At 40.9% G+C, this 57,671-nt stretch carries 59 protein-coding genes (1 of these 59 running past the window's edge); 37 read left to right on the top strand and 22 right to left on the bottom strand.

What is annotated here, in order from left to right; translation table 11 throughout:
- The 4 genes from hisS to der form a co-directional block, all read left to right on the top strand.
- Positions 1-211, top strand: the 3' end of a protein-coding gene (hisS, locus tag B9T33_RS12535; RefSeq protein ID WP_086179242.1) for a histidine--tRNA ligase. The gene continues 1,085 nt to the left of window position 1, outside the view; the window shows 211 of its 1,296 coding nt (coding positions 1,086-1,296); the start codon falls outside the window, past its left edge; its stop codon occupies positions 209-211.
- A 30-nt stretch (positions 212-241) separates the two neighbouring features.
- On the top strand, positions 242-940 hold the full coding sequence (locus B9T33_RS12530; RefSeq protein WP_086179241.1) for a YfgM family protein: 699 nt from the start codon (positions 242-244) through the stop codon (positions 938-940).
- On the top strand, positions 937-2,082 hold the full coding sequence (gene bamB / locus B9T33_RS12525; protein WP_086179240.1) for an outer membrane protein assembly factor BamB: 1,146 nt from the start codon (positions 937-939) through the stop codon (positions 2,080-2,082). The genes B9T33_RS12530 and bamB overlap by 4 nt, the downstream gene beginning before the upstream one ends.
- A gap of 175 nt (positions 2,083-2,257) precedes the next feature.
- Positions 2,258-3,667 carry a ribosome biogenesis GTPase Der gene (der, locus tag B9T33_RS12520; protein ID WP_086179239.1) on the top strand — a complete coding sequence of 470 codons (1,410 nt, stop codon included), beginning with the start codon at positions 2,258-2,260 and terminating at the stop codon, positions 3,665-3,667.
- 67 nt (positions 3,668-3,734) lie between these two features.
- On the opposite strand, the gene B9T33_RS12515 is transcribed toward der, so the two are convergent.
- Positions 3,735-4,304, bottom strand: a complete 570-nt coding sequence (locus B9T33_RS12515) for a hypothetical protein (protein WP_171263639.1) — start codon at positions 4,302-4,304, stop codon at positions 3,735-3,737.
- 241 nt (positions 4,305-4,545) lie between these two features.
- On the opposite strand from B9T33_RS12515, the gene B9T33_RS12510 reads away from it, so the two are divergent.
- Positions 4,546-5,193: a 4'-phosphopantetheinyl transferase family protein gene (locus B9T33_RS12510; protein WP_086179238.1), complete on the top strand. Its 648-nt coding sequence runs from the start codon at positions 4,546-4,548 to the stop codon at positions 5,191-5,193.
- A 116-nt stretch (positions 5,194-5,309) separates the two neighbouring features.
- On the opposite strand, the gene B9T33_RS12505 is transcribed toward B9T33_RS12510, so the two are convergent.
- Both B9T33_RS12505 and B9T33_RS12500 read right to left on the bottom strand, forming a co-directional pair.
- Positions 5,310-5,729 carry a hypothetical protein gene (locus tag B9T33_RS12505; protein WP_086179237.1) on the bottom strand — a complete coding sequence of 140 codons (420 nt, stop codon included), beginning with the start codon at positions 5,727-5,729 and terminating at the stop codon, positions 5,310-5,312.
- A 165-nt stretch (positions 5,730-5,894) separates the two neighbouring features.
- Positions 5,895-6,671 carry an SDR family oxidoreductase gene (locus tag B9T33_RS12500; RefSeq protein WP_086179236.1) on the bottom strand — a complete coding sequence of 259 codons (777 nt, stop codon included), beginning with the start codon at positions 6,669-6,671 and terminating at the stop codon, positions 5,895-5,897.
- 98 nt (positions 6,672-6,769) lie between these two features.
- Here B9T33_RS12500 and mazG point away from each other — a divergent pair, with 98 nt between their 5' ends.
- From mazG to yjgA, 9 genes are all read left to right on the top strand, one after another.
- Complete coding sequence (mazG, locus tag B9T33_RS12495) at positions 6,770-7,564, top strand: nucleoside triphosphate pyrophosphohydrolase (protein WP_086179303.1); 795 nt, start codon at positions 6,770-6,772, stop codon at positions 7,562-7,564.
- Entirely contained in the window at positions 7,542-7,970 is a 429-nt protein-coding gene (locus B9T33_RS12490; RefSeq protein WP_086179235.1) for a ComEA family DNA-binding protein, read from the top strand. The genes mazG and B9T33_RS12490 overlap by 23 nt, the downstream gene beginning before the upstream one ends.
- A 134-nt stretch (positions 7,971-8,104) precedes the next feature.
- Positions 8,105-9,571: a polynucleotide adenylyltransferase PcnB gene (gene pcnB, locus B9T33_RS12485; protein ID WP_086179234.1), complete on the top strand. Its 1,467-nt coding sequence runs from the start codon at positions 8,105-8,107 to the stop codon at positions 9,569-9,571.
- Complete coding sequence (gene folK, locus B9T33_RS12480) at positions 9,568-10,053, top strand: 2-amino-4-hydroxy-6-hydroxymethyldihydropteridine diphosphokinase (RefSeq protein ID WP_086179233.1); 486 nt, start codon at positions 9,568-9,570, stop codon at positions 10,051-10,053. The genes pcnB and folK overlap by 4 nt, the downstream gene beginning before the upstream one ends.
- A 45-nt stretch (positions 10,054-10,098) precedes the next feature.
- Entirely contained in the window at positions 10,099-10,908 is an 810-nt protein-coding gene (gene panB, locus B9T33_RS12475) for a 3-methyl-2-oxobutanoate hydroxymethyltransferase (RefSeq protein WP_086179232.1), read from the top strand.
- A gap of 3 nt (positions 10,909-10,911) precedes the next feature.
- Positions 10,912-11,760 (top strand): pantoate--beta-alanine ligase, encoded by an 849-nt coding sequence (gene panC, locus B9T33_RS12470; RefSeq protein WP_086179231.1) that lies wholly within the window; start codon positions 10,912-10,914, stop codon positions 11,758-11,760.
- 23 nt (positions 11,761-11,783) lie between these two features.
- Positions 11,784-12,635: an RNase adapter RapZ gene (gene rapZ, locus B9T33_RS12465; RefSeq protein ID WP_086179230.1), complete on the top strand. Its 852-nt coding sequence runs from the start codon at positions 11,784-11,786 to the stop codon at positions 12,633-12,635.
- The gene (locus tag B9T33_RS12460; RefSeq protein ID WP_067763492.1) at positions 12,632-12,901 is read left to right on the top strand and encodes an HPr family phosphocarrier protein; all 270 of its coding nucleotides are present in this window, start codon (positions 12,632-12,634) and stop codon (positions 12,899-12,901) included. The genes rapZ and B9T33_RS12460 overlap by 4 nt, the downstream gene beginning before the upstream one ends.
- Positions 12,902-12,903: 2 nt before the next feature.
- Positions 12,904-13,437, top strand: a complete 534-nt coding sequence (yjgA, locus tag B9T33_RS12455; RefSeq protein WP_086179229.1) for a ribosome biogenesis factor YjgA — start codon at positions 12,904-12,906, stop codon at positions 13,435-13,437.
- 104 nt (positions 13,438-13,541) lie between these two features.
- Here the strand turns inward: yjgA and B9T33_RS12450 are convergent, their stop codons facing one another.
- On the bottom strand, positions 13,542-15,182 hold the full coding sequence (locus tag B9T33_RS12450; protein WP_086179228.1) for an acyl-CoA synthetase: 1,641 nt from the start codon (positions 15,180-15,182) through the stop codon (positions 13,542-13,544).
- A gap of 606 nt (positions 15,183-15,788) precedes the next feature.
- Here B9T33_RS12450 and B9T33_RS12445 point away from each other — a divergent pair.
- The 4 genes from B9T33_RS12445 (at position 15,789) to infC (ending at position 21,156) form a co-directional block, all read left to right on the top strand.
- Positions 15,789-17,066 (top strand): D-arabinono-1,4-lactone oxidase, encoded by a 1,278-nt coding sequence (locus B9T33_RS12445; RefSeq protein ID WP_086179302.1) that lies wholly within the window; start codon positions 15,789-15,791, stop codon positions 17,064-17,066.
- 75 nt (positions 17,067-17,141) lie between these two features.
- The gene (locus B9T33_RS12440; RefSeq protein ID WP_086179227.1) at positions 17,142-18,296 is read left to right on the top strand and encodes an alanine racemase; all 1,155 of its coding nucleotides are present in this window, start codon (positions 17,142-17,144) and stop codon (positions 18,294-18,296) included.
- Between the two features lie 380 nt (positions 18,297-18,676).
- Positions 18,677-20,599 carry a threonine--tRNA ligase gene (gene thrS, locus B9T33_RS12435; RefSeq protein ID WP_086179226.1) on the top strand — a complete coding sequence of 641 codons (1,923 nt, stop codon included), beginning with the start codon at positions 18,677-18,679 and terminating at the stop codon, positions 20,597-20,599.
- A gap of 5 nt (positions 20,600-20,604) precedes the next feature.
- A complete protein-coding gene (infC, locus tag B9T33_RS12430; RefSeq protein ID WP_086179225.1) occupies positions 20,605-21,156 on the top strand; it encodes a translation initiation factor IF-3 in 552 nt (183 codons plus the stop codon).
- Positions 21,157-21,215: 59 nt separating this feature from the next.
- Here infC and B9T33_RS12425 read toward each other — a convergent pair whose 3' ends face one another.
- Positions 21,216-21,611 carry a hypothetical protein gene (locus B9T33_RS12425; RefSeq protein ID WP_086179224.1) on the bottom strand — a complete coding sequence of 132 codons (396 nt, stop codon included), beginning with the start codon at positions 21,609-21,611 and terminating at the stop codon, positions 21,216-21,218.
- 358 nt (positions 21,612-21,969) lie between these two features.
- Here B9T33_RS12425 and B9T33_RS12420 point away from each other — a divergent pair, with 358 nt between their 5' ends.
- Positions 21,970-22,587 carry a glutathione S-transferase N-terminal domain-containing protein gene (locus B9T33_RS12420; protein WP_086179223.1) on the top strand — a complete coding sequence of 206 codons (618 nt, stop codon included), beginning with the start codon at positions 21,970-21,972 and terminating at the stop codon, positions 22,585-22,587.
- A gap of 33 nt (positions 22,588-22,620) precedes the next feature.
- Here B9T33_RS12420 and B9T33_RS12415 read toward each other — a convergent pair whose 3' ends face one another.
- Positions 22,621-22,998: a TonB family protein gene (locus B9T33_RS12415; RefSeq protein WP_171263637.1), complete on the bottom strand. Its 378-nt coding sequence runs from the start codon at positions 22,996-22,998 to the stop codon at positions 22,621-22,623.
- A gap of 222 nt (positions 22,999-23,220) precedes the next feature.
- Between B9T33_RS12415 and B9T33_RS12410 the strand changes: the two genes are divergently transcribed.
- Entirely contained in the window at positions 23,221-23,505 is a 285-nt protein-coding gene (locus B9T33_RS12410) for a hypothetical protein (RefSeq protein WP_086179221.1), read from the top strand.
- A gap of 12 nt (positions 23,506-23,517) precedes the next feature.
- Complete coding sequence (locus B9T33_RS12405; protein WP_086179220.1) at positions 23,518-23,946, top strand: YqaA family protein; 429 nt, start codon at positions 23,518-23,520, stop codon at positions 23,944-23,946.
- Positions 23,947-24,000: 54 nt separating this feature from the next.
- Here B9T33_RS12405 and B9T33_RS12400 read toward each other — a convergent pair whose 3' ends face one another.
- Positions 24,001-24,735 carry a TonB family protein gene (locus B9T33_RS12400; RefSeq protein WP_086179219.1) on the bottom strand — a complete coding sequence of 245 codons (735 nt, stop codon included), beginning with the start codon at positions 24,733-24,735 and terminating at the stop codon, positions 24,001-24,003.
- A 104-nt stretch (positions 24,736-24,839) separates the two neighbouring features.
- Positions 24,840-26,093, bottom strand: a complete 1,254-nt coding sequence (locus tag B9T33_RS12395) for an MFS transporter (protein WP_086179218.1) — start codon at positions 26,091-26,093, stop codon at positions 24,840-24,842.
- 224 nt (positions 26,094-26,317) lie between these two features.
- On the opposite strand from B9T33_RS12395, the gene rpmI reads away from it, so the two are divergent.
- The 5 genes from rpmI to B9T33_RS12370 all read left to right on the top strand — a co-directional run bounded on the left by rpmI (position 26,318) and on the right by B9T33_RS12370 (position 28,291).
- Entirely contained in the window at positions 26,318-26,512 is a 195-nt protein-coding gene (gene rpmI, locus B9T33_RS12390; RefSeq protein ID WP_065994397.1) for a 50S ribosomal protein L35, read from the top strand.
- A 12-nt stretch (positions 26,513-26,524) separates the two neighbouring features.
- A complete protein-coding gene (rplT, locus tag B9T33_RS12385; RefSeq protein WP_004647525.1) occupies positions 26,525-26,884 on the top strand; it encodes a 50S ribosomal protein L20 in 360 nt (119 codons plus the stop codon).
- Positions 26,885-26,976: 92 nt separating this feature from the next.
- Positions 26,977-27,357: a hypothetical protein gene (locus B9T33_RS12380; protein ID WP_086179217.1), complete on the top strand. Its 381-nt coding sequence runs from the start codon at positions 26,977-26,979 to the stop codon at positions 27,355-27,357.
- A 74-nt stretch (positions 27,358-27,431) separates the two neighbouring features.
- Entirely contained in the window at positions 27,432-27,983 is a 552-nt protein-coding gene (locus B9T33_RS12375) for an adenylate kinase (RefSeq protein WP_086179216.1), read from the top strand.
- 95 nt (positions 27,984-28,078) lie between these two features.
- A complete protein-coding gene (locus tag B9T33_RS12370; RefSeq protein WP_086179215.1) occupies positions 28,079-28,291 on the top strand; it encodes a hypothetical protein in 213 nt (70 codons plus the stop codon).
- 50 nt (positions 28,292-28,341) lie between these two features.
- On the opposite strand, the gene B9T33_RS12365 is transcribed toward B9T33_RS12370, so the two are convergent.
- A complete protein-coding gene (locus B9T33_RS12365) occupies positions 28,342-29,376 on the bottom strand; it encodes a hypothetical protein (RefSeq protein WP_086179214.1) in 1,035 nt (344 codons plus the stop codon).
- Positions 29,377-29,580: 204 nt separating this feature from the next.
- On the opposite strand from B9T33_RS12365, the gene B9T33_RS12360 reads away from it, so the two are divergent.
- The 4 genes from B9T33_RS12360 (at position 29,581) to B9T33_RS12345 (ending at position 34,251) form a co-directional block, all read left to right on the top strand.
- Positions 29,581-30,129: an NADAR family protein gene (locus tag B9T33_RS12360; RefSeq protein WP_086179213.1), complete on the top strand. Its 549-nt coding sequence runs from the start codon at positions 29,581-29,583 to the stop codon at positions 30,127-30,129.
- A gap of 308 nt (positions 30,130-30,437) precedes the next feature.
- Positions 30,438-31,418 carry a phenylalanine--tRNA ligase subunit alpha gene (pheS, locus tag B9T33_RS12355; RefSeq protein WP_086179212.1) on the top strand — a complete coding sequence of 327 codons (981 nt, stop codon included), beginning with the start codon at positions 30,438-30,440 and terminating at the stop codon, positions 31,416-31,418.
- A 158-nt stretch (positions 31,419-31,576) separates the two neighbouring features.
- Complete coding sequence (gene pheT / locus B9T33_RS12350) at positions 31,577-33,958, top strand: phenylalanine--tRNA ligase subunit beta (RefSeq protein ID WP_086179211.1); 2,382 nt, start codon at positions 31,577-31,579, stop codon at positions 33,956-33,958.
- Complete coding sequence (locus B9T33_RS12345) at positions 33,955-34,251, top strand: integration host factor subunit alpha (RefSeq protein WP_067763456.1); 297 nt, start codon at positions 33,955-33,957, stop codon at positions 34,249-34,251. The genes pheT and B9T33_RS12345 overlap by 4 nt, the downstream gene beginning before the upstream one ends.
- Positions 34,252-34,548: 297 nt before the next feature.
- On the opposite strand, the gene B9T33_RS12340 is transcribed toward B9T33_RS12345, so the two are convergent.
- The 3 genes from B9T33_RS12340 to trxA form a co-directional block, all read right to left on the bottom strand.
- Positions 34,549-34,800 carry a hypothetical protein gene (locus B9T33_RS12340; protein ID WP_086179210.1) on the bottom strand — a complete coding sequence of 84 codons (252 nt, stop codon included), beginning with the start codon at positions 34,798-34,800 and terminating at the stop codon, positions 34,549-34,551.
- Between the two features lie 409 nt (positions 34,801-35,209).
- Positions 35,210-36,478, bottom strand: coding sequence for a transcription termination factor Rho (gene rho / locus B9T33_RS12335; protein WP_086179209.1), 1,269 nt, complete (start codon positions 36,476-36,478; stop codon positions 35,210-35,212).
- A gap of 321 nt (positions 36,479-36,799) precedes the next feature.
- The gene (gene trxA, locus B9T33_RS12330; protein ID WP_086179208.1) at positions 36,800-37,126 is read right to left on the bottom strand and encodes a thioredoxin; all 327 of its coding nucleotides are present in this window, start codon (positions 37,124-37,126) and stop codon (positions 36,800-36,802) included.
- 265 nt (positions 37,127-37,391) lie between these two features.
- Between trxA and ppx the strand changes: the two genes are divergently transcribed.
- Genes ppx through B9T33_RS12305 form a run of 5 tightly spaced genes read left to right on the top strand, consistent with a single transcriptional unit; the run spans position 37,392 to position 42,501 of the window.
- Positions 37,392-38,912, top strand: coding sequence for an exopolyphosphatase (ppx, locus tag B9T33_RS12325; RefSeq protein WP_086179207.1), 1,521 nt, complete (start codon positions 37,392-37,394; stop codon positions 38,910-38,912).
- A 33-nt stretch (positions 38,913-38,945) separates the two neighbouring features.
- Positions 38,946-39,770: an acetyl-CoA carboxylase carboxyltransferase subunit alpha gene (locus tag B9T33_RS12320; RefSeq protein WP_086179206.1), complete on the top strand. Its 825-nt coding sequence runs from the start codon at positions 38,946-38,948 to the stop codon at positions 39,768-39,770.
- Positions 39,707-41,083, top strand: a complete 1,377-nt coding sequence (gene tilS / locus B9T33_RS12315) for a tRNA lysidine(34) synthetase TilS (RefSeq protein ID WP_086179205.1) — start codon at positions 39,707-39,709, stop codon at positions 41,081-41,083. The genes B9T33_RS12320 and tilS overlap by 64 nt, the downstream gene beginning before the upstream one ends.
- A complete protein-coding gene (gene proC / locus B9T33_RS12310) occupies positions 41,080-41,910 on the top strand; it encodes a pyrroline-5-carboxylate reductase (RefSeq protein WP_086179204.1) in 831 nt (276 codons plus the stop codon). Before tilS ends, proC begins: the two co-directional genes overlap by 4 nt.
- A gap of 27 nt (positions 41,911-41,937) precedes the next feature.
- Positions 41,938-42,501 carry a YggT family protein gene (locus B9T33_RS12305; RefSeq protein ID WP_086179203.1) on the top strand — a complete coding sequence of 188 codons (564 nt, stop codon included), beginning with the start codon at positions 41,938-41,940 and terminating at the stop codon, positions 42,499-42,501.
- A 139-nt stretch (positions 42,502-42,640) separates the two neighbouring features.
- Here B9T33_RS12305 and polA read toward each other — a convergent pair whose 3' ends face one another.
- A complete protein-coding gene (polA, locus tag B9T33_RS12300; RefSeq protein ID WP_086179202.1) occupies positions 42,641-45,406 on the bottom strand; it encodes a DNA polymerase I in 2,766 nt (921 codons plus the stop codon).
- A 163-nt stretch (positions 45,407-45,569) separates the two neighbouring features.
- Here polA and B9T33_RS12295 point away from each other — a divergent pair, with 163 nt between their 5' ends.
- The gene (locus B9T33_RS12295) at positions 45,570-48,311 is read left to right on the top strand and encodes a DUF2339 domain-containing protein (RefSeq protein ID WP_086179201.1); all 2,742 of its coding nucleotides are present in this window, start codon (positions 45,570-45,572) and stop codon (positions 48,309-48,311) included.
- A 454-nt stretch (positions 48,312-48,765) separates the two neighbouring features.
- Here B9T33_RS12295 and B9T33_RS12290 read toward each other — a convergent pair whose 3' ends face one another.
- Positions 48,766-49,686 carry a mechanosensitive ion channel family protein gene (locus B9T33_RS12290; protein ID WP_086179200.1) on the bottom strand — a complete coding sequence of 307 codons (921 nt, stop codon included), beginning with the start codon at positions 49,684-49,686 and terminating at the stop codon, positions 48,766-48,768.
- Between the two features lie 9 nt (positions 49,687-49,695).
- Complete coding sequence (locus B9T33_RS12285; protein ID WP_086179199.1) at positions 49,696-50,517, bottom strand: hypothetical protein; 822 nt, start codon at positions 50,515-50,517, stop codon at positions 49,696-49,698.
- Between the two features lie 100 nt (positions 50,518-50,617).
- Here B9T33_RS12285 and gspE point away from each other — a divergent pair, with 100 nt between their 5' ends.
- Complete coding sequence (gspE, locus tag B9T33_RS12280) at positions 50,618-52,105, top strand: type II secretion system ATPase GspE (RefSeq protein WP_086179198.1); 1,488 nt, start codon at positions 50,618-50,620, stop codon at positions 52,103-52,105.
- Positions 52,106-52,176: 71 nt separating this feature from the next.
- On the opposite strand, the gene B9T33_RS12275 is transcribed toward gspE, so the two are convergent.
- From B9T33_RS12275 to B9T33_RS12245, 7 genes are all read right to left on the bottom strand, one after another.
- Positions 52,177-52,527 carry a membrane lipoprotein lipid attachment site-containing protein gene (locus tag B9T33_RS12275; protein WP_086179197.1) on the bottom strand — a complete coding sequence of 117 codons (351 nt, stop codon included), beginning with the start codon at positions 52,525-52,527 and terminating at the stop codon, positions 52,177-52,179.
- A 157-nt stretch (positions 52,528-52,684) separates the two neighbouring features.
- Positions 52,685-53,083, bottom strand: a complete 399-nt coding sequence (locus tag B9T33_RS12270) for a DUF4951 domain-containing protein (protein WP_086179196.1) — start codon at positions 53,081-53,083, stop codon at positions 52,685-52,687.
- A gap of 196 nt (positions 53,084-53,279) precedes the next feature.
- Positions 53,280-53,708 (bottom strand): organic hydroperoxide resistance protein, encoded by a 429-nt coding sequence (locus B9T33_RS12265; protein WP_086179195.1) that lies wholly within the window; start codon positions 53,706-53,708, stop codon positions 53,280-53,282.
- Positions 53,709-53,812: 104 nt separating this feature from the next.
- Complete coding sequence (locus B9T33_RS12260) at positions 53,813-54,637, bottom strand: carbon-nitrogen hydrolase family protein (RefSeq protein ID WP_086179194.1); 825 nt, start codon at positions 54,635-54,637, stop codon at positions 53,813-53,815.
- Between the two features lie 32 nt (positions 54,638-54,669).
- Entirely contained in the window at positions 54,670-55,188 is a 519-nt protein-coding gene (gene gigB, locus B9T33_RS12255; RefSeq protein ID WP_086179193.1) for an anti-anti-sigma factor GigB, read from the bottom strand.
- 111 nt (positions 55,189-55,299) lie between these two features.
- Positions 55,300-56,268, bottom strand: coding sequence for an RsbU family protein phosphatase GigA (gigA, locus tag B9T33_RS12250; RefSeq protein WP_086179192.1), 969 nt, complete (start codon positions 56,266-56,268; stop codon positions 55,300-55,302).
- A gap of 97 nt (positions 56,269-56,365) precedes the next feature.
- Complete coding sequence (locus B9T33_RS12245) at positions 56,366-57,334, bottom strand: VacJ family lipoprotein (RefSeq protein ID WP_086179191.1); 969 nt, start codon at positions 57,332-57,334, stop codon at positions 56,366-56,368.
- Between the last annotated feature and the right edge of the window lie 337 nt (positions 57,335-57,671).

The raw sequence follows: 57,671 nt of genomic DNA, 5'->3' as shown, positions 1-57,671 counted from the left end.
TCGTATTCGCTTGAAAGTCGGTTCACAAGGTTCAATGAAGTCACAAATGAAAAAGGCCGATCAAGCGGGTGCTTTGTTTGCTGTAATCTTTGGTGAACGTGAGCAAGCTGCGGGTCAAGTATCTGTCAAAGAACTTGCTAATGCTGAACAGCATGAAGTGAATGTGGCAGAATTTGTTGCCTTCATTATTGACAAAATTTCTTCAAAATAAGCCATATAACATAAGGAAAAGGGTAGTTTCATGAGCGCATTGAGTGATGAAGAACAACTTGATAATTTAAAATCGTTTGCTAGAAAATATGGCTCTGCCATTGTTAGCGGCATTTTAATTGCGTTAATTGCCTTTTTCGGATGGGAATACTGGCAGAAGAAAACTTTGGCTGAATCTCAAATGGAAACAGCCAAAGTTCAGCAATTAATGGACGATGCGCAGATGGCAACAGGTGATGCTTTCACGCAACTTTCTGCAACCGCAGATAAAATCATGAAAGAAGCACCAGATTCTGCGCAAGCCATTCAAACTCAATTGCTTATGGCAAAATTGGCTTATGATAAAGCGGATTATGCAAGTGCAGAAAAAGCGTTAAAGCGTGTTGAAAATTCAAAAGTTGATGATGCGGGCTTAGTACAATTGGTTAAACTACGTTTAGCTTATGCACAATTGGCGCAGAAGAAATTTGATGATGCGTTAAAATCATTAGATGCTGTGAAAGAGCCTGCATTTAAAGCAACAGCAGATGAAGCACGTGGTGACGTCTATGTTGCAAAAAATGATACTGAAAATGCGAAAAAAGCCTATCAAAGTGCATGGGATGCCTTGGTTGAGCGACAAGAAGAACGTCAAATTTTACAAATTAAACTCGAAAGTGTAGGCGTTTTAGTTGATGATCCTGAAATTGAACGTCCAATTATAGATACACAAGTGGAAGCAACTGAATGAATAGAAAATACAAAATTACCTGTGCGCTGACAGTTTTAACACTTGCTTTGACTGGTTGTGCCAGCAAAGGGAAAGTAGAAAAAGTAAAACCAAACCCACTTCCTAAATTGTCACAGGCAAAATCATTAGCGCCTGTTTTTTCAAGCAGTGTTGCTTCTACTGATGATGCAGATCCATTGCGTTTACGTATGGATGTAGATAACGGTGTGATTTTCACCGTAAATCCAAATGGTGAAGTTCAAGCCTTCAATGGTAAAAACCGTTTATGGCAAAAGAAAGTATCTAAACAAGGTCTAAGTGCTGGTGTTGAAGCTGCAGACGGCATCGTTGTTGTCGGTAACGCTAAAGGTCAGTTATTTGCTTTAGACCAAGCAACAGGTGAACAGAAGTGGGTTGCACAATTATCAGGTGCGCTACTTTCTCCATCGCTGATTCAAGCAGGTCGTGTAATCTCTGTCAGTAATGATGGCACGGTATATGCGAACGATGTGGCGACAGGTCAACAAACGTGGACCTATAATTTACCGAATGTACAATTTAGCCTACGTGGTATGGCTGCGCCTGTAGCATTAGATGCACGTAATGTTCTCATTGCATCTTCAAATGCGTATATCTATGTGATTGATGCATTGAGTGGTATTCCGAAAATGCAACGTCGTGTTGCGGTGTCAGACGGTCGTTCAGATGTACAGCGTCTGATTGATATTGATGGCGAACCGACTGTTGCAGGTCAATTCTTAATTACCACAAGTTACCAAGGTCAAGTAACTGCACTTGATTTAGCCAGCCAACAAGTGATTTGGAGCAACGATGCGAGCAGCATCCAACGCCCTGAAGTTGTGGGTAATGGTGTATTTGTTGCACAAACAGATGGTAAAATCGTGGCTTATGAAATTACCACTGGTCAAACGCTTTGGGAAAATGATCAATTACTCAATCGTAATTTGAGTAATCCTGTAATGCTTGGTCAAGACCTTGTGGTAGGTGATTTGGATGGTGTATTACACCTGATTAATCCAGCGACAGGTGAAATCGTGGGTCGTTCTAAAACCAGTGGTGAAGTTCGCTCATTGCGCGTTATTGACAATCAACTTTATGTGTCAACTCGCAAGGGTGCATTAAGCATTTGGCAGAATCGTTAATTTTTCTGCGGCTTATGTTAAAATAAGCCAAACCGTATTCTTGAACGCGGGGGATTGAACAATCAATGCCCCGTGTTTTTTATTTATTTTAGGCATTTATCCTAATTCCATTCTTCCTAAGCTTTCTGATGTTCAGACCAGACCTAACTGGCTGATCTGGAATAAAGGTTAATCTATGAAACCCGTAATTGCGCTCATTGGTCGTCCGAACGTCGGAAAATCAACGTTATTTAACCAGATTACCAAGAGCCGTGATGCTCTCGTTGCTGATTTTGCCGGTCTGACTCGTGACCGTAAATATGGTGATGCGACCTATCAAAATAAATCCTTCATTGTTGTTGATACTGGTGGTATCGGCGAAACTGAAGGTGGTATTGATTCATACATGGCAGAGCAATCTAAAACCGCCATTCATGAAGCTGATATTATTGTATTTGTAGTTGATGCTCGTGCAGGTCTGTTGGCATCTGATGAACAAATTGCACGTGACTTACGTACTTTGGGCAAAAAGGTTTACCTTGTTGCGAACAAAGTTGATGGTGTACATGCAGAAGCGGCACTGGTTGAGTTCTTTAAACTGGGTATGGGTGAGCCACTTCAAGTTGCAGCAAGTCATGGTCGTGGCGTACAGCAAATGCTTGAAGATGTACTTCAAGATGTGCCTGAAGACGAAAACCCAGAATTACACGACCGCGATACAGGCTTACGTTTAGCGATTATTGGTCGTCCAAACGTGGGTAAATCGACACTGGTAAACCGCCTTTTAGGTGAAGAACGTGTGGTGGCATTTGACCAACCGGGTACAACCCGTGATTCGGTTTATATTCCATTCGAGCGTGATGGTCGTAAATACACCTTGATCGATACAGCAGGTGTACGTCGTAAGGGTAAAGTAGATGAAATGATTGAGAAATTCTCAATTGTGAAAACGCTACAAGCCATGAAAGACGCACATGTCGTGGTGATTGTGGTTGATGCCCGTGATGGTATTGTTGAGCAAGATTTACACTTAATTGGTTACGCACTGGAAGCAGGTCGTGCCATGGTGATTGCGATCAATAAATGGGACAACATGTCTGATTACGATCGTAAGCAATGTAAGCTTGATGTCGACCGTCGTTTTGACTTTATTCCTTGGGCAAAAATTCACTTAATTTCAGCATTGCATGGTACAGGTGTAGGTGATCTTTACCCATCTATTCACCGTGCCTATGACTCTTCACATTTGAAAGTGTCTCCAGCCAAAATTACTCAAATTTTGAGTGATGCAACAGATGCGCACCAACCGCCAATGGTACAAGGTCGTCGTATCAAAATGCGTTATGCGCACATGGGCGGACAAAATCCACCGACAATTGTGATTCACGGTAACAAAGTCGATAAAACCCCAGCGGATTATCGTCGTTACCTCGAAAATGTATTCCGTAAAGTGTACAAACTTGAAGGTACACCAGTAAGAATTGAATTTAAAACGTCAGAAAATCCATTTGAAGGACGTAAGTCACAAATTGATGAACGTACTGCGGCACGTAAACGTCGTTATGTTCAGAAATTTAAGAAAGCAGAGAAGAAATTTAAACGCTAAGTTTTAATTCTCTATTTAAAAAGCCCATCTTATGATGGGCTTTTTTATTGCCGAAATGTGTCAAAGTTTAGATTTTACATTTTTTAGAGCTTTGATAAATTTTAATATTATCAATATTGGCTTGAGCAACTTCAGCGGCTTGTTGCGCACTTGCTGCATTGGTTTGGTTATTTTTGGTGCCTGCAAAAGCGTTAGCCACTTGTCCCATGCGTCCAGCCGTTTCGGATTGTCCAGCAAATGCTGAAAGGGCATTCCCTGCCAAACCAGCCCATTTTGACATTTGGTTATTTTGTTGAGTTGTCGCTTGCGCAGCAGCAGCGTTTGATGCTTCAAGCGTGCGCTCAAAGGTTTTACGTTCAACGGCGAGGTCTGTGCAGTCTAAGGTTTTTAAATAACTTGTGCTATATACACTATTGTTGGTTGTACTTACAGGATTGGCATTTGTTGCATAAGCGCGGTCTGCTTGAGCAACGGCATACGCAGCTTCTTCACGACTTTGATTCATGCGTGCTTCAGCTTGGTCCATGATCGCACCGTTTTTTGCACCCATGACAGCAACGGCAGCATCCAGTAAGCCAGCTTGTGAACTCAGTGGAAGTAGAGTCATTGTACAAACAAGTAGTGTCTTTTTAAGCATTAATAATCCCCTATAAAGTTTTAGCTAATAATAATATTTAGAGTATTTTATCTAAAATATTAATATTTAAAATAAATATTTGATAATTAATTAAATATTAAAAAATTTAAACACAGAGAGATGATTTTTAATTTAAATTTAATAGAGGCTTCTTGCTACGTGCAGACAAATCTCAAATCACAGTGTAGTAAACTAAAGTTGCAATCAGTCGATATCTTAAAATGTGGGGAGTTGTCCAATCATGGCAAAAATACAACTTGAATGGACGGCATTAGCTCAAATTATTCCTGAATTATCCGAGAATTTAAGCCGTACTCAACAGGTTGCAGAAAAAAAAGCGCTGATCTATCAATTCCGTAATCAGCTTATTGGACAGCAGTTAAATACGGATATACACAATTCAGATTTTGCCAAAACTGAATATGGTAAGCCCTACTTAAGTGCTTATCCAAATTTTCATTTTAATCATAGTCATAGCCAGCAACATTATGTACTCGCTAGCAGCCAGAAAATTGCCCATTTAGGTGTGGATATTGAAGACTTAACACGTAAAGTGCGTTTTGAATCATTGGCATTACATGCCTTTCATCCTGAAGAATTAACAAAGTGGGAGCAGGAAAGTCAGGATCCAGCGTATTGGTTCAAGGTGTGGACCACCAAAGAAGCGGTATTAAAAGCATCGGGTTTGGGCATTCGTTTAGATTTAAAAGAATTAAATACACAGTGCATGGCAGATCAAAATGGCGGGATGTGTACGCATCCGAAATTGGGTGTATTCGCCTACCAAAATATTCAGTTGCCGCATGTGATGTTGACTGTGGCTTGGCAGAGTGAACAGTCTTGTAAAGGATTTAACTTTCCTCAAATTGAGTTAAAGCAATATGCGTGATGAGGCTCAATGTGTGTGGACGGGACAAAGCGGAACGAATTATTTTGTTTTTAACAAAAAAACCTTGCTCTGGCTGAACAAGGTTTTTTTTGAATCAGATCTAAATCAAATTTAGATTAGATTTTGCATTTTTTAGAACCTTGGTAGATACCAATGTTGTCAATGTTTGCTTGAGCAGCAGATTTGTTTGCTTGTTGAACTTCTAGGTTGCTTGCGTCAGAAGTATCTTGCTCACCAGCTAGGCTGTTTGCGATGTTGCTTGCACGAGCCGCTTTTTCAGAGTTACCACCAAAAGCAGCTAGAGCGCCACCCGCTAAACCAGCGAATTTGCTTAAAGATTTTCCTGGTGCTTGAGCAGAAGCTTGGATGTTTGCAAGGTTTTTATCAGCAGTTTCAAGTGAACGCTTAGCATTCGCTTTTTCTACTGCAAGTGTTGCGCAGTCCATAGCTTTTAATTCTGAAGTTGCGAATTGAGTTGTAGCAAAAGCAGAAATAGAGATTGTTGTAGCAGTTGCAAGAACAAGTAATTTTTTCATGAATAACTTCACTTTTATTGTTAGAAAATAAAAAGCTCAAATGTAGTGAGCGGGTGAATATTATGCAAAAAAACGTATCTTGTCCTGCTAAAATGTGACAATTGTGTAAAGTTGTGTAAATTAAGTACAATTATTATTGCATTATTATGTGAAATGTAAATTTCTCTACTTCGGTTTTTGTGCAATCAGAATGTTACTTAAGCGATTGATAAACTGTGGACTGAGTTTGGATAAGTTAAATAAAAATTTGGCTTTGAAACCGACAGGGGTATGGGTTGGCAGCCATGGTTGATCTTTGAGTTTGGCTAATTCATAAATTTGCTGTGCAACATCTTCAGGTTTCAGGTTTACCCCCATTTTTTTAATACTCTGTGCATCCATATCCTTGACCATGGCGGTTTGCACAAATAAAGGCATGACATCGAGCACTCGAATGCCATATTTTTGCCATTCAATATCTAGGCTTTCTGTAAAACCACGAACGGCAAATTTGGACGTGGAATAAGTTGCCAGATCGGCTTGCCCATAAATTGCAGATGCAGAAGATAAATTGATGACACGGGCAAAATTAGCTTGCTTTAATAAGGGAAGCGCTGCATAGCAGCCATTGATGACGCCTTTAATATTGATATCAATAGTACGATGGTGCGAGCTTAAGTCGGTATTTTCAAAAGGGCCTGAATATAAAATTCCTGCATTATTTACCAAGATATTTAATTGCCCCGCCCATGTAGAAAATTCCTGCAAAGCCTGTTGCCATTGTGCTGGATCGGTGACATCCAAAAGCCCAGCTTTGGCATTTTTCCCAAGCTCGGTGGCCAATTGCTCGACTTGTGCCAGATTAATGTCGTATAGCCCGACCTTGTAGCCATGCTGAATGAATAATCGTGCAATCGCTGCACCAATCCCCTGAGCTGCACCGCTGATAAAAATACTTTGCATGTTATGCTTCTCCTTCTTTTTTATGCTCAATCCATGAGTCTTTTGAGCATAGCAAACTATTTCATTGAATCAATGTACTGATGAGTAAAGGTGTCTACATGGAACAATTATTGGCGGTTATGCAAGAACTTCGCAGCAAATGTCCATGGGATCAAAAGCAAACACCACAAAGCTTAACTCGCTATGCCATTGAAGAGGCTTACGAGGTAGAAGCCGCAGTGCGTTCAGGCAATACCGATGATGTACGAGATGAATTAGGTGATTTGCTGTTACAAGTGGTGTTTCAGTCGCAAATGTATAGTGAGATAGGTGCATTTGATTTTGATGATGTTGTACAAGCCATTACCAATAAATTGATACGTCGTCATCCGCATGTTTTTCAATCAGAACAATTTTCAGCAATGAATGCAGAGGATGTCGCGGCTTTATGGCAGCAGATAAAACAACAAGAAAAACAAGGCAAACCACAGTCTAGACTTGCAGAGATTAAACATGCGCCCGCTTTAGCTCAAGCAGATGAAATTCAGAAAAATGTGGCGAAAATAGGTTTTGATTTCCCAGATGTAGAAGGGGCTTATGGCAAATTAGAAGAAGAATTAGCCGAATTTCGTGAAGCAGTGGCAGGGGAAAATTCCGACGAAATGCTCGATGAATTTGGTGATTGTTTGTTTTCTCTGGTGAATGTTGGTCGTAAGATAGGCATATCGAGTGAGATGGCATTGCTAAGTACCATTCACAAATTTAGAAGCCGTTTTGCTTATATTGAGCAACAGGCAGATTTACAACAAAAACAATTAGAAGACTTGTCTTTGGCTGAGATGGATCAGCTTTGGGATCAAGCCAAACTACAATTAAAACAACAGGCAACTCATGAACAACCTCCTCAAAAATAGCTGTGTTTCAGCCTTTAGTATTTTTCTTTGCTTGGTCATTCTGCAACCTAGTTATGCAGAAAGCCCCTCAGGTTATGCTGAATGGAAAGCGATGCAGCAAGCGCAAGATCAGCAATTGAAAAAGCCTAAAGAAGCAGCTAAGCCAAGTACACAAGGGACAAATCATCCAAATTATTATTTATCGCGTCCGAGTACAGGTGCAGCCAGCGTTCAAGATCGGGTGAATTTAAATACGGCAACAGCAGAGCAATTACAAACATTGAGTGGTATAGGACAGAAAAAAGCTGAAGCAATCGTGGCGTATCGGCAAAAAAATGGCCGTTTTAAAAGTATAGATGATATTCAATTGGTGAAAGGCGTTGGCCCTGCATTGTTTGCAAAAAATAAAGCCAAATTGTCACTCTAGGTCAACGCAAGTCGCTCGAAATAGCTTAAGCTCGAACTTAGCATCGGGAGAATCAAATTGCCCTTTGATTGTGTTAGAGATATCATTAGCGACATCTTAAGAATTTTACGTACACACGTAGGAGACTGCGTCTTTTGCAAACTTTGCGCGCGTCCAAATGCGGTTTATCAACCGCACAATTACCTTCTTCCATTTTAGATGTGATTGATGCCTTAACCAAGGCAGGCTATGAAGCTTATATCGTGGGTGGCGGTGTCCGTGACCTCATGTTAGGTCATGCACCTAAAGATTTTGATGCCGTAACTAATGCGACACCAGCTCAGGTGAAAGAAGTTTTCGGACGACGTTGCCGTATCATCGGTCGTCGTTTTGAGCTTGCTCATGTCTATTCTGGACGTGAGCTGATCGAAGTTGCAACATTCCGTGCTCCGCCGAAAAAAGCAGTGACTTCAGCCGCAGGCATGATTTTACGTGATAACAATTGGGGAACGATTGAGCAAGACTTTGCTCGTCGTGACTTTTCAATTAATGCCATGTATTACCAACCACGCAAAGGCGAAGTGCTTGATTTTTGCCATGCTGTGGATGATATTAAACATAAAACTTTACGTTTGTTGGGTGACCCGCAACTTCGTTTTGAAGAAGATCCAGTGCGGATGCTACGTACATTACGTTTTGCAGCCAAATTGAACTTTAATATTGATGAAAAAATTCTGGATGTATTTACACCCGAATTAACCCTGTTGCTTCGTGATGTTTCACCGCACCGTCTATACGATGAATCTCAAAAGTTATTTACCATGGGGCATCTCAATCGCGTTCTTCCTATGCTGATTGATTTTGGTATTTGGCATCAATTATTTGCAGATATCAAACCTGAGGTAACGCCATTCATAGAACTGGCTGCGAAGAATACCGATCAGCGCATTTCAATTGGTAAAACGATTAACCCAGCATTTTTCTATGCGGTATTACTGTGGATTCCATTCCAAGAGCGGTGTAGTTTCTATTTAAATAAAGGCATGGTTGCTGCCGAAGCACGTGCTCAAGCGGGTCTGGATGTACTGAAACGTCAAGCTACGCGAACCATTATTCCGCGTTTTGCTGAAACGTTTATTCGTGAAGTTTGGGAAATGCAAACCCGTTTGTTAAATCCAAAACCGCAACAAATTGAAGCTTTGTCTGGGCATGCACGCTTCCGTGCAGGTTTTGACTTCTTGTTGCTACGTGAAAAATCGGGCGATACCACGACTCAAGGCATGGGCTTGTGGTGGGAAGAATATCAGCATATGAGCACGGATGAAAAAGAACGTGCCATCAGCCAATATAATCGCCAACGTGCTAAAGGTCGTCGTAAGGCAGCTCACGATGATGCTGAAGTTAAAGTTTCAGCAGCTCAACAAGTGGATATTGAGCCATTGGTGAATGAGCCTGAATCTCGTGGTCGTCGTCAACGTAAGCCGAAGAACCATTCCGCAGCTCCAACAGTTTCGATTGTTGCAGCATCGGCACGCGGTGAGATTGGATCAGATCATCCAATTTTAAAACGTAAACGTGTGAAACGTGATTTGACTCAGGTTGTTTTTGGGCCGACACAATGACAGTCACATATATCGGTTTGGGTAGTAATTTAGGTGATTCTCAGCAGATTCTGACTGAGGCTGTGCATAAGTTGGCGAGTTTAGGTGCAATTCAAGTATCTAAGCTGTACCAAAGCCCACCGATGGGGCCGCAAGATCAGCCGAATTATTTAAATGCCGCTGTGCAATTGATCACGGATCTTGCACCTTTGGCATTGTTGGATGAATTACAGCGCTTTGAACAAGAGTCGGGTCGAGTACGTTTACGTCATTGGGGCGAACGGACACTCGATTTAGATTTATTGATTTATGGTGATGAACAAATTCAAAATGAGCGTTTAACTGTGCCGCATGTGGGGGTGTTAGAACGTGATTTTGTGCTTAGACCCTTATTAGATTTAGATGAAAACCTTTATATCAAAGGACAACAATTAAAAGATTTACCAATTCTGCAAAATCCAGATTTAACGGTTTTGGACGCAGCTAATTGGGCAAATCTTTAGTTTTGCATGACCACTTGAGAAAGCCGTCATCAGAGGAATATTGAAATGATTAGTCTAAGTGACTTAAAGAAATTTAAAGCGGAAGGCCGCAAATTTTCTTGCCTAACGAGCTACGATGCAAGTATGGCGAAAGCAATGGAAGTTGCTGAAGTTGATACGATTCTGATTGGTGATTCATTGGGGATGACCATTCAAGGTCATGACTCTACTTTACCTGTAACGGTTGAAGATATGGCTTACCATACTGCGGCGGTGCGTCGTGGTAATAAGCATGCGTTTATTTTGACTGATTTGCCATTTATGAGCTATGCCACTTTGAATGATGCCTTGATTCATTCAAAAACGGTGATGCAAGCCGGTGCGCAAATGGTCAAACTTGAAGGTGGGGCATGGTTAGCGGAAACGGTAGAAGTCTTGACACGTAACGGTATTCCGGTCTGTGTCCATTTAGGTCTTACACCGCAATCAGTGCATGTGTTTGGTGGCTATAAAGTACAAGCCCGCACCCGTGCTGCAGCAGATCAGTTGATTGCGGACTGTCAAGCGGTGGTAGATGCTGGGGCAGCAGTACTTCTGCTTGAATGTGTGCCTGCTCAAGTGGGCAAGGAAATCAGTGAGCTGTTCCCAAATACCCCAGTCATAGGTATTGGTGCAGGTGCAGAAACGGATGGACAAGTGCTGGTGGTTCAAGACATGTTGGGTCTAAATTTCAGCCACGTTGCTAAATTTGTCCGTAATTTTATGAAAGAACAAGCAGGGGAGACGGCGATCGTTGATGCGTTTAAAGCGTATCATGCCGCAGTACTTAACGGTTCATTTCCTGCTATAGAACATACTTTCCAGATTGAGTTGTAATACATGAAAACTGAAACTACGATCCAAGGCTTAAGCGCATCGCTTAATCCAGCACGTACAGCACGCAAAATTATTGGTTTTGTGCCGACCATGGGGAATTTGCATGAAGGCCATCTTAATTTAGTCCGTGAAGCACGTAAAATCTGCGATGTGGTGGTCGTCAGTATTTTTGTCAATCCAATTCAATTTGGCCCAAACGAAGACTTTGATAATTACCCACGTACGTTGGAAAATGATCAACATTTATTGGCTGAAGTCGGTTGTGACATCGTATTTGCGCCAACTGTAGAGCAAATGTATGGCAATAAGCCACGTTTGACGAATATTTCAGTGGGTGAGATCACCAACGATTTATGCGGTCTACAACGCCCAGGACATTTTGATGGTGTGGCTGTGGTGGTGACCAAATTATTTAATATTGTGCAACCGAACTACGCTTTCTTTGGTCAAAAAGATTATCAACAGTTAGCAGTGATTCGTCAGTTTGTGCGTGATTTGAATATTCCACTAGAAGTGATTGGTGTGCCAATTACCCGTGCGGAAGATGGTCTGGCATTGAGTTCGCGTAATGGCTATTTAAGTGCAGAAAATCGTGCCATTGCACCGACCATTTATAAGACATTGCAAGCTGCTGAAGCAGAACTGCATGCAGGCACAAAACTGGCAGATGTGTTAGCGAATATTAACGCAACATTGACAGCAGCAGGTTTTGTTGTGGACTATGTAGAAGTTCGCACAACTGAGTTGCAAAAGGTTGAAGAATTTGATCAAGATGTCGTATTGTTTGTTGCAGCAAAATTGGGTGCAACACGTCTAATTGATAATTTGCAGGTTAAATATACTGCGGTTTAAAACGGTAATGGGGTAGCATTGCGATGAAACGCATTTTAATTGTTACAGGACAATCTGGATCAGGAAAGTCATCTGCTTTGCAGATACTTGAAGATTTGGGATATTACTGTATTGATAATTTGCCACTAGCATTATTACCCGAAATTGTTGAAAAACTGGATTCAGAGAATAATCTTGAACAGTTAGCATTGGGTGTTGATGTTCGTAGCACTCGCGCTGATTTACAAGAATTTGATCTGGTCTTTCAGCAACTGCAGCGCTATGGCTCAGTCGATATTATTTATTTAACAACGCGTGATCAGGAATTGATTGCGCGTTTTAGTTCTTCACGTCGTCCCCATCCGCTGGCTAGCCGTTTCAAAAGTTTGAATGAGTGTATACAGGAAGAAAAATCTTTACTGTTGCCCATTCAAATGCGCTCTACGGTGCATATTGATACTACCGACAAGAGCGTGCATGATTTAAAGCATACTTTGTTGTCTCGATTGGGACAGGCAGATAATTTAATTCTGATTTTACAATCCTTTGGTTATAAACATGGGATTCCTCTCGATGCAGATTATGTTTTTGACGTTCGTCATTTACCCAATCCACATTGGGATATGGAACTACGTAAATATTCTGGGTTGGATGAGCCTGTTCGTGAGTTTTTACAACAAAGTGAGCAAACCAATGAAATGTTCCAAGATATTTATCATTTCTTGGATAAATGGCTGCCGGCATTTGCCGAAGGGCATCGTCATTACATGACGGTGTCGATCGGTTGTACAGGTGGACAACACCGTTCGGTATATATCGTTGATAGACTAAAAAAAGCCCTTGAGGCAAAATGGTCTATTCAGGTTCTACACAGAGAAATGAAGCACTGGTCATGATCGACACAACTGTTGATGTAATAAATAAACTGGGTTTACATGCGCGTGCATCTGGCAAGCTAATTGAAGTCACTACCAAATTTCGCTCGTCGATACAGATTGGTAAGGGTGGAAAATTAGTCGATGCCAAAAATATTATGTCTTTGCTGATGCTTGGTGCAGGCAAGGGCACAACTTTACGCTTAGTGATTGAAGGTGCAGATGAAGAAAAAGCTTTGTCTGAAATTCAAGCACTCTTTGCAGCAAAATTTTACGAGGCAGATTAAACGTGGCACGTCGACCGAACCGCTATACCGAAGAAGACTTTGAATCCTTAGAAGGACGTGCAAGTAAAACCGAGCAAAAAAAAGCCGTACAACGTATGGCTGCTTTAGGTGAAGAACTTGCAAAGCTGAATCCTAAACAGATTAAAAATCTTCCTGTGGAAGAGCGCCTGATCGAAGCACTACTTGATGCACAAACCATTACTTCACATGAAGCACGTCGTCGTCAGTTTCAGCGTGTGGGTAAATTACTACGCAATGAAGATGAAACCATGATTTTGTCTTATCTCACACCGCAACAAGGTGCGAAGAAAACTGCGCAGTTACAACGTTGGACGGAGCGTATGGTGGCTCAAGGTGAGCCCGTCATTAAAGAGTTCATGAAAGCGCATAATGCTGCTGAACATCATCCAATTCGTCAGCATGTCTTACGTATTCAGCGTGATATCGCAAAAAATGCGACACCTGAAGAGCTTGCTGCGTCAAAGTTGAAATTGTTTAACTATATTCAGCAAGTCGCATTGCTTTCAGATAATTAAGCATTTTGTATCATGTGATTGAATCATGCATAAATGAATTGATCCCAAGCAATAAAAAAAGCGACTTTAACAAGTCGCTTTTTTTATGATGAGTATGGGGTAAATTAACTAAATTCACCGACAGCACGTTCTTTCGCCCATTCACGTAGGACAAACTTCTGTAGTTTGCCTGTTGAGGTTTTTGGAATTTCAGTAATCACCACATCTTTCGGTACTTTAAAGCGTGCGAGATGCTGTTTACAGAATTCAATTAACTCTTCAGGGGTTGCTGTTTTACCAGTTTTGAGCTCGATAAATGCACACGGCACTTCTTGCCAACGCGGATCAGGTTTCGCGACCACTGCCGCAGTGAGTACCGCAGGGTGTTGATATAAAATTTCTTCAACTTCCAGTGAGGAAATGTTCTCGCCACCAGAAATAATCACGTCTTTAGAGCGATCCGTGATTTTGGCATAACCATCTGGCTGACACACAGCCAAATCACCAGTATGGAACCAACCACCAGCAAAGGCTTCAGCCGTCGCTTCAGGGTTTTTCAAATAACCCTTCATCACGATGTTGCCGCGGAACATGATTTCACCCATGGTCTGGCCATCATGCGGCACAGGTTGCATGGTTTCAGGGTCAATCACCTTCATACCATCTTGTAGTGGATATGGCACACCTTGACGTGAGTGCAACTGCGCTTGTTCTTGAATTGAAAGATCTGACCAACCTGCTTGCGATGCGCAAAGTGCAGAAGGACCATAAGTTTCAGTTAAGCCATACACATGGGTAACATTAATGCCGATATTACGCATGCCTTCAATGATTGCAGCAGGCGGCGCAGCACCAGCCACCATCACTTCGACACGGTGATCAATCTGAACTTTTTTCTCTTCAGGGGTGTTGATCAGCATCGACAGTACAATTGGTGCACCACAGAAGTAATCAACTTTATGTTCTGCAATCAGTTTAAAAATCAGTTCAGGGTCTATTTTACGCAAACAAATATTGGTGCCGCCATTCGCTGCGATAGTCCATGCAAAGCACCAACCATTACAATGGAATAGTGGCAGTGTCCACAAGTAGTTTGCACGTGGTTTCATACCACAAGCAATGATGTTACTGGCTGCATTGATATACGCACCGCGGTGATGATACACCACGCCTTTCGGGTTACCTGTTGTGCCCGAGGTATAGCTTAAACTAATCGCATCCCATTCATCTTGTGGTAGATGCCATTCAAAATTGGCATCACCTTGAGCCAACCAATCTTCAAATTCAATCTGTCCAATCGACGTTGCTGTACCTTCAAACTCGGCATCTGCAACATCAATAACATAAATCTCTTGATCAATTAAAGCCAAAGCTTCGGTTGCGACTTGAGTAAATTCAGGATCGACCAACAGGACTTTGGTTTCAGCATGCTCTAGCATGAAGGCAATCGTTTTTGCATCAAGGCGTGTATTTAAGGTATTGAGTACTGCACCTGCCATTGGAACAGCAAAATGGGCTTCCACCATGGCAGGTACGTTTGGTAAAAGTACCGAAACCGTGTCATTTTTACCAATGCCCAATTGTTGTAATTGGTGGGCAAATTGGCGGCAGCGATTATAGGTTTGGCGCCATGAAATATGACGATTACCATGGATAATGGCATCCTGATCTGGATAAATATATGCTGCACGCTCTAAATAACGCAGAGGTGAAAGTGCAACAAAATTCGCCGGTGTCCGTGGCAATTCATCGTATGCGCTAACCATAGTGGTACTCCAATTCCATGTATATTTGTTTTTAAAACCTTGTTCAACAATAATTCAGTCAGGCTATATTCTGCATTTATGCTTTAGTCGAGTATTTATACTAAAAATGTAAGATATTGAAAATTAAATAAATAAAAACAACATTTTTCGATAAATTGAACCCAAGGGTTCTATAAATTGATTTTTTAACTTAAATAAATTAGCTGAAAATTAGCCAATGATCGAGTGTTTTTTATCCATATTTGTGAAGAGTATTTGTAGTTTTTAACGAGACTCTAATCCATTATCTATAAATGTATTGCTTCGGTCGGTTATTGTTCAAAACATCCAATCTACACTGAATTTTTATTTTAAATCGCTGTTTTATAGAATACTTTTTTAACTCAATATGGATTTGAGTCCCTGAACGGATTGAGATAATCTAAAGGAAATACTAGTAGCATGTTTTAGGATAAATAAAAGCATGTGCTGAAAAATAAGCTGATAAAAGCAGTCAATACAATAAAAATGATGTTTGCAGGGACGAACATGACAGATCAACTGATAGAGCGTTCTAATGCGACGCATCCAAAATCTACACAGCTCAATTCGGTGCATCCACAGTCGATGTATCCGCAAAAATCCGAATGGAAAAACTGGTCAGGTTCGCAGCAGTCGACACCGCAATTTGAACAGCCGAACAGTTTGGATCGGTTGATTGGCTTGGTGAAGTCCCATGACAAAATTCGCATTGCAGGTGCTAGTCATTCTTTTAGTCCTTTGGTGAAAACTAACGATCTTTTACTGAGTTTGGATCATTTAAAAGGGATCACCGACATCGACGCTGAGCAGTGTCAAAGCACCATACACGCGGGAACGCGTTTATTTGAATTGGGAGATAAACTCGCAGCGTTTGATCAAGCTCTGATTAATCAGGGAGACATTGACCAACAAAGTCTGGCAGGCGCGATTGCAACAGGTACACATGGCACAGGCTTAGAGCTGTCATGTTTATCTGCTTTAGTGCAAGGCTTTGAATTGCTTAGCGCGCAAGGAGAAATCATCTCTTGTGATGCTGAGCAAAATGCTGAGATTTTTCAGGCAGGGCGGGTCGCACTCGGTAGTTTGGGCATCTTGACGCAAATCAAATTGCAAAATCGACCAAGGTACAAACTCAAAGAACATACGCGTTTATGTGCCTTGAGTGAGGTCATGCAAAATATGCAGCAATGGCAATATCAGCATCGACATATTGAGTTTTGGGCTTTTAGTCATGCCCAGCAAGTGATTTTAAAAACCTTGGATGAAACCGATGACCCATTTATCAGCCGTCCGAAAGAATGGCCAGATGAAGATCTGATCTTAAATTTTTGTGTGGAGTTGGTGCGCTTATGTCCTGCGTTGAATCCATGGTTACAAAAGTTATTGGGTGTGTTCGTTAAGCCTGTAACGGTAGTGGATTGGTCAAGTCAGATTTTTCCATCGGCACGCAATACAAAATTCAATGAAATGGAATATCAGATTCCGTTGCAACACGGTATGGCATGTTTTGAAGAAGTGCTACATACGCTTAGGCGACATAAAGTGCCGATGTTTTTTCCCGTGGAATATCGACTGGTTCGTGGCGATGATATTTGGCTTAGTCCGTTTTATCAGCAAGACTCCGTGTCTTTATCCATCCACCAATTTTATAAGCAGGATTATCACGCGGTATTTGATCTGGTCGAACCGGTCTTACTGAAATATGGCGGTCGTCCACATTGGGGGAAATTACATAGTTTGAAGGAGGCACAGCTGCGCGAGTTGTATCCGAAATGGGAGGATTTTATGCGGATTCGTCAAGAGTTAGATCCAAAGCAGAAATGGCTCAATCCGTATTTGCAGCAGCTATTCTTAGAGCAATAAGATTAGAAATGTCTAGCTCTATTTATAAATAACGAATCGCCACAAATACTAAAAATTGGCGTTGGAGAAGTCGGTATGGATGCATATTTTCAGCACATGAATCAGGTTCTACGGCAGGTCGGAACTGGATTGCCGCAATTAATTGTGGATCTGCCTGCGCTTCAGCAAAATCTAGTTCGTGCACGACATATGCTGCCAGCCGAGTTAAAGCCACGCTTGGTGGTGAAATCTCTTGCTTGCATGGAGTTACTCAAGCTGTGTAGCACTGCCTTAAATACTCAACGATTAATGCTTTTTCATTTGCCACATCTGAACATTGTGCTAGATGAATTTCCTCAGGCGGATATTTTGTTTGGCAAACCAATGCCTATTCAAGCATTGCAAAGAATACCTATCTTGCAGTTAAAAAATTGCTCATCTCAAGTGCAATGGCTTATCGACAGTCACATTCGTTTGCAACAATATTTAGACTATGCGGTGCAGCATGAACTTTGCCTAAACATCAATATTGAAATTGATGTTGGGTTGCATCGTGGCGGAGTGAAAACTAACACTGAACTGGCTGAATTACTCAGCGTCATTCAGCAGCATCTAGCGCAGTTAAAATTATCAGGGCTGATGGGTTACGATGCCCATGTGTCAAAAATTCCATCCATGATCCAAGCCGCAGATAAAACTTATCAACAATCGCAGCAAAGTTATCAACAATTCAAAGATTTTATCCGTAATGATTATCCTGCCTTGTACCAAGACGATTTATGTTGGAATGGTGGAGGCAGCCCGAGTTTTACTTTTCATTGTCAGCAAAGTGTCTGCAATGACGTGTCTTTTGGCTCCATGTTACTTAAACCGCAAGATTTTGATTTGAACAGTTTGGCGCAATTTCAATCTGCGCTGTGGATTGCCACACCTATTTTAAAACTATTGCCGCAGCCGAGTTTGCCGCAATTGGAATGGTTGGATCGATGGTCAAAAGGCTATCAGGCTGCTTTTATTTATGGTGGTTATTGGCGTGCAGCGTATGTGTATCCCAAAGGCAGTAAACCGCATGTGCTCTATGGTCGCAGTAGTAATCAGGAAATGGTACAGATTCCCAGATCCGCAGAAATCCAAATTGATGATTATGTGTTTTTAAGACCCACGCAAAGTGAAAGCATTATTCCGCAATTCGCTCAACTCTATGCCTATGATCATCAGGAGCTAATGGGTTGGGAGAGTTTTAGAGAATAGAGAAAATCAGAGAATAGTGAGATCAACGTATTTCACTGTATAAAATGTACGCTTCCCATTATTCAGTTCAATCAAAGTCTTTGAGATGTGAAAGATTTATTTAAAATGTGAGTTTTTATCATTTTATCTTTGCATGGTCGATGCATAATAGAGCAGCTTTACAACACCATTATTTACCCCATTTTTTGGTTGAATCTCCCTAGTATTGGGTATATGTGCGGATTAAGCGGCATTAACGGTTTATTAAACGGGTCAAGACGTGTAAAATTTAGGTCGAATTTTATTTATCCACCGTTTTTATCTTTTGAGGGTTTCCCTCGATCATAATCTCGCGGTGACATGCTCCATTGTACGGGGCATCACTCCTTAAGGATTTTTTTATGCCAATTATCACTTTGCCAAATGGCGATCAAAAAGAATTTGATCATGCCGTGTCTGTGATGGAAGTTGCTCAAAGCATCGGTCCTGGTCTTGCAAAAAATACAGTTGCTGGTCGTGTTAACGATCGTTTAGTTGATGCGTCTGATTTAATTACAGCAGATGCAACAGTGCAAATCATCACGCCTAAAGATGAAGATGGTATTCACATCATTCGTCACTCTTGTGCGCACTTAGTGGGTCATGCCGTTAAGCAATTGTTCCCAGAAGCGAAGATGGTGATTGGTCCAGTCATTGAAGAAGGTTTCTACTATGACATCTGGATGCCGCGTCCATTTACTTTAGACGATATGGCTGCGATCGAAGAGCGTATGAAAAAGCTCATCGACCAAGATTATGATGTCATCAAAAAAATGACTCCACGTGACGAAGTGATCAAAGAGTTCACTGCGCGCGGCGAAGAATACAAATTGCGTCTGATCGAAGACATGCCTGAAGAAACTGAAATGGGCTTGTACTACCATCAAGACTACTTGGATATGTGCCGTGGTCCGCACGTACCAAACACTAAATTTTTAAAATCGTTCAAGCTAACAAAAATCTCTGGTGCTTACTGGCGCGGTGATGCGAAAAACGAACAGTTACAACGTATCTACGGTACAGCTTGGGCTGACAAAAAACAGCTTGCAGCTTATATCAAACGTATTGAAGAAGCAGAAAAACGCGATCACCGTAAAATCGGTAAAGCGCTTGATTTGTTTCATATGCAAGAAGAAGCACCGGGTATGGTGTTCTGGCATCCAAATGGCTGGACCATTTACCAAGTACTAGAACAGTATATGCGTAAAGTGCAACAAGCGAATGGCTACGAAGAAATTCGTACACCACAAGTGGTTGATTTCACGCTTTGGGAAAAATCAGGTCACGCTGCAAACTATGCAGACAACATGTTTACGACTCATTCCGAGAACCGTAACTATGCTGTAAAACCAATGAACTGCCCATGTCACGTGCAAGTATTTAACCAAGGTTTAAAATCTTACCGTGATCTTCCTGTTCGTTTGGCTGAGTTTGGTTCATGTCACCGTAACGAGCCATCAGGTTCTTTACACGGCATTATGCGTGTACGTGGCTTTACTCAAGATGATGCGCATATTTTCTGTACCAAAGAACAAATCGGTACTGAAGTTGCAGACTTTATTAAACTGACTTTAGATGTTTATAAAGACTTTGGCTTTGAAGAAGTTCAAATGAAATTGTCGACTCGCCCTGAAAAACGTGTGGGTGATGACAAACTTTGGGATATGGCAGAAAAATCTCTAGCAGATGCTTTAGATGCTGCTGGCTTAGAGTGGGAACTTCAACCGGGTGAAGGTGCGTTCTACGGTCCGAAAATTGAATTCTCATTAAAAGACTGTCTTGGTCGTGTATGGCAATGCGGTACAATCCAATGTGACTTCAACCTACCTGAGCGTTTAGATGCGTCTTATGTGACTGAAGATAACGACCGTGATCAGCCTGTGATGTTGCACCGTGCAATACTTGGCAGTTTCGAGCGTTTTATTGGTATACTAATTGAACACTATGCTGGTTTCATGCCACCTTGGTTGTCACCGATCCAAGCATGTGTAATGAATATTACTGATTCTCAAGCGGAAGCATGTGAGTCAGTCGTCGCTAAACTTAAAGAAAGCGGTATCCGCGCGATTTCAGACTTGAGAAATGAGAAAATCGGCTTTAAGATTCGTGAACGTACTTTAGAGCGTATTCCATACTTATTGGTTCTTGGTGACCGTGAAGTAGAGGAAGGTACTGTGAACGTCCGTACCCGCTCAGGAAAAAATTTGGGTACTATGTCAATCGATGCTTTCGTTGACCTAGTAAAAGCAGCCGTAGCCGAACGCGGCCGGTACATTGTGGAGTAACAGCGATTAAACAGCCTGACCGTAATCAACAGGGCGGTAACAAATCTAACCGTCCTGCCTTGAATGATGAAATTCGTGCAAAAGAAGTCCGTCTTGTAGACGAAAATGGCGAGCAAAAAGGTATTGTCAGCTTAGCTGAAGCAGTTCGTGCTGCTGAAGCGGTTGAGCTTGATCTTGTAGAGATCGTAGCGAATGCTGAGCCACCAGTCTGCAAAATCATGGACTTCAACAAGCATTTGTTTGATCTTAAGCAAAAGCAGAAAGAAGCGAAGAAAAAACAACATCAAGTACAGGTGAAAGAAATCAAGCTACGCCCTGGTACTGATGTAGGTGATTACAACGTAAAACTACGTGCAATTATCAAGTTCCTTGAAGAAGGCAACAAGGTAAAAATCACGCTTCGTTTCCGTGGTCGTGAAATGGCACACCAACAACTTGGTTTAGCTCAATTACAAAAAATTGAAGCTGATGTTGTTGAGTACGGTGTTGTTGAACAAACCCCGAAAATGGAAGGCCGTCAAATGGGTATGCTACTTGGTCCTAAAAAGAAAAAGTAAGCATCTCGTGATGAAAAAAGCTCTGCACATGCAGGGCTTTTTTATGCCTGAAATTTGAATTAGTCTGCTAAGCGTTGTTGGCTGGCTTCGACAATTGGAATATTGGCTTCGGTTGGGACATAAATAATTTGTTGAATGCGCCCATCACGGAGTGCTTCACCAAAAGCGCCGATAAACTCTTGCTTGCGATATTCGGGATATTCTTTGGCAGCTTGTCCAACCAGTTTAATTGCTTGTGCACGGAGCTTGGCACTTTCAAGCTCAGCTTTTGCGACTTGCACTTGAATCATTTTCGATTGTTCTGCCTCTGCTAACGCTGCTTGCCCATCCATACCTTGTTTCCACACTTTGTAGTGGGGCCAAGCAAACATAAACAATAAAATGAAAATTAAAGCAAAGAACAGTAGAACAAATAGACTCAACGGGTTGAGCGCGGGTTGCCGTATATAATTCATATTTAATCCTTTTAAATTTTTTTTTGAAATGAGTGGAATGAATAGGAGTATAGGGCAAAGTATTTAATCTGTATAAATAATCAGCGATAAATGTCTTTTAAAATATAGTGTTTGATTCAAATTGTTTATTTGAATATCTTGAATTTTAGTGACAAACAGCACAGCTTTAATTTTGCTATTTAGCTTTGCTTTCTAAATCTTGATATATGAGAATAAGCGAGCATCATTTAGAAAAAAATTTTAAAAGTCTGTACTAAATTTCATATTGGCTTAAGTTTTTTAGCTCGAAACCGTGTTATAAAATGCATATAAAATTTGATAATGTGAACAAAAACGAGAAATTTCATAGGAAATATATATGATTGATTTGTACTATTGGGGCACGCCCAATGGCCATAAAATTACCATTGCCCTTGAAGAAATGGGCTTGGAATATCAAATTTTCCCAATCAATATTTTGGAAAATGATCAATTTCAGCCAGATTTTTTAAGAATATCGCCAAATAATAAGATTCCTGCCATTGTTGATCAAAATGGACCACGTGGAGAATCGATTTCGGTGTTCGAGTCAGGCGCGATTTTGCAGTATCTCGGTCGAAAAACAGGGCTGTACTACCCTGAAGATGAATTTGAACGTGTGGAAGTTGAACAATGGTTGATGTGGCAAATGGGTGGCTTTGGTCCAATGCTTGGACAAAATCATCATTTTAGTCGCTTTGCACCAGAGCGTATTCCATACGCGACGGAGCGTTATGTGAATGAAACCAAGCGTCTATATAAAGTACTCAATCACCAGTTGATTGGACAAAAATATGTGGCAGGTGAATATTCCATTGCGGATATGGCAATTTTACCGTGGGTTTTGCGTCATGAATGGCAGCAAATTCAGTTAGAAGATTATCCTTATGTGAAAGAATATGTAGAACGACTCACGGCTCGGCCCGCAGTGCAAAAAGCATTAGCGATTCAGGTTTAAAAAAAGAGCATGGAAACATGCTCTTTTTTTACGTTAAGGAATCAACAGCAGTTTTTTCCATAACGGTTTTTCTTTGGTTTCAGGCTGTGTAATAAATTCAAATGGTTGTAAGACAACAAATGGCTGTGCTACACCATTTTCTAGGTAAGGTTTGAATTTAGATCGTAAAATTGAACTCTTAACTTTTTCATCAAATGTGTTCGAGCCTGAGCTTTCAACCAAGTCGACCTGTTTAATTTCACCAGCTTCAGAGACATATAGTCGATACACAGCTTTACGATTTTGATGACCTAAGTCATCGTTGGAAAAGTTTAAATGTGGGCGACTTAACCACTGAATTTGTCCATAGGGTACTGCTACAGGCTCATTTGCTGTTATTGGGTTTTCAGCAAATGCAGTAGGAGAACTCATCAGTGCACAGAGCAAGCTCGCACAGATAATTTTTTTCATCATATTTAATAAGAAATTTTTATTCGTTGCTGGCAGATTAGTGCAGATGTGTTGGGAAGTAAAGTCAGGTTTAACATCTGATTTTATACATTATCCATCATTCAGGAACTGTCTATGCACTGTGATAGAATGCTGCTCATCCGTATAAACGGATCTTCAATTACCGCGTTGGATCTAAACATCATGAAAGCATTTTTTCTTAATTTCACTCGTATAGTTGAAAATAATCCACGTATTTATTGGAGTATTATTTTTGGTCTGGCGGCGTGTTTAATGCTATTTGTGGCGGAAATTGTTCATGTACAAAATCTCCTTGCTGAATTGCATACCAAAGATCAAAACTTGATGCGCACAATGATTGAGCCTCTGAGTTCAAAATATAAATGGTCACGTGTGTTTGCTATTATCGTTGCATTGGCATGGTCGTCTTTCGAATATTTAAAATCTAAGAAACAACTTGGGTTATAAGCCACTTTATCTATGTGGTCATTGTTTGGGCTATTGGTTGCTGCTTTTGGCGGGGCAACTTTATTGCCGCTACAGTCCGAAGCAGTTTTAATGGGTCTACTCAACTACGGTCAGCATACGGCATTTACATTGATTCTATTCGCGAGTGTGGGCAATGTGCTTGGTTCATGCGTGAATTGGTGGCTAGGTTTAAAAATAGAACATTATAAAAATAAGTCTTGGTTTCCTGTTTCTGAACAGAAAATGCAGCAGGCACAAGGTATTTATCAAAAATATGGTTATTGGTCTTTGTTGCTAAGCTGGACGCCAATTATTGGTGACCCCATTACGTTGATCGCAGGCTTAATGAAAGAAAAATTTTGGCGATTTTTATTGATTGTGGGCCTTGCTAAAGTAGGGCGTTATCTTTGTGTTTATTTGATTTTTTTAGGTTTGTTTTAAGCTAAAAATAGGGAGCTGAGTAACTCAGTCCCTATCATTTTTGATTTTAAATGCTTATTTGCAAGCATTCTGCTTAAATTGAATTTCATCATTGAAGCTTGCTTTCTTATATAGCCACAAAGTACTTGCTGTGCGCTTCACAGAAATTTTGCTGGCAGAAAGAGCTTGAACGACTTTCTGATCGAGCGCATAGATACCTGAGCCCTGTTTAATTTTTACTTTTTTAATTTGACCATGCTTGTCTGCCTTAAAGCTAAATTTAACTTTACGATCATGTTGTTTTAATTCAGGACTACTGAGGTCGAGTTCAGGCTGTGCGACATATTTAAAAGGTGTCTTTTTCTGATGGCTTTGTGCATTCCAGACTTTTGAATCGAACGCATAATCACATTCAGGTGAGTTGCCTTTGACCCGCAAATTAAAAGCTTGATAGCCAATAATCGCTTGAGTTTCGCCATTTTCTATATGTGGTTTTACTTCTGCTTTTTTAACGGCAGAAATTAAAATTCGGTCAAGTTGTTCGATGCCTGTACTTTCTTCCACACTGGCATCAGTAACTTTACCTTTGGCATTTGCGCTCACACGAATAATTGCAGCGCGGTCCCGTTGTTTTAAATCTTCATTGGCATAGATTGGTTTTGGAAATACAGACCAATTCAAACGTGTCGTTAAGTGGGCAGGAGCGACTTCAATGTTCTGTGCAGGGAGTTGGTGGATTTTTGTTGATGCGCTAAATGTAGTAGTGAAGGGAACGCAGGCCAAAAGGGTTAAGCACAGGATTTGTTTCATAAGTCTATTCTTGCATCACGTCGTAGAGTGATATTGAGTCGATATTGCTGCGCAGTATTTCCTGTATTGAAAATACTGGCAAGGTGTAAATGAAAAATATTCTCTTATTTTTTCGACTGGTGAGTAATGTCCACACCAAATAAATCACGCGTTTTCGCCCAACTGATTGCTACTACAGCCATTGTCATACAGCCACCAAATAAAGTGGCCATAATTGTGCCCATGTATTTCGCTGCAAGTCCAGATTCAAAAGCCCCAAGTTCATTACTGCTAGAAACGAACATGCCGTTCACCGCAGCAACACGACCACGCATATTTTCAGGTGGATAAAGTTGCAAAATGGTTTGACGAACCACCACAGACACGCTGTCACATGCCCCAGTCATGGCAAGTGCGAAAAGTGAAAGCCACATATGGTTGGAAAAAGCGAACAAAATGGTAAAAAGACCAAAGCCTGCAACGGCAAGCAACATATTACGCCATGCATGATGTGTCGGTGGAAACTTGGTGAGTGCAATCATCGTCAGCAATGCACCAATGGATGGTGCTGCACGTAAATAACCTAAACCTTCGGGACCGACTTTCAAAATATCTTCAGCGAAAATAGGCAGTAGGGCAATCACGCCACCAAATAGTACAGAGACTAAGTCGAGTGAAATTGCCCACAAGACAATTTTCGTTTTCCAAATAAAACGGAAACCTTCGCTCAAACTGTCTTTTAAATTATCGGATTCTATTTTTGGAAACGTTCGTTTGCTTAATAGATTAATCAACACGAAACAAATGCTAAGTAGGCCAGCAACAGTTAATAAACTGGTTTCACGACCTAAAAATGCCAGCATAAAACCACCAAGCATTGGCCCAATAATCACACCACTTTGCCAACCAATCGTGGTCCACGTTGCGCCATTAGCATATAAGTCGCGGGGAATCAAAAAAGGTTTGAGTGAAGTAGCTGAAGGATTGTAGAAACCACGAATCGTTCCTAAACCAAAAATCACGGCATAAATGCCCCAAGATAGTTGGCTGATGGAGATATTTTCCAGTCCATAATTATGGAAAAGCCCCCATAAAATGAGTGGCATTGGGATAGAGAAAAATAAACAAATTTTCATAATGGTCTGTTTATTAAAGCGATCAGCAAAATAGCCGCCCCATAAAGACAATGAAATAAATGGAATCGCTTCTGCTAAACCAATCAGACCTAGGGTTAGAGGGTCTTTGGTGATTTGATATAGTGAATAAGCGACGATAATTTCCTGAATCAAAATTGCGAGGGTGAGGCAAAATTGGTTGACAGTCACAATCGAGAAATCCCGATAACGAAGGGCTGCAAAAGCATCCTGTGCAGGTTTCATAATGAACAGTTTTAGTTTGAAGTGCGGTCATTATATAAGCCTTATTCGGCATAGCTTATAAAATCATCGAAAAACCTATATCAGAAAATTGATTAAGATCGATATTCAGTAGAAAGATTCGCTTTTGTTTTGAGCAGAGATGCTTTAGAATGTTCGCTCCCTTACCTGCAGGGCGTCTTTGCAATGGTGCAGACGTGCCGAACAGGTGTTCAAAAGAGGTTATTATGCCTAAGATGAAAACTCGCCGTGGTGCAGCTAAACGCTTCAAGCCAACTGCAAACGGTTTTAAACGTCACCAAGCGTTCAAACGACACATTTTGACCAAAAAATCTGCTAAGCGTATCCGTCAATTACGCGGCTGTGTAATGGTTCACGTAAGTGACGTTGCTTCAGTTCGCCGTATGTGCCCATACATCTAAGGAGATTTATAAATGGCTCGTGTTAAACGTGGTGTACAGGCTCATCGCCGTCATAAAAAAATTCTTGCTCGTGCTAAAGGTTACTACGGCGCTCGTTCACGCGTATATCGCGTAGCGTTCCAAGCAGTAATTAAAGCAGGTCAATATGCTTACCGTGACCGTCGTCAAAAGAAACGTCAATTCCGTGCTCTATGGATTGCGCGTATCAATGCCGGTGCTCGTCAAAATGGTTTGTCGTACAGCCGTATGATCGCTGGCTTGAAAAAAGCTCAAGTGATTATCGACCGTCGCGTACTTGCTGACATCGCTATGCATGACGCAGTTGCATTTGCTGCTTTAGCTTCTAAAGCTAAAGATGCATTAGCTGCATAAGTCTTTATGACTTAAAAAAGACCGCTTTTAGCGGTCTTTTTTTATGGCTCAATAATCGTATGGATTGAAGGCTTTAATCGAGAGGAGGGGAAATGCGCAAACAATACCATTTTCGCCAAGTGGGTGAGGATATCTATATTTGGGATGTGCATCGCTTAGTAGCATTAAGTCAAAATTTAAAAGTTCAACAGGTCGCATTGACTGATATTCAAGAGTTAAATGAACCTTATTGGTTTCCAAAATCTGCACCGACCACACAGCAAATCATTGAACATATGCACTTGGTTCAAGCTGCCGATTTAAGCTATCCCATTATTTTATGTGCATCAGGTCGGGTGATGGATGGTATGCATCGGGTAGCCAAAGCAAAATTATTGGATCTGCCAAATATTCAAGCCGTGCGTTTTGATCAAACCCCAACCGCTGATTTTATCAATTTAGATGAGGACGAATTAGATTACGATGGTGATTAAAAATTAACCATAGCGGAACGATGCGATATCGTGTATTACTGAGGGAGACAAAACCGCAAACTTGAAAGACCAAAATGAAAAAAATTAATGTAGTTGGTACCTCTGCTACAGGAAAATCAACATTTTCTAGGGCATTGGCAACAAAGCTTGGTTTGCATTACATTGAATTGGATAACTTGTTTTGGCTAGATGATTGGCAAGAGTGTCCCGATGAGATCTTTTTTGCACGTATTGAAGCTGAAATGGTCAAAGCAAAAAATGGTTATGTCATTGATGGGAACTATACCCGCGCAATCCCAGTAAAATGGGCAGAAATTGATACCGTGATTTGGCTGGACCTACCTTTTCCCATCAATTTATATCGCTCTATTAAGCGCGCACTTTCACGGGCTAAGTCTAAACAAGATTTGTGGCCAGACTCGAATAATCAAGAAAGTTTATGGCGAATGTTTGGGTCAGATTCTATAGTTTGGTGGATGATTAAAACCCATCAAAAGAATCGTAATAAATATATCAAAATGATGTCTGCTCCAGAGTTTCAACATATTCAATGGATTAGGCTTAAAACGCCCAAGCAAGTGGAGCACTTTTTAGCGCAGTTAGATTCTTATGAATATCTGGTCTAATTTAGAAATATGCACACTGTTACATAAATGATCTTTAAAGGCTTTTCCACAGCAACCTAATATTTATTAAATGAAAATAAAAAAGGAAAATAGCCATGCTTGTAGACGTTGTTGGGATGAAGCAGGGAAATATTACTGTTGAACTTGAAATGATTCCGCGCAAAGGTGAAGCGGTTAAAATAATGTATGGTGCGGATGCGCAAATTGAAGGTGAGGTGGTTTCAGTCAGTCACTATATCAACCAACATGCTGATCAACATCGAGTCACATTAGAAATTAGACCATTTAATTATTTAACCACATCATAAAAAAAGCCCTTCATGAGAAGGGCTTTTCAATTAAATAGAGAAAATTTGACTTAAAGCCCGAAGTAATAGGCTAAAAGACAAATGGCGACCGTAATAATAATTAAAGTGATCACACCACCCGCACCTGCCTTGTGTGGATGAGTCGATGTAGGCTTTTTATGATGGAATGCCTGATGATTTTCAGTTTTCGTAGTGTCCAAGGGAGACGCTGTTGCTACAGCAACTGGGGTTAAGCGAGCGGTCTTATAATGATTGGCTACTTTGACAATGAATTTGGCTGTTAAATCATCGGTCTTTTGAGAAAAATGACGCAAATTCAATTGTTCTTCAGGGCTAAATACGGTGCCATCAGCATGGTATGGATTTTGAATTTTGTTTTGTATAAAACGATCCAATGCATCAAGGCGATGTAAGCTGCTGTGTGCATAGTCGGCCTGAGCATCGGTTGGCAGTAATGACAAATGCACAGTATCCGTAGGTTCAGACTCTGCACGCATCTGAGTGCCATAATAAGGTGTATCCAATAATTCAGGATTGCTAAATCCTTCAGCAGGCTTTTGTAAAAATAGCTCACTTTCGGTGTAGCTGTCGATGTCATCCCATTTCGGTTGCAGAAGGTCGGCTTCAATGCGTTTGATTAATTTAGAATTTAATTCATAACGCCATAGGGTTTCACGTCGAATTTGAATCTGCTGACTGGCTGGTGCTTCATAGTCATTTTCCGCGTTATACCATTCTGCTAACTCTTTACCAAAAATCCATGCCTGTTTTTTTTGATGGTCATGGCTGACAATGAAATGTGCAAAGGGTAATAACTCGACATTGGCATTGGGGTTTTGTTCGTCATTTAAAAGACTAGAACTGTGTAAGCTTAAGCGTTGAACCCCTTGCTTTTTTAAGCCCTCAAGCCAAATTTGAAAATGCTGTGCTAATAGATGCTGTGAAATCAAATCACGAAAATGGAAACTGTGCTGGTCAAAAATATGATGATGTAACCAACGTTGTAAGCTCAAGTCTTGGTTCAGAAATTCATTACCATAAGTTACAAGTACGAGTTGTTGTTTCCAGATTGGATCGAGTGCCATAGAGATTGGATCCCATTGATATTATGTTTATCTTATACTTTTTTTAAATCTTGATGCTATTGCAATTTTAACTTGCGAATGTGCTTCATCATAACGGCTAAAAATTTTTAAAATAAGAGGTTTATATTATTTTTTAAGTTGTTACTTTGAGCGCTACTATATGGAAGTTGATGATTTCTGGAAACAAATAACAAAGAGCAAAATATGAGTGACTCTCAATATTTAACTGATTTACAAGAGCAAGTTCAGCAAGGGCAAAAATTTAAATATTTATGCTTTTGGGGGCATACACAAAAACAAAAAGACAGCGTAGATAAAAGTTGCTTTAGTCAGTGGTTTCCTTCGCCTTTCGTCATAGACGACGTGGAATATAAAACGGCTGAACATTTTATGATGGCACAGAAAGCAAAATTATTTGCTGACGAAGAAATTTTTCAAAAAATTCTTGAGGCGAATCATCCGAATGAAGCTAAAGCATTAGGACGTAAAATCCAAAATTATCAGGAAAATGTTTGGTTAGAGCATCGTTTTGATGTTGTAGTAAAAGGAAATATTGCAAAATTTACACAGCATCCTGAATTGAAAGCATTTTTGTTGAATACTCAAGAGCGCATTTTGGTAGAAGCTTCTCCAGTAGATAAAATTTGGGGTATTGGTTTGGCTACTGATGATGAAAAGGCTGAAAAACCTTTGCAATGGAAAGGTCTAAATCTTTTAGGTTTTGCTTTGATGGTGGTTAGAACGCAACTCTAAAGATGCTGTGAAATCAAATCACGAAAATCCAAACTGTGCTGGTCAAAAATATGATGCTGTACCCAGCATTAAAAACTCAAAACTTGGTTTAAATATTCATTACCATAGATCACAAGTACGAGTTATTGTTTCCAGATTGGATTGAGTGTCATATTGAATGATCTCATTGATAATGCGCTGATCCTATCCTTTTTTTAATTCTTGATGCTATTGCAATTTTTACTTGCGATTGCGCTTCATCCTGACGCTCAAAAACTGTTAGAATATGGGGTTTTTATATTTTTTAAATTGTTGCTTTGAGAGTTACTATGTCACTGGAAGCCCTGACCACTGAAGCGCTCGCTGCGATTGCAGCAGCTCAAGACCTTGCTACACTCGACCAAGTGCGAGTGCAATTTACAGGGAAAAAAAGCCAGCTCGCGGAACAATCGAAGTCACTCGGTAAAATGGACCCAGAAGAACGTAAAGTTTTCGGGGCGCAAATTCATGCCGTACGTGAGTCGATTACTGGCGCACTGACTACTCGTCAAGCTGAACTACAAAAAGCTGCATTAGAACAAAAGCTTGCTAGTGAAACGATTGATATTACTTTGCCGGGTCGCGGACAAGCGGTTGGCAGTATTCACCCTGTAACTCAAGTTCAAGAACGTATTTGCCAATTCTTTACTAAAGCGGGTTTTACCGTTGCGACTGGTCCTGAAGTTGAAGATGATTATCACAACTTTGAAGCATTGAATATTCCAGGTCATCATCCTGCACGCGCAATGCACGATACTTTCTATTTTGATGCCAATCATTTGCTTCGTACGCATACTTCAGGTGTGCAAATTCGTACGATGGAAACGTCTCAACCACCAATTCGTATTGTATGTCCGGGCCGTGTTTATCGCTGTGACTCAGACCAAACACATTCACCAATGTTTCACCAAATTGAAGGTTTGTACGTGGCTGAAAATACCAGCTTTGCAGAACTGAAAGGTTTGTTGGTGAACTTGCTAAACGAATTCTTCGAAAAAGACTTAAAAGTACGTTTCCGTCCATCTTATTTCCCATTCACTGAGCCGAGTGCTGAAGTGGATATTATGGATGAGCGTGGTAAATGGTTAGAAGTTTTGGGCTGCGGTATGGTACATCCAAACGTTTTACGTGCTGCTGGCATTGATCCTGATAAATATAAAGGCTTTGCCTTTGGTTTAGGTGTAGAGCGTTTTGCAATGTTACGTTATGGCATTAATGACCTACGTATGTTCTACCAAAACGATGTGCGTTTCTTACGCCAATTTGCTTAAACAGATTTTTTATTAATCCTCTCTTGCGAAGCAGCGCTTCTCATCTCCTATAAAAAGGAGAGGGACTTATCGAGATAAATACTCGAGTGGTTCTTCCTCTTTCTCAAAAGGGGCGTTGGAGGGGATTAGAAATTTAGAATTAATAGGTTTTTAACGAAATGAAAATTAGCGAAAATTGGCTACGTACGTGGGTAAACCCAGCCATTGATAGCGATACGCTTTCTGACCAACTGACTATGCTTGGTTTAGAAGTTGACGATTTATCACCAGCAGCAAAACCATTTACAGGTGTAGTGGTTGGTGAAGTATTAACAGTCGTTCAACATCCAGATGCGGACCGTTTACGTGTAACGACAGTCAATATTGGTTCAGGTGAACCATTACAAATCGTATGTGGCGCACCTAATGTACGTGCCGGTATGAAAGCACCTGTAGCAACGATTGGTGCAGTGCTTCCGGGTGATTTCAAAATCAAAAAAGGCAAACTTCGTGGCGTAGAATCACAAGGTATGCTGTGCGGTGCATCAGAAATTGATTTAGAAGACAAAATTGATGGTCTGTTAGAGCTTCCTGCAGATGCGCCAGTGGGTGTCAATATACGTGAATACTTAAACCTTGATGACAATGTGATTGACATCAGCATCACACCAAACCGTGGTGACTGTTTCAGTATTCGTGGTATTGCGCGTGAAATTGGTGTGATTAACCAGCTTCCCATGACTGCTCCGACCATTACTGAAGTTGCAGCGACGATTAGCGATGCAAAACAAGTGGTACTGGAAACAGATGGCTGCCCACGTTACCTAGGTCGTGTGATCAAAAACGTTAATACCAAAGCGCCAACACCTGAATGGATGGAGCGTGCTTTAGCGCGTGCAGGCATTCGTCAGCACAGTATCTTAGTCGATATCACCAACTATGTATTGATGGAATTGGGTCAACCTTTACATGCTTTTGATGGCGGTAAAGTGAATGGTTCAGTGCATGTGCGTCAAGCAACAGCTGCAGAAAAATTAACATTGCTGAATGAGCAAGAAGTTGAGCTTTCTGAAAATGTCATGGTGATTGCAGATAACGAAAAAGCTTTAGCAATTGCAGGCATTATGGGTGGTTTGTCTTCAGCGGTTTCTGATGAGACCACTGAAATTTTCCTAGAATCTGCATTCTTTGATCAATTACACATTGCTGGTCGTGCACGTAGCTTCGGTTTACATACTGATGCTTCACAGCGTTATGAACGTGGTGTCGATTTTGAATTGCCAATGACGGCTATGCACCGTGCTTCTCAGTTGATTGCTGATTTGGCGGGTGGTGAATTTGGTCCAATTACGGTTGCGGAAAAAGTTGAATTGCTACCTAAACGCGAAGCGATTGAACTGAACCAAGCTCAAGTCGATCAATTGCTAGGTTATAAAGTTGAAAGCGACTTTATTACTGACGCGTTAACTCGTTTAGGTTGTGATGTAACAGTGAAAGCTACAGGTGAATGGACCGTTGTTCCGCCATCACACCGTTTCGATATGGCCATTTACCAAGACTTGATTGAAGAAGTTGCACGTATTCACGGCTATGACAATATTCAAATCAGCTTGCCGGTGATTGATGTTAAACTAGCGAAATACCAAGACCAATTTGAACTGGTTCAGTTACGTCAAACGGCAGTGGCTTTGGGTTACCAAGAAGCGATTAGCTTTAGCTTTGCTGATGCGAAACTTGAAAAGCAATTGAATCCGCAAGGTCAACCATTAGCATTGGCAAACCCGATTTCGAGCGATCTTGCGGTGATGCGTTCGACTTTATTATCGAGCTTGATTCCATGTGTTCAATACAATGTGAATCGTCAGCAAAACCGTGTTCGTTTCTATGAGCTAGGTTTACGTTTTGATTATCAAGGTGCAAACAGCATCCATGATCTTAAACAAATCCCAACGTTTGCAATGATTGCAACAGGTTCACGTACTGCCGAATCTTGGCATGGCAAAGCTCAGCCAATGGATTTCTTTGACTTTAAAGGTGATGTAGAAGAAATTTTAAATGCTGCGCGATTAGATGTTGAGTATGTACGTTCAGAGCGTGCTTGGTTACATCCTGGTCAATCGGCTGAAATTTTAGTCAATGGTCAGTCTATTGGTTACTTTGGTCGTTTACACCCATCTTTAGAAGCTGAACTTGATTTAAGCACAACTTGGGTCGCTGAATTGGATCAATCGGCTGTTTTGCAAACTTATGTATCTAATTTTACAGAATTATCACGTTTTCCATCGGTTAGACGTGATATTGCGCTTTTAATTAGTGATAAGATTAATGTTAGTGAAATTCAGCAACTTATCGAAAAATCAGGCGGCGAACTTTTAGATTCAGTTTGGTTGTTCGATGTGTACACTGGTCAAGGTGTCGAAGAAGGCAAACGCTCATTGGCATTTGCAATTCAATGGCAACATCCAACACGTACACTTGAAGATGCTGAAATCAAATCCGGTATGGATAACATACTTCAGGTGTTGGAAAACACTTACCAGGCGACATTGAGGGCTTCATGACAGCATTAACAAAAGCAGAAATGGCTGATCATTTAAGTGAGCTCACGAGTTTAAACCGTCGTGAAGCAAAACAAATGGTCGAGTTATTCTTCGATGAGATTAGCCAAGCGCTAATCTCTGGGGAACAAGTTAAACTCTCTGGTTTCGGTAACTTCGAGTTGCGTGATAAACGTCAACGCCCAGGCCGTAACCCGAAAACGGGTGAAGAAATTCCGATTTCTGCCCGTCGTGTAGTGACCTTCCGTGCGGGACAAAAATTCCGTCAACGTGTAGGAACAGAGCAGATCGATTGATCTGCTTTTTTTTGCCCTAAATTTCTTTGTTTTTTAGAAGGACTTTGGGTGATGTGCTTTTAATGGAATAGTTCGCTTTGAAATTGTTTAACTTATAGCTGGTGCTTATTTTTGTGTGTTTTAGAGATATGCAGTTTAGCTGCATATAGATGTCAGATATTTGGGGGAGGATATACGGTTTGTACGATCTGCTGAATTATTCACATAGCAAAGCAGTATGTGATAAGTGCTTAGAAATTTTAGGCAATAAAAAAGAGAGCCAAAGGGCTCTCTTTTTATACTGAATAATCGTATAGATTATTGAGCTTTAGCTTCAGAAGCAGCAGCAGTAGCTTCAGATGCAGCAACAGTAGCTTCAGAAGCAGCAACAGTAGCTTCAGAAGCAGCAGCTTCAGCTTCTACAGCAGCAGCGTCAGATGCAGCTACAACTTCAGAAGCAGCAGCTTCAGATGCAGCAGCAGGAGCAGCTTCTTCAGTTTTTTTAGCACAACCAACGAAAGCTAAAGTAGTAGCAACTGCAGCAGCAATAGCGATTTTTTTGAATAACATGGCATCACTCTCTAAATATGAGATTAAAAAATAACCTGCGTTAGTCTGTTGTGTGCTTTTATTATGCCTATATGAATAGGTATTTAAAATGCAGAGAGCAGTCTAACTGGTCTGCGTGTATGCTATCACTGAGTATTTTGAAATGCTACTAGCGACTTTGAAAAAACACTGAAAAAAGGCATAAAATTGACCGTTTTTTAACAGAAAATAACAATCAAAGAAAAGATTTATATTGGAGAAATGCTAAATAAACCACTAAAAAGCATAGGGTTTTTAATAAAAATATTTTTATAATCATTCACTTGAAAATAAGTTTACATGAAGATTGATCAAATGTTTCTTTGTGTAACCAAAGTCAACCAAATAAAAAGGCCATCGTTATAGATGGCCTTTTAAGAATTGTTTTAACTTAGTTTGACGCTTTGCGTTTCATTTGATCGAAGAAATCATCATTGGTTTTGGTTTCTTTCATGCGATCAAGCAAGAATTCCATTGCCGCAAGCTCGTCTTGAGTATGAAGTAGCTTACGCAAAATCCAAACTTTACGTAAGTTGTCTTCAGACATTAAGCGCTCTTCGCGACGTGTACCTGATTTCTTGATGTTCATTGCAGGGAATACACGTTTTTCAGCAATACGGCGATCAAGGGTAATCTCTTGGTTACCAGTACCTTTGAATTCTTCGTAGATCACTTCATCCATTTTACTGCCTGTCTCAATTAAGGCAGTAGAAATGATGGTCAATGAACCACCTTCTTCAATATTACGTGCAGCACCAAAGAAACGTTTTGGACGTTCTAGGGCATGTGCATCAACACCACCAGTAAGAACCTTACCAGACGATGGAATCACGGTGTTGTATGCACGCGCAAGACGTGTGATCGAATCGAGCAAAATTACCACGTCTTTTTTATGTTCAACGAGACGTTTTGCTTTTTCAATCACCATTTCAGCCACTTGAACGTGACGTGCAGGGGATTCATCGAAAGTTGATGCAACAACTTCACCACGAACAGTACGTTCCATTTCAGTTACTTCCTCTGGACGTTCGTCAATAAGAAGAACGATAAGGAAACATTCTGGATTGTTACGAACAATAGATTGCGCAATATTTTGCAGCAACATTGTTTTACCCGCTTTAGGCGGCGCAACAATAATTGAACGTTGGCCTTTACCAATTGGCGCAACCAAGTCAACGACACGTGCTGTTAAATCTTCAGTGGTACCGTTACCTAATTCCATGATCAACTGTTCAGTTGGGAATAATGGCGTTAAGTTTTCAAATAAAATCTTATTACGTGAGTTTTCTGGAGTGTCGTAGTTAATTTGATTAACTTTTAATAATGCAAAATAACGTTCGCCTTCTTTCGGTGGACGAATCGTACCTGTAATGGTGTCACCAGTACGAAGGTTAAAGCGACGGATTTGTGATGGGCTCACATAGATATCGTCAGGGCCGGCTAGGTAAGAACCCGCTGCAGAGCGTAAGAAACCAAAGCCGTCCGATAGAATTTCTAGAACGCCATCACCAAAAATCTCTTCGCCATTCATTGCATGACGCTTTAAGATGGCGAAGATAATATCTTGCTTACGGTTACGAGCCATTCCTTCGAGGCCCATAAACTCGGCAATTTTGATGAGTTCGCCAATCGGTTTTTTCTTGAGTTCGGTTAAGTTCATAGGTGATCAGATAGAATCTAAAATTCTGAGGTACAGGTTGGAAAAGGGAGCAACAAATTGGCCGCAATCATGCAATAAACGATAGCAATTGATTTGCACAAAACAATTCAGAGATCTGATTCGTTATTTGTAGAGATGTGTGAAAACAATTCTGTTGCCGAGCGGCATTTTATGTGTTGTGTTGTAAGAAAATGATAGGATTTGAGATCCTTTATTTCTTGAGTAAGCAATATAAGAGAGATCTAGGCTTTTGTCAATTTATCGGCAAAAAAAATACGCTGTTATAACAGCGTATTTCGTAACATTTATTTTAAGAAAAACTTAGATGTTTTCTTCAATGAATGCTGTCAATTTAGATTTAGGTGCTGCACCCACTTGAGTTGCAACTACTTCACCGTTTTTAAACATCAATAATGCTGGAATGTTACGGATGTTGTAGTTCACAGCTGTTTGTTCGCATGAAGTAACATCAACTTTAACGATTTTCACTTTCCCTTCAAATTCAGTAGAAAGAACTTCAAGTACAGGTGCAATCGCTTTACACGGAGCACACCAACCTGCCCAGAAATCTACAAGTACAGGGGTATCTGAATCTAATACGTCAGCTTGGAAGTTTGCATCAGTCGTGTTTACGATATTGGCAGACATGGAATTTGCTCCAGAATTAATATTTTGGTTGAATCTATGTATATAAGTATTACATAGCCAACTATAACAATGTAGGGGGTTATGTAAATTTTCAACCTGAATGACTGGTTTGTCTAATGGATGATCACGATGCCGATGATCGTGTGTGACTATCGACCGATCTGCTCAATATTATCTGGATTCTAAATACTGCTGCATAAATGGCTTTTAAATTGCATGGTTGTGAATTAATCTAAGCACAATTCTGAACAGGTTTTTTTGAATAATGTCTGATTTTTTAATTGATGAAGAATTACTTGCTGCCATCGATATGGGATCGAACAGCTTCCACCTTGCTATTGCACGTGTTGATCATGGGGAAGTTAAAAAAGTTGCATCAATGTCAGAAAAAGTACAGCTTGCTGCCGGTCTAGATGAAAATAAGAATTTGACCGAAGCTGCACAGCAACGTGGTTTGGCATGTTTGGCCAGATTTGTTGGTCGCTTAAACCCTGTTCAGGCCAATCGTTTGCGTATTGTTGCAACCAACGCACTACGCCAAGCGAAAAATGGTCACGAATTTATTCAAAAAGCGGCTGAAATTTTACCGAAGCCGATTGAAATTATTGCGGGACGTGAAGAAGCGCGTCTGATCTATTTAGGTGTGTCACATACCATGGCCAACAGTGGTCGTCGTTTGGTCATTGATATTGGTGGTGGTTCAACTGAGTTAATTATTGGTGAAGAGTTTGAGCCAATCCATACTGAGTCAGTGCAAATGGGCTGTGTGGCATTCACAAAAGCCTTTTTTGTTGATGGTGAAATTAACCTGAAAAGTTTTGACCGTGCGGTGAATGCTGCACGTAAAGAAATAGCAGGTATTGCCAATACCTATAAAGCTGCTGGTTGGGACACTGTAGTCGGTTCAAGTGGTACGATCAAAGCCTGCCGTCAAATTTGCGTCAATATGGGCTGGAGCAATGATCAGGAAGAACTGACACGCGATGGCTTATTTAAACTCAAAGATAAATTGCTGAAATATAAGCATGTCAATGAAATGGAATTTGATGGGCTTAAGGAAGACCGTCGAGCAGTTTTGCCAGCCGGTATTGCCATTTTGTATGCTGTATTTGATGTATTAAATATTGATAAGTTGGTGTATTCGGATGGCGCACTTCGTGAAGGCGTGATGTACGACCTACTTGGTCGTTTCCAGCATGAAGATGTTCGTGATCGTTCTGTGCATGCCTTAATGGGGCGTTATAATGCCGATGCCAAGCAGGCTGAACGTGTGGTGAACACTGCACAACAATTGTTTAATGGCATCGCAACGGCACTGAACTTAACCAGTGAGGACAGTGATTTACTACGCCGTGCTGCATATTTGCATGAGATTGGTTTAGCGATTAGTCATAGTGGTTATCATCGTCATGGTGCCTATTTATTACAACATTCCGATATTCCAGGCTTCTCTCAAATCGATCAAAACCATCTTTCACACTTGGTTGCACATCATCGTCGTAAGTTACGTAGTGATGCGCGCATTGATGTGATGAAAGTCGGTGGTAACAAACTTGTCTACTTATGTCTATTGCTTCGTTTAGCAGTTTTACTTAATCATAGTCGTAGCGATGAGATGCTTCCTGCCATTGAATTAAGCGTGGACAATGCGCAACAATGGCAGCTTAGAGTTTCTGGTGATGCCAAACAGTGGCCTTTGTTGGTTGCAGACTTGCATGATGAGCAGGTGCAATTCAAACATTGGGATATTGAATTGAATATCCAGTCGGAACAATTTATCAATTAACAGACCAGTTAAGTTAGGGATAATGATCGACCTATGAAAAATAAAGCAGCTCAATCTAAAGCCTGGACTACGGTTCAGATCGCACGTCATCCTGAACGTCCGCAGTTTTTGGATTATGTTGGCGAAATTTTTACAGAGTTCGATGCCTTGCATGGTGACCGCCTTTTTGGTGACGATGGTGCCATGATTGGTGGTTTGGCTCGTCTAGACGGACAGCCGGTGATGATCGTGGGTCAGCACCGTGGTCGTAGCACACGTGAAAAATTACAACATAACTTCGGTATGAGTAACCCAGAAGGCTACCGTAAGGCGCAGCGCCTGATGGATATGGCTGAACGTTTTAATCTACCCGTATTTACTTTTATTGATACCATGGGTGCATACCCGGGTGTAGGTGCAGAAGAACGTGGTCAAGCTGAAGCCATTGCGACAAGCTTGGCGCAACTTTCTTCATTGAAAGTGCCAGTGGTAGCAACAGTATTAGGTGAAGGTGGTTCAGGTGGGGCACTCGGTATTGGTGTAGCTGACCGTGTGATCATGCTGTCTCATAGTATTTATTCGGTGATTTCACCAGAAGGCTGTGCCTCTATTTTGTGGAAAACTGCTGAAAAAGCGGAACAAGCAAGTGAAGCATTGGCACTTACTGCGGATAAATTGCAGAAAATTGGTATCGTAGAATATGTGGTGGACGAAGCTGAAGGTGCACATTTAAACCCTGAAAAAGTGATGCAGGATTTGAAAGCTGTCTTGAAGCAGGCTCTAGAAGAATTGCAACCAATGGACGCAAATGAACGATGCGAAGCGCGTTACCAGCGTTTAATGAAATTTGGCAGCGACAATTTAGGTCTGACTGCTTAAGTCAAATTCAGGCACTGCCTGAACACAGTCGATTTCTAATAGGATGTAGTGGTGGCATGGATTCCATGTTGCTGCTGCATCTTATGTCGTTTCTATGCCCTGAAAAAATTCGGGCAGTTTATATTGACCATCAGTTGCAAGCAGCCAGTAGTGGTTGGGGCGAGTTTGTAATGGCGCAATGCCAGCAACGTCATATTCCTTGTGTGATTCAGCCTGTTCACGTAGCTACAGGTAATCTTGAGAATCAAGCACGTACTGCACGCTATCAAGCCTTTCAACAGCATTTACATCCCAATGATATTCTCGTTTTAGCGCATCATCAGCAAGATCAAGCGGAAACCTTGATGTTACGCCTGCTTTCTGGTGCAGGTGTGCATGGTTTAGCAGCCATGAAAAAGTTTGATGTTCGTGATGAAATGACGATTTGGCGTCCACTGCTAGATATAACACGTGAGCAGATTTGCCAATGGGCGGGGCAACTCGATGTGCAAAATATTCAAGACCTCACCAATTTTGATATCGATTATGATCGGGCTTGGAGTCGAGAAATACTCTGGCCAGTTTTATCTGCGCGTTTTCCAAAAATGCAGCAAGCAATGACTCGTAGTAGTTATTTGATGCAAGATGCAGATGAAATATTGCAAGAGGTTCTAGTACAAGATCTAGAGCAATGTGGTACAGCTGACGTATTGCAATTACAAGCACTATCTCAATTATCCAATGCACGACAACGACAATTAATATCGGCATGGATGAAAGGCGAAGGGCAGTATCGTCCAAGTTTTGATATGGTACAGCGTATCTTTGATGAGGTGATTGCTTCGCGTGAGGACTCACAAGCTGCACTACATTGGAATGGTTTTTATTATGTACGTTTCCAACAGCAATTGCATCGCGTTACAAAAGCAGACTATTTAGCGAAAACCCAGGTGACAGCTCCTCAATCTTTGATATTGAATGATGGTCAAGATATAGAGGTGCTTGCAGGACATTTTAAAATTCAGCCAGCAGAAATAGGTCTTTCATCTGAATTATTCAATCAGGAACTGGTGCTGAGTCCGCGTATGGGCGGTGAAAAGATTCATTTATGGGGGCGTGTGGGGAATTGGCCCTTAAAAAAAGCCATTCAACAGGCGCAAATTTTTCCGTGGCAGCGTCATACAATTCAAATATTAAGTCGAGATAATGTTATGCTAGGTGTCTTTACGCCTCAGGGCTTTTGGTTAGCACAGTCGGAATACTGTACAGTTTCGGGCTGGTTACCAACATTATCTCTTCACGCTAAATCTGCAATATCGGATCTTCAATCATGAGCGCAATTTTAAATTGTAATATCAGTTTCATTGGTGGTGGTAACATGGCACAGGCTTTAATTGGCGGCCTGATTGCACGTGGTGTCCCGACTACACGTATTACAGTTTCAGATCCGGTAGAAAAAGTGCGTGAACTTTTGGCTGAAAAAGATTTACATGTTACCGATGATAATGTTGCGGCCATTCGTGATGCGGATATTGTTTTATTTGCGGTAAAACCCCAAGTTTTGGCAAATGTTTTGTCGCCATTAAAAGGTTTACTTGCTGGTAAATTGGTGATTTCAATTGTGGCTGGTGCAGAAATTGCAACGATTGCCAAATTGCTTGAAACCAATTGTATTGTACGTGTAATGCCAAATACCCCTGCCTTAGTTCAAACGGGCGCACATGGTTTGTATGCAGGCGAAGCTGTTTCAGCAGAAGATCGTGATCTTGCAAGTCAAGTTTTGGCTTCTACAGGTTTAACACTTTGGGTAAACTCTGAAGCACAAATTGATGCTGTTACTGCGGTGTCAGGTTCTGGCCCAGCATACTTCTTCTATATGATGGAAAGTATGATTCGTGCTGGAAAAAACATGGGTTTGGATGAAAAAGTCGCTACTGCATTGACTTTACAGACTGCTTTAGGCGCTGCACAAATGGCGATTACCAGTGCCAATAGCCCAGCAGAGCTACGTAAAAATGTGACATCTCCAAATGGCACAACGCAAGCAGCGATTGAAGTGTTTGATCATGCGAAAATCTCGCAAAATATTCAAACAGCGTTGGCTGCTGCACAAAAGCGTAGCCAAGAGTTGGCACAAGAGTTAAGCGAAAGCACTAAATAATTCGATTAGATTTAGGAAAGTTCAAGTATGGGCTCTGCTCAAATTTTTGGAATCATTATTAACGTTGCAATTTTGCTCGTATTTTTCCGTTTTTTAATGCAGCTTGCTGCTGTAAGTCCTTATAACCCTGTGGTTTTGGCGACAGCGAAAGCAACAAAAATTGTCGATATTTTTAGCCGAATTTTTCCAACTTTGGCGAAAGGTCGGGTAAATACTGCAGCACTGGTATTGGTTGTGGTGCTGTATTTATTGAAAATGTTTGGTTTGATGTATTTGTCTGGTGTGGCAGTCAATAGTCCGTTCCATCTGATCATTATGACCTTTGTAACCATGATTCAGGATTTAATTCGTTTCTGTCGTTACCTCATTTTTGCATCAATTATTTTGAGTTGGGTGGTGATGTTTAGTCAGTCACGTTCACCTTATATTGAAGTGGTACAAGAATTGGCAGAGCCTTTGCTTGCTCCATTCCGCCGCATTTTACCCAATATGGGCATGATTGATTTATCTCCGATCTTTGCTATTTTGGCTTTGCTTGTAGCTGAAACGATTATGAAGCAAGTGGCGATTGCGCTGCTGACTGGTTTATAAGTTAAGCGAAATAAAAAAAAGACTCTGTTGAGTCTTTTTTTTATGGCCTGAATTTTACTTCCTTCTGAAAGCAAGATAGGGAATCTAAAGCGAATTAAAATTCCAGCCTTCCCCCTAAAAGGAGGAGGGCGTGTTTGAATTAATGTGCTTCGTCCCAGTTATTGCCTTTGCCTACTTCAACAATAAGTGGTACTGAAATTTTCAACACAGATTGCATCACTTCAGCCAGTGTTGTAGATAACTCGTCCGCGATCGCTTCATCGACTTCAAATACCAATTCATCGTGTACTTGTAGCAGCATTTTGGCTTGATCTTTCGGTAAGACTTTATCTACAGCAATCATCGCTAATTTCATGATGTCCGCAGCAGAGCCTTGAAGTGGGGCATTAATTGCCGCACGTTCAGCACCTTGTTTCACCATTTTATTGCTGGCATTAATATCTGGCGTATACAGACGACGACCTAAAATCGTTTCAACGAAACCTTGTTCACGTGCGACTTGGCGAGTGCGCTCCATATATTCCAAAACACCCGGATAGCGTTGGAAATATTTACCAATATAGTTGCGTGATTCTTCACGAGTGAACCCAAGTTGACGGGTTAAACCGAACTCAGACATACCATAGAGTAGACCGAAGTTTACGGCTTTGGCTTGGCGACGTTGGTTGCTGGTCACTTCATCCAGTCGAATACCCAAAACTTCTGCCGCAGTACGTTTATGGACATCTTGTCCGTGATTAAAAGCGTCAACCAATGCATGATCTTGCGAGAAATGCGCCATTAAACGAAGTTCAATTTGTGAATAATCGGCTGCAAGTAAGATACGACCTTCGGGTGCAATAAAGGCTTTACGAATTTGACGGCCAATATCTTCACGTACAGGAATATTTTGCAAGTTAGGATCGGTTGAAGATAGACGCCCCGTTGCTGTCAACGCTTGATGGTAGCTGGTATGCACACGATGCGTTTCTTCGTTCACTTGCTTCAATAGACCATCGGTATAGGTACTTTTGAGCTTCGATAAGCCACGATATTCCAAGATTAAATCGGTAATCGGGTGATCAATCTTTTCCAAAACACTTTCACTGGTACTGTATTGACCAGTTGAGGTTTTCTTGCCACCTTTTAAACCTAACTTATCAAACAGAATTTCGCCGACTTGTTTAGGTGAGCTGACATTAAAACTTTGACCTGCAATATCCACAATTTCAGATTCAAGATTTTGAATGGTATTGGCAAACTCCACACCCAGTTGGTCTAGAAATGCCATGTCCAACTCGATGCCGTTTTCTTCCATAGAGGTCAGCACACGTGCCACTGGCATTTCAATATTATGCAAAATATTGATCAGTTCAGGATGAACTCGGAGCTTCTTATCAAGCACTTCATACAGACGATAGGTTACATGTGCATCTTCAGCCGCATAGTGAGCAGCAGTTTCTAGCTCAATCTGATTAAAGGTTTTTTGCTTTGCGCCTTTACCCGCAACTTGCTCAAACGTTGTGGTCAGGTGGCTTAAGTATAGGCGGGCTACATCATCCATGCCATGACGTGTTGCAACTGCGTTCAGCACATAAGATGCCAGCATGGTATCGAAATACCAACCTGCCAAATGAATGCCATGATTTTCTAAGACGTGTGCATCATATTTAAGATGGTGACCAATTTTTTTAACGCTGTCATCTTCGAGTAAAGGCTTGATCTGATTTAAAATCGTATCACGGTCTAACTGTGCAGGTGCGCCTTCATAGTCATGCGCAAGGGGGACGTAATAAGCATCATGTGCATCGAGTGCCACAGAGAAACCTACAATTTTCGCTACGCGATAATCCAGACTCGTGGTTTCCGTATCAAAGGCAAAACGTTTTTCAGTGCTCAGGCGTTTGAATAAAATATCCCAATCTTCTTGGCTGAGGACTGTGTGATAGCGTGCTTCACCGAGTTGATCATCGATACTAGTTTTATCCGCTTGATCTTCAACTTCAGGTGCATTCACAACAGTCGCTGTCGAGCTGATGGCTTTAGCGGCTTGTTTATAGGTCGCGCCATTCGGATTGTTGGGGTGATCAAGTGATTGCAGTTGATTACGGAATTCCAGTTCAGTATATAAATCACGTAGTGCCGAAATATTTGGATCAGCTAGTTTTAGATCTTCGTATTTCAATCCCATGTCGAGATCACAAACAATGCTCGCCAATTGGTGATCAAGCGCAATACCTTCAACATTGTCTTTGATATTTTGACCGACTTTGCCTTTAATATTGTCGACATTTTCTAGAATGCCGCCAATTGAACCATATTCGGTTAGCAGTTTTGCCGCAGTTTTTGCACCGACACCCGGCACGCCTCGAATGCCATCAGAGGCATCGCCCATGAGGGTGAGGTAGTCAATAATTTGATTCGGCCAAACGCCAAATTTATCAAAAACACCTTGTACATCCATCGGTTTGTCTTTGAAGCTGTCTTCAAGTGTCACTTTTTCAGTGACCAACTGCGCCATGTCTTTATCGCCAGTCGAGATCAGGACTTGATAACCTTTGGCTTCAGCACGTTTAGCTAAAGTACCAATAATGTCATCGGCTTCTGCGCCCGGTAGCATATGCAGTGGAATACCCAAAGCACGGATCAGCGCATGTAAATAAGGAATCTGTTGAGATAATTCTTCAGGCATTGCAGGACGGTCACCTTTATAAATCGGTGAAAGTTCATGACGGAAGGTCGGTTCTGGCGTATCGAAAATGACGGCCATATGCGTCGGCTGAGTTCGGCGCATCAGTTTTTGAATGGCAGAAATCGCACCGCGGACGGCATTGGTATGCAATCCAGTTGACGTGGTTAAAGGGGGGAGTGCGTGAAAGGCGCGATATAAAAAGTATGACCCGTCGACCAAGACAAATGGCGGCATTGAAAAATTCCTAATCCAGAAAACGGTTTTATTGTACGTGATTTTTTGCACGCACGCTGATTCTAGATTGTATATGTAACTTACCGAATCACTGATGAATATTTTCAAAGCATCTGTCAGGCTCATGTATCATTGAAGCATTCAGAATAATGACGAAGCAGGTATGCTGAAACAGAATAATGAAATCAGGCTAATTTGGCTGATGATGTTGATTATGGTGGGTATTACGGCATGGTATTTAGATGTGCGTGTGCTGACCTACATCAGTGGCGTTGCTTTTATTATCAGTGTCATGAGTTATGTCGATGATTTACAGCACGTAGCCAATGGGTTAACACAGCCACAAGTATCTTCTAATTTAACATCAAAAATTCCACTCTATATTGCCGCATTGATTATTGTTGTCGGTGTGTTGGCTGAGCTGAATTATTTAATCGGTTTTGGTATTACGGCTTGGGTCTTTGTATTTTTACGTTGGTTGAAACGCCTCGAAAGGCAAGTTTTGCACGTCCAACAGCTCTACGCCAATCAAGCAACTATAAACGAAGCACAATTGAATGCGAAAGTTGATCAAGCAGGGCACTTTTCCGAAGCGTCTACTTTGCATTTAATCGCGAATAATCAAAAAACGTCCGAAGCACAAACATCAAATCAAAGTCTTTCAGCTCAAATCCAACAGTGGTTGTTTCAAGGTAACCCTGTGTTAAAAGTGGCTGTATTGGTTTTGGTGATTGGCATTGTGCTATTACTACGGTTTGCTACCGAACATTGGCAGCTTAGTCTTGCACTTAAATTATTAATTGTAAGCGCAGTGAGCGCTGTTGTCGTATTTCTGGGTTATTGGATGCAGCCGAAGAATCGGAGTTTTGGTCTGGCACTTGAAGGCTTGGGCTTCGCGGCATTATTTTTGACGCTATTTTTTGCCTACTACAATGCTGTAATCGCAAGTTTTGCAGTGGCAAGTGCCGTGTATTTGGGCATTATGCTGCTGACGATTTGGCTGAGTTTGAAACAACAGTCGGTTGAATTGGCCATTATGGCAATGTTGATCGCCTATATCGCACCTTTTACCTTACCTGTGCGTGATGCGACTGCCACCGAACTGGTTGCTTATTACTTAGGGATTAATATTGCGGTTGCGATTTTGAGTACCTTGCGACCATGGAAATATCTCAATCAAATCGCATTTCTTATGACGGTTTTGGTCGGTGGTAGTTATGCTTTTTATCAGGGGTACAGTAGCGAACGTTATGTCATGAGTGCTTTGGTATTGGCGCATGCAGCTATTTTTATTTGGCTGGGTTTTCGATTCAGTCAATTACTGGCACAACAAGATTTAGCAAAATTTAACTTAAAGCCGGTCTTAGATATCGGGCTCATCTTTGCTGCACCTTTGGTGGCATATTTCATTTTATATTTGATGTTCTTTGACGATACAGCTTGGCAAGCTGGATTCAGCTTTTTATTTGCAGCAGTATTTGCAGGGCTATATCAACTGAGTCAGCGAAGTCACGCAGTTCAACTTATTGCACAAAGCTATTTCAGCTTAATGCTGATCTTTTTGGCGCTCATCCCACCCATTTTATTACCTGAAAAATGGAGTGTGGTGGGCTGGGCGGTTGAGGGCGCAGCTATTTTTATATTTGCGTTATATCGTCATTCTGCCATCAGTCGTTATTTGGCGATGGCGCTTCTGGTTATGGCGGGCTGTTCAAGTCTGTATTATTTCGTTGAACTTAATCGTTTTCCCAGTGAAATTTATTGGGGTGTTTGTCTGAGTTATTTTGCTGCGATCTTAGTCACACATGCCGTTCCATCATTTCATCGGCAGCTTTCAACCTCAACCATTGCGTTTCAGTGTGTGCAAATGTTGTCTGCAACCTGCATGCTATTGATGCTCATCCTCGACTGGTTAACGACCTCACAACAAATGGTGCAGACACTTTTCATTGTGAGCTTATTCTATGTGCTTATGAATGAGATCTTACTGTGGCGTAAGGCAGCGTGGAGTTGGTCGATGATCAAATGGACAGGGCTAATTCCTGTCTATGTGTTGGGTGTATACCAAATTGTAGATGTGAGTGAGCTAGGGCAATTGGTCTGGAATAGTCCATCTGAGCGCTTTTATTTTGCGATAACTGGCGTGCTGCTAACGGTGTTTTGGTTAAGACCTTTATTTGGTGTACGTGAAGAAAAAGAATGGGTAAGTTTTGGGATTCTCTCGAGTCTTGCATGGACCAGTCTGACTTTGCTGCCAAGTATGCCCTATATCAGTGTGGTAATTTTGCCGCTATTGTTTTGTGCTTGGTGTTATTGGCAAACCACACAAGAGACATGGAAAGTTTTTTGGCAGGCAAGAAGTACCTTAGTTCTGACTTTAATTTGGATGGTTTGTTCACAACTGTTTAGTCAGCAAGCCTTTATGGGATATCTCCTTCCTGTATTAAACCCTTTTGACTTGGTGAGTTTACTGATGCTGGCGGGCTTCTTATGGATGCTCAACCAACAATTAAAATCAGGTCTAGATCGGAGTATGGGGGCATTATTGAGTGTGCTTGGTTTGTTGTGGCTCAGTAGTTATGTGGTGCTGCGTGCATTACATATTTATGTGGATACGCCTTATAACAGTTTAGAGATTTGGCGTGATGCCACGGTACAACTGAGCTTTACTATCCTTTGGGTAAGTTTGGCTTTGGTCAGTATGCGTCTTGCCAGTCAACGCCAATTACGTCCAGTATGGTTGCTTGGTGGCAGTATTTTGGTGATTGTGACCTTGAAGTTGGTGTTATTGGATTTATCTCATGTCGGAACATTAATGCGCGTCATTTCATTTATGGCAGCAGGATCTGCAATGTTACTCATTGCGTATATTGCACCAATGCCTAATGACAAGATTGAACCATGATGAAGTTCTTGAAGTTATTCACTGATGTTACGCCTATAAAAGTAATTTCGCATTTTTAAAATAATTTTTAAATCAATTCTACGGAGTCTTACATCTAGGGTTTGAATAAGGAGATTAGCCTTCGGCTAGAGGTACTCTTACGAAGCCACGCTTCTCATTAGGCAAAATGAGGAGCAATGCTCCGCAAGAAAACCATTGTCATCCGCAAAACTCGTTCACTAGCGTTAAATTATTCAAAGTATTGCGAAAACATTTTTGATTAGAAGTCGTCCTATCTCAAACAATTGCGGATGACGTTACCGCGTATCGCTCTTTTATTTGTATCAAATTGCGCTTTTGATGATACTGCGTAACATTAGTTACTAGATCACTAAGCCGTATAGGTCGATGTCTATAACAAGTAGATGATAAAAAGCCCAATCTTCTATTTTATTCAAAGATTGGGCTTTTTAAATTAAAGTTTCGGTTCGCGTGTTATCTCTTCTTTATTGGCATATTGATCAACTTCTGCTTCAAAGGCTTGGGGCGAGAGAGGGTGATCTACAAAGCCCATTTTCGGTACAGGAATTTCAATTTTATTTTCTAAGAAGCCATTACGAATCCGTTCATGCATTTCATCGCGTACTTTTAAGAAATTTTCACGTTTACACCAAATTGCAAATAACAATTCAATAGATGATTCACGAAAAGCCGTCACAGTCACGGCAGGTTTTGGATCTGCGAGGACTAATGGATATTTGCTCACAACATCTAATAAAACTTCACGAACTTTAATGATATCTTCATGAAAATTAAGGGCGAGCGTAATTGGTATACGCCGAATAGGAAATTTAGACAGGTTCTGTACGGGGGCGCGAATTAACTGTTCATTGGGTAAACGCACGTAGACATTGTCCTGTGTGAGTAATTTCACCGAGAGTAAATCAATCGAAATTACTTCACCTTCAATGGTATGACCACGAATTAGAGTCAATTGAATGGTATCACCCACCTCAAATGAACCTTCACCAATCAAGAACATACCACTGATTAAGTTGGAGGCAGAGGTTTGCGAAGCAAAACCCAGAGCAACCGTTAAGATCCCCGCTGCACCTAAGAAGACACTGAGTTTAAAACCTGCTTCCTTGAGGCTTGCCATAACAAAAATCAGGAAAATAAAATAGAAAATACCGCGACGCCAAACCAATTGCTGATGGGCGTTGAAGCGCATGCCGACCGTGCGAATAAAGGTATTCGAGATAAAACGGGCAGCGACAAAACCAATCACACCGAGTAGTACTGCAACCAATAATTCGGTCAGACGGTCAGTATTGAGGTTATTGACCATTCCTTTAAGGCTATTGGTGATCTCTTTGGAAATATTTAAATCTGCCATAATTCGCTCTTAGAAAAATGAATCAAACATATTGAACAGCACATGGGCAGATTCACGGGGAGGATGTAAATAGGTCACATCACCTGCCTGTGGTGGTGTGCGGTTTTCAATTTTAATCCGAGGCGGTTTATCGGTTCCTTCATGTACAACCCGAATTTGTGAAGTCCATAGTCGTCCAGTACTTTCACTATAAAATAAAGGCAGTGCTGGCACAGGGACATTCATACGGTCAAAACGGATTTGCTCATTGCTAACATTATGAAATTCAATGGGCGTGACTGCTCGAAAAGCTCGGGGTTTAAGTTGTTTTAATTCAGTTCGGCCATCTACAGCGGTGGCATAACACACTTCGCCCATACGATGGTTCGGCCCAAACCAAGTATCTTTAGGTAAAATGACAGGAATATCAAATAAAGGTTCTTTTAAGCCTTCAACAAAGCCTGCAACCCAAAGTGGGGTGCTGATATATAAAGTACCGCGTTGACCTGCAGGAATATAAATCGGGTCGACAGGTTTAATCACCACAGAACGATCTGCCAAACGAGGCATGATTTGAATTTTATCATGCGTCTGACGGAACATATAACGTTCCATTTTCACGGGTTGTGGAAATCCAAACTCAGGGTCAAATATTTGATGCCATTGCTGTTCATAGTCAAATTGAAAAGTCGGGCGATGATATTCCATGCGCCACTCTTGCATACCACGCGTCACGCGAAACAAAAGCGATCCAAACTGCCAGCTTTGTGGATGGTTTAGCTCGAATTGATATTCACCCCACCACTTGAGTTTTGGAGATTCTTTTTCTGAGAATTCATTCTGTAATGGCAATGCGTATTTCCCTTATCTTGATAAATCCTAAAAACAGACTTCACGCTGTCAGATGCTTAGAGTACACTCAAAACAACTTTTTTCATCATTATAATGCGTGATGCAAGTACTTAAACAATTACAAATACCATATAGTTTTGCCAAGCGTCATGGCGTATTGCTTCGATATGAGGGTGATCAAGCATTTATTGTACGTCGTAACAGCACGCCACTCTTGGCATTGCAAGAAGCACGTCGATATCTAGGCCATCCTGCACAATATCAATTGTGTACAGAACAAGAATTTAATCAATTACTCAGTTCAAGTTTTGCAGGGGATACAGGAGAGTCGCAACAAGTTGCTGCGGGTCTGGAGGATCATCCAGATCTATTGAGTCTTGCAGACTCGGTGCCTGAAGCTGAAGATTTGATGGATCAGGAAGATGATGCGCCCATTGTCCGTTTAATTAATGCATTACTTTCTGAAGCCATTCGTGTCGGTGCATCAGATATTCATATTGAATCTTTCGAGAAAAAATTATCTGTACGCTTACGTGTAGATGGGCAATTACGAGAAATTGTGCAGCCACGTCGTGAATTAGCACCGCTTTTAGTGTCACGTATTAAAGTCATGGCCAAACTTGATATTGCGGAGAAGCGAATCCCGCAAGATGGTCGTATTTCGCTGCGTCTTGCAGGGCGTGAAGTTGATGTGCGTGTTTCAACCTTACCATCTTCGTATGGTGAACGTGTCGTAATGCGTCTGCTTGATAAACAAGCAGGGCGTTTAAACATGACACATTTGGGTTTGATGCAACATGACTATGACCGACTTAAGCAATTGGTTCATCGTCCGCATGGCATTATTTTAGTGACTGGGCCAACGGGTTCAGGTAAAACCACCACACTCTATGCAGCACTATCGGACTTAAATGACGGTTCAAAAAATATTTTGACCGCTGAAGATCCTATTGAATATCAATTGGAAGGGATTGGGCAGACACAGGTCAATACCAAAGTGGATATGACTTTTGCACGTGCTTTGAAGGCCATGCTTCGTCAAGATCCAGATGTCGTGATGGTTGGTGAGATTCGTGATTTAGAAACTGCCGAAATTGCGGTACAAGCATCATTAACAGGTCACTTGGTGCTGTCAACGCTACATACCAATACTGCAATTGGTGCAGTGACTCGTTTAAAAGACATGGGGATTGAACCCTTTTTACTTTCAAGCTCACTCATTGGCGTGGTAGCACAGCGACTTGTGCGAACCTTATGCCGACACTGTGCAACGTGGCACATTGCAGATGATTTTGAAAAAGCGTTATTCAAACATCTTGATACCTCGGCTGATTTACAACTACCGCAACCCAAAGGCTGTGAACAATGTTCGCATACGGGCTTTACTGGCCGTACGGCAATCTATGAAATTGTTCCGATTGATGAGCACACGCGTCGTTTGATCCATAGTAATGCGGCTGAATTTGAATTGGAAAATCATGTGCGAGAAAGTGCAGGTTCAATTCGTGATGATGGATTACGTAAAGTGCTCGCAGGGAAAACAACGCTGGAAGAGGTTTTACGTGTAACGAACGAAGCTGCTGAATAAAAGTTTTTAGAAGAAAGTCAGTCTGATAAGAAAGCCTCGAAATCGTTGAAAAATTTCGGGGCTTTTTCTAATTAGTTTATTTTCTCAAAATGAATGACAGCATCATATTCTCTGTCTGTTAGGGTGAGATGCGTTGCATCGGTCAGTTTAAGTTCAATCTGTTGACTATCTTTGTATTTTAAGACCTCATGATCTTGTTCAGCGAGGCCTGAAGCCGCACTTGATGTACGTTCAGTATTATTTTTATTAAGCCAAAACTCATCTTTAATTTGATATTCATCGTCTTGTTTTGAAATCGTTAATTTACGCAGACTGTCAGTTTCAGGGATTTGTTTCCATTCTCCTGAAAAATCAGCGGTAGGTGTTTGGTTACATGCTGTAAGTGCAAGACTGATCGTGAATATTGAAAAGATTTTTTTCATTTTAAGTCTTTTAATCAATTAAGTTTTTTATGATTAATATTTTTAGATGGCTCAATATAACGTTTTTTTTAATTTTAAACATGATTTGATAAGTCGATTTTTATTGTTTGATATTAGAAAAATAGCCCACTTTCGTGAGCTATTTTGAATACGAGCATTACCACAAACTAACTATTTTTTTCATCAATTGTGCGCGAAATGGAGCAGTGGGGTTGCCACCATTGCGCTGGGTTTCATTTTCATAAAACTTCTGCCAAGTCTCAATCATTTCTAAAGTCACATTTTGCGTTTTGAGCTTATCAACGTCAGCTTTGGTGATGTTGTTTAAGCGCGCTTCTGCACCGTCAGGACCTGTGCCCCAGCCAATAATACCTTGACCAAAAGACGGTAAAGAAATATTTCCAGGTGTAGGTGGAATATCTAAACGTTGAATATTGGGATTAACCTGAGAGTTGATCAGTGGGCGAACTTTTTCAGAAATAGTGAGTTCGGCAAAAGACAAACTTGAAATACTCAATAATAAAGAAGTGACAAGGAGAGGTTTGAGTAAAAGCATAAGAAGCACAAAAAACGTAAATGAGAATCAGTTTTATTTTAACAAGATTTAAAGCATTTGAGAATTAGAGATTTAACGTATCTGCTTTCAATGAACGATGATGAATAATGCAAACTTGGAATGATATTTGATAATGAGCACCCCTTGTTATTGGTTTAAACCAGAAGTGCTCAAGCTTTATAATAGATCGGATGATTTATTCGGTCACAATATTCAGCGTTACATTAATGTTATTACGTGTGGCATTGGAGTATGGACAGACAATATGCGCCGCATCGACTAGCTTTTTCGCTTCAGCTGCATCCATCCCTTCTAGGTGAATATTTAAAGTAACCTCAATCCCGAATCCTGTTGGAATCGGACCAATCCCGACATCGCCTTCAACATACGCATCTTTGGGTATATTGAGTTTGTCTCGGTTTGACACAAATTTCATTGCACCTAAAAAGCAGGCAGAGTAACCCGCAGCAAATAATTGTTCTGGATTGGTTCCATTGCCTGTGCCCCCCATAATTTTAGGCACGGCAAGTTGTACATCTAAATGACCGTCAGAAGTCGTTGCACGACCATCGCGGCCACCTGTTGCTTTGGCATGGGCAGTATAAACAGCTTTTTCTAAAGTCATTTTTTGTAATCCCTATGATGATTGCTTAGAACCTTATCGTGTGGGATTTTGCTTAATTAATATTCAGTTTTTTTGTAATTTTAATCAATACAACGCTTTGAAATTTAGTATTGCACTAAAACACGATGTTGCATCAGTGGCATCGATTCACGGATTTTTGTTTGTTCCAACAAATCAAATGGTACGGTAATTAAGCCAGCACCTTCGGTCTGAATGATATTTTGTATTTGACCATGGCTATTGGCTGCGCCCGTATGTCCCCAAGTTTGACGCTTTTCTCCATGCCAACCTTGTTGCGCAGAACCTAAAACAGCACATTGGGTATCCATTGCTCGTGCTTGTAAAAGCAGTTGCCAGTGCATTTCCCCTGTGGTGTAAGTAAATGCTGCAGGCGCAGTCAAAATATTCGCGCCTTTTGTACGTAGTTTCAGTGCAAGTTCTGGGAATCGAAGGTCATAGCAGACGATCAAACCAATATTGCCAAAAGGGGTATTGGCAACGACAAGATCTGTGCCGGGTTCAAAAAATTTAGATTCTTGATAACCCCCTACAGCATCACCGACTTGCACATCAAAGAGGTGAATCTTGTCATAGCGTGCTTCAGTTTTTTCTGGGCTAATACATAAGCTTACAGTACGAACACGACCATCTTGAATCACTGAACCGTCAGGGCGAAAAGGGCACGGTAGTGTGCCCGCAACAATCCATAGTTGATATTGGTGTGCCAGTTGTTCCAAACGTTGTTGAATACTTTCAAACTGAGCGGCAGTTTCACGCTGTTTTCCAGCAGCAAAACATACAAAATTCTCAGGAAACACAATGAGACTCGCGCCTTGCGCCTGACTTTGTTGCATCAACGATTCAATCACTTTGAAGTTTTCTTCAATGTCATTTTGTGAATTCATTTGTGCAACGGAAACTAAAGGCATGAGGCGAGTATATCCATTCTTTTTATTATGAATTAAGCTTTTTGCTGGCTTGTTTGGTCAAGATTTTCCTGCTCTTTTTGCAGTTGCTTCACCAAAGGCTCAAACATATTTTGATTGCTGTCATTTAGCTTCATCAGCGTTTTATGCGCATCTAAAACTGTATTTAGCATGTTGCTATGTGTGATGTGTTCTTCCATGAGCGCACGCGTGCATACACTTGGATCACCACAGTAATTTAAGATGACAAACACCTGACCCAAGCCCATGCTATTTGCAAGCGTTGAAATATCAGAATTTGTAGACAGCATAACCGCTTGGATATGATGAACTTGTTTCAGTTTCAAACCAAGCTTGGCAAGAATGCCGAGAACGGTACTATCAATAAATGTCGTTTGGGTTAAATCAACGATTGCACCAACTACATTTTGTTGCTGTTCAATTTTGTTCAGTAATTTGTCTAGACTAATACAAGATTGGGCACGCACTTCGCCAATGAGCTTAAAAATATGCGTTCCGTTCAAGCTTGCATATTCAACATGACCTGTTGACATATAAATGCCATTTGCAGAGAAGGATAGTAAATTATCCCATAGGGCCAACGCTTACTCAAGTGGGTGAGTATCGTAAGAAAGTCTTATGTGGTTAAATTATTGATTTTAGGGTTAATTGATTCGACGTAAACTTAAAATGGCAATATCATCGGCAACATGGTCAGGTGCCTGAAATGATTGATTTTGCAAATGATAAACCAATTGACCAAGTTGTTCATTCAGTCCGCCATCAAAAGGTTCGAGTGCACCATCTGAGCAAATTACAAAGCGTGAGTAGCGATTTAAGGTAAATTCAAACTCTTCAACTTCTAGATCTTCAGTCAAGCCAAGCGGAAAACTACTGGTATTTAAAATTTTAGCGGGTAAGCCCGGTTCAAATAAAATTGCAGGAGGATAGTGTCCAGCACTTGACCACTTTAAAACATGCGTTTCGAGATTTAATGTACCCGCAATCATGGTGATATGCTTTTCAATATTTTCCTGAACCAACATGCCATTCAGTTTTTTGATTAACTCACGTGGGGTTTTTGAGCGCCCATGGAACGCTGCCATCCATGAAGTCAATAAACTACTTGTCACACCATGTCCTGAAACATCGGCTAAATAGAAAATGATTTCTTTGTCGCTAATTTTCCAATAATCGTACCAATCGCCAGATAAATATGCAGATGGTTGAAAGAAAGTTTCGACTTTATAATTTTGCAATTCAATGGGATTGGGTAATAAACGCTTTTGTAATTCTGCTGCCGACGGCAAATCTCGGCTATCCTGATTACGTTTATATTGAGCATCAATCTTAATCAAAGCATCTTGTAAATTTTCAGGTAAATGGTTCCATACCCAGCCAGCTAGTGCACCTTGTTGCCATGCTTGCGCCAATGCCGCGCCTTCATTTTCAAAAGCCAGAACAATAGTTGGAATCGTCCACTGATGGTTTAAATAATCAGCAACATCTGCAATAGCAATAATAGTTGGATCGTATAGGTCTAGATCTTCAATGTGAATCATTTGAACACTCGGAAGTGTATCAAGTACTTGATCTAAATACGGAATATCACGAGTAGGTTGAATGAAATACATAAAGAATCAGATGAATCCTTTGATAATGAATAAACGTACTATAACAAGCAAAACAAGGCTGGAGGGAAAAACCATACCAGCCAATTGAAAAAATTATTTAATTTACAATATCGGTATCAGTCTCGTCATCGATATTGTCATCTGGATTTTCAGTAGACTCATTGGTTGAATCATCAGTTGAAGTATCGGTTGAATTATCTTCATCGTCCTCAAAGGTTTCATCATCATCACTAATAAAAAGGTTTTCTTCAGCAATGCCTTTCTTTTCTGCAATTGAATAACTTAAACGTTGTAGATAAAAGTCACGAATTTGCGAATATCGGTCACCTTGTAAAGCGCCTTCAATATCAAGTAGCTGTGAACGAGCATCTATCCCACGTAAAGCTTGCTCTGACCAATATGCTGCATCATGTCCATCTAACATATATTTTTGAGGGCGGCCTTGACTATCTACAGCCAAGCCGATGCTTTGACGAATGGTACTCGGACCGAGTACGGGCAAAACAATATAAGGCCCAGAAGGAATACCATAGTATCCTAAAGTCGCACCAAAGTTTTCATCTTCAGATGTTAAGCCTAAACGACTTGCTGGGTCGGCAAAACCAAGTGTGGTTAAGGTATTAACAGTAAAACGGCCTAATGTTTTTGCGGCGCGAGATGGGCGACCTTGAATAAGCTGATTAAATGCATTCCAAGGCTCACCCAAGTTTTTACGAAAAGAACGATAAGATTCACGCATATCTTGAGGTGTTTTCTTGACATATTGAATGGCAAGTGGGCGTGCGACATGTGTATCTAAATAATCATTAAACGCATAAACCTGACGGTTTAAGGGTTGAAAAGGATCTTTATCTTCGTCTGACTGTGCAGCATTCGCATTAATAGATAATTTTTTTGCAACTTCTGATGATTTGACCATCGCAGTATGCGCAAGTTGTTGTGTTTTAGATTTATTGGCAGATTCTGAACTGTTATCAGCTTCTATAGCAGGTTCGTCATTTGCAAATGCTGGAACTGTTACAGCAAAAGACAGTAACCCAGCATATAAAAAAGAAGTATGGCGCATATTGTGTCCTGACGCTTTTAACTCAGCAAAAGTGTTTGCCGTATCATAAGTAAAAACGTTCAAATAATCTTGAATAATTACTATTAAAGCAAATTTGATTAAAAATTGAATAAAAAAATGTAATTTGAGTAAAAAACACCCGCTCGAAAGAAATATTTAAAAATAGGTGTTGCAACGGTACTGAAATGCTGTAGAATGCACATCCATCGGCGGTAATGAAGATTAAAACTTCTGATAAAACAGCAACTTAGCACGAAGTGTTTAGATTGGGTTTTGTTAAGAAAGTTTAAAATAATTTGATTTGCTAGTTGACTTTCTGAAAAGAAAGCGTAATATA

The sequence above is a fragment of the Acinetobacter sp. ANC 5054 genome (assembly GCF_002135295.1).
Taxonomy (GTDB): Bacteria; Pseudomonadota; Gammaproteobacteria; order Pseudomonadales; family Moraxellaceae; genus Acinetobacter.
The sequence above is the reverse complement of the archived record's forward strand: the minus strand, read 5'-3'. Positions and strand labels throughout refer to the sequence as shown.

Coding starts and splice junctions, on each gene's coding strand:
- B9T33_RS12530 (WP_086179241.1), top strand. CDS start 242: ATGAGCGCATTGAGTGATGAAGAACAACTTGATAATTTAAAATCGTTT.
- bamB (WP_086179240.1), top strand. CDS start 937: ATGAATAGAAAATACAAAATTACCTGTGCGCTGACAGTTTTAACACTT.
- der (WP_086179239.1), top strand. CDS start 2,258: ATGAAACCCGTAATTGCGCTCATTGGTCGTCCGAACGTCGGAAAATCA.
- B9T33_RS12515 (WP_171263639.1), bottom strand. CDS start 4,304: ATGCTTAAAAAGACACTACTTGTTTGTACAATGACTCTACTTCCACTG.
- B9T33_RS12510 (WP_086179238.1), top strand. CDS start 4,546: ATGGCAAAAATACAACTTGAATGGACGGCATTAGCTCAAATTATTCCT.
- B9T33_RS12505 (WP_086179237.1), bottom strand. CDS start 5,729: ATGAAAAAATTACTTGTTCTTGCAACTGCTACAACAATCTCTATTTCT.
- B9T33_RS12500 (WP_086179236.1), bottom strand. CDS start 6,671: ATGCAAAGTATTTTTATCAGCGGTGCAGCTCAGGGGATTGGTGCAGCG.
- mazG (WP_086179303.1), top strand. CDS start 6,770: ATGGAACAATTATTGGCGGTTATGCAAGAACTTCGCAGCAAATGTCCA.
- B9T33_RS12490 (WP_086179235.1), top strand. CDS start 7,542: ATGAACAACCTCCTCAAAAATAGCTGTGTTTCAGCCTTTAGTATTTTT.
- folK (WP_086179233.1), top strand. CDS start 9,568: ATGACAGTCACATATATCGGTTTGGGTAGTAATTTAGGTGATTCTCAG.
- panB (WP_086179232.1), top strand. CDS start 10,099: ATGATTAGTCTAAGTGACTTAAAGAAATTTAAAGCGGAAGGCCGCAAA.
- panC (WP_086179231.1), top strand. CDS start 10,912: ATGAAAACTGAAACTACGATCCAAGGCTTAAGCGCATCGCTTAATCCA.
- rapZ (WP_086179230.1), top strand. CDS start 11,784: ATGAAACGCATTTTAATTGTTACAGGACAATCTGGATCAGGAAAGTCA.
- B9T33_RS12460 (WP_067763492.1), top strand. CDS start 12,632: ATGATCGACACAACTGTTGATGTAATAAATAAACTGGGTTTACATGCG.
- B9T33_RS12450 (WP_086179228.1), bottom strand. CDS start 15,182: ATGGTTAGCGCATACGATGAATTGCCACGGACACCGGCGAATTTTGTT.
- B9T33_RS12445 (WP_086179302.1), top strand. CDS start 15,789: ATGTATCCGCAAAAATCCGAATGGAAAAACTGGTCAGGTTCGCAGCAG.
- B9T33_RS12440 (WP_086179227.1), top strand. CDS start 17,142: ATGGATGCATATTTTCAGCACATGAATCAGGTTCTACGGCAGGTCGGA.
- thrS (WP_086179226.1), top strand. CDS start 18,677: ATGCCAATTATCACTTTGCCAAATGGCGATCAAAAAGAATTTGATCAT.
- B9T33_RS12425 (WP_086179224.1), bottom strand. CDS start 21,611: ATGAATTATATACGGCAACCCGCGCTCAACCCGTTGAGTCTATTTGTT.
- B9T33_RS12420 (WP_086179223.1), top strand. CDS start 21,970: ATGATTGATTTGTACTATTGGGGCACGCCCAATGGCCATAAAATTACC.
- B9T33_RS12415 (WP_171263637.1), bottom strand. CDS start 22,998: ATGAGTTCTCCTACTGCATTTGCTGAAAACCCAATAACAGCAAATGAG.
- B9T33_RS12410 (WP_086179221.1), top strand. CDS start 23,221: ATGAAAGCATTTTTTCTTAATTTCACTCGTATAGTTGAAAATAATCCA.
- B9T33_RS12405 (WP_086179220.1), top strand. CDS start 23,518: ATGTGGTCATTGTTTGGGCTATTGGTTGCTGCTTTTGGCGGGGCAACT.
- B9T33_RS12400 (WP_086179219.1), bottom strand. CDS start 24,735: ATGAAACAAATCCTGTGCTTAACCCTTTTGGCCTGCGTTCCCTTCACT.
- B9T33_RS12395 (WP_086179218.1), bottom strand. CDS start 26,093: ATGAAACCTGCACAGGATGCTTTTGCAGCCCTTCGTTATCGGGATTTC.
- rpmI (WP_065994397.1), top strand. CDS start 26,318: ATGCCTAAGATGAAAACTCGCCGTGGTGCAGCTAAACGCTTCAAGCCA.
- rplT (WP_004647525.1), top strand. CDS start 26,525: ATGGCTCGTGTTAAACGTGGTGTACAGGCTCATCGCCGTCATAAAAAA.
- B9T33_RS12380 (WP_086179217.1), top strand. CDS start 26,977: ATGCGCAAACAATACCATTTTCGCCAAGTGGGTGAGGATATCTATATT.
- B9T33_RS12375 (WP_086179216.1), top strand. CDS start 27,432: ATGAAAAAAATTAATGTAGTTGGTACCTCTGCTACAGGAAAATCAACA.
- B9T33_RS12370 (WP_086179215.1), top strand. CDS start 28,079: ATGCTTGTAGACGTTGTTGGGATGAAGCAGGGAAATATTACTGTTGAA.
- B9T33_RS12365 (WP_086179214.1), bottom strand. CDS start 29,376: ATGGCACTCGATCCAATCTGGAAACAACAACTCGTACTTGTAACTTAT.
- B9T33_RS12360 (WP_086179213.1), top strand. CDS start 29,581: ATGAGTGACTCTCAATATTTAACTGATTTACAAGAGCAAGTTCAGCAA.
- pheS (WP_086179212.1), top strand. CDS start 30,438: ATGTCACTGGAAGCCCTGACCACTGAAGCGCTCGCTGCGATTGCAGCA.
- pheT (WP_086179211.1), top strand. CDS start 31,577: ATGAAAATTAGCGAAAATTGGCTACGTACGTGGGTAAACCCAGCCATT.
- B9T33_RS12345 (WP_067763456.1), top strand. CDS start 33,955: ATGACAGCATTAACAAAAGCAGAAATGGCTGATCATTTAAGTGAGCTC.
- B9T33_RS12340 (WP_086179210.1), bottom strand. CDS start 34,800: ATGTTATTCAAAAAAATCGCTATTGCTGCTGCAGTTGCTACTACTTTA.
- rho (WP_086179209.1), bottom strand. CDS start 36,478: ATGAACTTAACCGAACTCAAGAAAAAACCGATTGGCGAACTCATCAAA.
- trxA (WP_086179208.1), bottom strand. CDS start 37,126: ATGTCTGCCAATATCGTAAACACGACTGATGCAAACTTCCAAGCTGAC.
- ppx (WP_086179207.1), top strand. CDS start 37,392: ATGTCTGATTTTTTAATTGATGAAGAATTACTTGCTGCCATCGATATG.
- B9T33_RS12320 (WP_086179206.1), top strand. CDS start 38,946: ATGAAAAATAAAGCAGCTCAATCTAAAGCCTGGACTACGGTTCAGATC.
- tilS (WP_086179205.1), top strand. CDS start 39,707: ATGCGAAGCGCGTTACCAGCGTTTAATGAAATTTGGCAGCGACAATTT.
- proC (WP_086179204.1), top strand. CDS start 41,080: ATGAGCGCAATTTTAAATTGTAATATCAGTTTCATTGGTGGTGGTAAC.
- B9T33_RS12305 (WP_086179203.1), top strand. CDS start 41,938: ATGGGCTCTGCTCAAATTTTTGGAATCATTATTAACGTTGCAATTTTG.
- polA (WP_086179202.1), bottom strand. CDS start 45,406: ATGCCGCCATTTGTCTTGGTCGACGGGTCATACTTTTTATATCGCGCC.
- B9T33_RS12295 (WP_086179201.1), top strand. CDS start 45,570: ATGCTGAAACAGAATAATGAAATCAGGCTAATTTGGCTGATGATGTTG.
- B9T33_RS12290 (WP_086179200.1), bottom strand. CDS start 49,686: ATGGCAGATTTAAATATTTCCAAAGAGATCACCAATAGCCTTAAAGGA.
- gspE (WP_086179198.1), top strand. CDS start 50,618: ATGCAAGTACTTAAACAATTACAAATACCATATAGTTTTGCCAAGCGT.
- B9T33_RS12275 (WP_086179197.1), bottom strand. CDS start 52,527: ATGAAAAAAATCTTTTCAATATTCACGATCAGTCTTGCACTTACAGCA.
- B9T33_RS12270 (WP_086179196.1), bottom strand. CDS start 53,083: ATGCTTTTACTCAAACCTCTCCTTGTCACTTCTTTATTATTGAGTATT.
- B9T33_RS12265 (WP_086179195.1), bottom strand. CDS start 53,708: ATGACTTTAGAAAAAGCTGTTTATACTGCCCATGCCAAAGCAACAGGT.
- B9T33_RS12260 (WP_086179194.1), bottom strand. CDS start 54,637: ATGCCTTTAGTTTCCGTTGCACAAATGAATTCACAAAATGACATTGAA.
- gigB (WP_086179193.1), bottom strand. CDS start 55,188: ATGTCAACAGGTCATGTTGAATATGCAAGCTTGAACGGAACGCATATT.
- gigA (WP_086179192.1), bottom strand. CDS start 56,268: ATGTATTTCATTCAACCTACTCGTGATATTCCGTATTTAGATCAAGTA.
- B9T33_RS12245 (WP_086179191.1), bottom strand. CDS start 57,334: ATGCGCCATACTTCTTTTTTATATGCTGGGTTACTGTCTTTTGCTGTA.